Raw genomic sequence first — 57,372 nt, 5'->3', positions numbered from 1 at the left:
AGTCGCACGGCCTCAAGCTTGAACTCGAGGGTGTATTTAACGCGGTCTGTCTTGAGCTTAGTCATGTCGTATCCTTGCGGCTATTGAGGCACCTGGCAAGGGATACGTTTTTCAGGGGCAAGGTCAGGCTGCCTTCGCCCTGCCTAAACAAACGCCTCATCACTCGCACCATTACAAGCTTGAAGAAGTCATGTCCCTAGACATTGACGATGACACAGCCAGACAGTGGATCGCTGCAGGTTATGGCAAGTCTGGCTGGCGTGTACTGATCGCCCGTCATGGGCTTGCGATGCTTCCGGAGTTGGTCGCCGCCCTGCCTACCAGCTTCTCAGGTATCGACTATGTACCAGAGCTTGAATACCTCGCATATCTGGACAATGCCCCCGAATCTCTCATCCCAGAAATATGGGGACGAGTGAGAGGACAGATGCAGCCCAAAACAACTCAGGATGTTTTGCTCGTGGCGGCAACCATCAAGCCACGCGGGATGTTGAGCATCATTGAGTTTCTGAAGTCCGCGGCCTTCTCGATACCGGCATACCACCTCGACATCGTGCTACATATCTACAAGGACTGGCAGAGAGACACTCGACACTTACTAAAGATCGAGACAAGTGGTAAGTCCCGCCCTTTGGACGAGCACATTGCACTGTGTGCACTCGAAAATGAGTGGGAGCATCATGCCACCCCCTCACTTATTTCGAGATGTCCGAATATCGCTATTGAGGCTGTCCTTACGCGGTTTGCGAATGATGAGGCTCGCCAGGAACAAATCCTGAATTACTTGAAAGTCAGCGTATTCCATGACGGCTTGTTCGAGACCATGCTTAAGAAGCCACCATTGGCGAAATTGATTCCGCAGGTGTTCAGTGAATGCTTTGAGTCATTTCCTGAGACCGCTGTGATTGCAGCTATCCATTGCTCCGACATAGAACAGAATGCACTTTTCTACAGGCTAAGCCAGTCAAGCAATCCACTCCATCGTCGCGCTCATGGCGTATTAATAACCCGTGAACTTCAAAAATCAGAAGCCCCCCACGATTATCACGCCTTCGCCAACCTACTGAGATCCCATCCTCGATACGACCTGATCAACCTACTTACAGAGTCAATATTGAAAGGGGGCCTGGAGACTACGAATGAGAGGGCATTATGGCTTATACGCGAGGTAGAGAACGTTAGGGGTGAGCTTTTAATTACCGAGGCGGGGGTATTCATTCCATAGCAGCAACACTCGTTTTTACTGTCTTATATCCACGGAAAAGCAAATGAGCAGCAGATATCAGGCAAGGACAAGTAATGGGCGTGGTGCAGGATCAATGAAAACAGAGGGCTGGACGGGGTTTTGAGGTTTGACAAAACTTGACGATTTTCAGTGCAGGTGACAAAACGTGAAACTCATCGAAAATAAGCAGCCCGACGCCTTCCAGCGCCGGATCGTCCTGCAAACGACGCGTGAGAATGCCCTCGGTGACCACTTCAATACGCGTCTTCGGGCCGACCCTACTTTCCAGACGAATCCGATAGCCCACCGTCTCGCCGACCTTTTCGCCCAGTTCACTGGCCAACCGCTCGGCAGCCGCTCTCGCGGCCAGGCGCCGAGGTTCCAGCATCAGAATGGTCTGCCCGGCCAGCCAGGTTTCCTCAAGCAGCGCGAGCGGCACACGCGTGGTCTTGCCCGCGCCGGGAGGGGCTTCGAGTACGGCTTCATGGCGTGTGGACAAGGCCTGGCGCAGGGCTGGCAGGACGGCATCGATGGGTAACGAAATCATGGGGGCTCCCGGAGAGATGCGGGAGAGTATACCGGGGTGGGGTTGGGGAATCAGGCGGCGTATTTTAGCTGAACGGCAGTCGCCAGAAAGACTGCCGCAAGCATGCCTCACGCCGAAAAATCAGACCTGGACCTCGTCGCCTTTCTCATCAATAAGGCCATTGTCGTATTTCTTGCGCAATTCTGGATCGGACAAAATCTTGAACGCATTTGAAATCACTTTGAAACGCTCAGTCGCCTCAGCCTCGTTACCGACGTTCTTATCAGGATGATTCTTCAGCGAGGCTTTCTTGTAGGCCGTTTTGACTGCGGAGAGGTCCGCCGTCATGTCCGAGAGGCCCAGATGCGCGTACAGCGGCTTGACGGGTGGCTTGGCGGGGCCGGAATCGTCCACCTTCGCGGACGCGCCAGCAGCGGGCGTGTCGTGGGGCCGATCTGCTGACGGCCGCTGAGCGCCTGCATGGGGCTCGGCTTTCGGCGGTGGCGGCGGCGCGCTGTTGGCAGCCTGGGGGCGAGTGCGTGGAGGCGTTTGTGGGCGTGCTTGCTGTTGAGTGCTTTCAGGTCTCCAGGACGGGCCCGGCGTGGGTCGTCGCACGCGATCGGTGTTCGACTGACGAATCTCGTTGATCAGTTGATCAGCGATGTCGTTCATCAGTTTGTTCAGCTTCAGGTTGCTGGAGAAGAACGCATAGTTCGCCTCACTGTTGTGCTTGCCATACCCAGGTTCGGGCTTGACCATCGCCTCGGCCAGCGTCTTGCCCAGAGAGAACAGCAGGTTGCCCTTGCTATCGCTGACGCCCAAAAAGCTCATCACGTTGCGCATCGACTTGTCGCGCTCCCAGACAACGCTGGCCACGTCGAAGGCAGCTCGCGCCAGATTGAATCGGCCTCCCCCTTCGTGCGTCTCGACATGGGTCACCGGTTCCTTGCCGCGCAATGCGTCGAGGATCACCGCGAGGCCTTTCTGCTGACGCTCGTTGAGCCGGCCTTTCTGCTCCAGCAATGAGTTGTTGACCTGCAACGCCACTTTGCCAGCGATATGGCTGACGACGTTCATCGCGCGGTCTATCGTTGGCTTTGTCGAATCGCTGAGCGCCACACGCGCCAACGAAGATGCAATGCTGGTGAGGTTGATCATATGCGTCCCCGGAAACTCATTGTCGTCTTGGTGGCAAGCAACGGGATCTGGTTCCACGGGCGAGTCAATATTCGATGCAGGGCTCGGGTATAAGGCTCACGGCGTTCCGTTTCGGCCGTGCAAGCGGTAGCCGGGACGTTCGCTCAGTCGTTCGTAATAGGCCTTCACTGCCGGGAAGTCCGGATGACTTAACGGCGTTTCAAACCAGCGATTTACTGAAAGGCCCATCGGGATGTCTGCCAGCGAAAACTCGCTGCCGCTAACGTACGCCCCGGTAGCATCAAGCTGTCGATCCAGGATCGCCATGTGTCGGGTCCATTGACGGCATCCGGCAGCCAGCGCGTCAGGGTCTTGATGGGCGACGCTGTGCCTGACCAGCGACATGAAGGCATAACCCCAGGATTTGTTGAGATCTGTGGCCTGCCAGTCGATCCATTGATCCACTCTGGCTCTGGCTATTGCGTCCGCTGGATAGAGATGCACGGCGTTGTCGCGGTTCGCCAGGTACCTGATGATCGTGTTCGACTCCCACAGAACGAAGCCATTGTCCTCAATGACTGGAACCATCGCATTGGGGTTGAGTGCCATGAATTCAGGCGTGTTGGTTTCCCTGAAACCAGAGCCCCAATCCTGCCGTTCGAACGGGATTTCCAACTCTGCACAGGTCCAGAGCACTTTGCGGACATTGATCGATGAGGCTTTGCCCAGTATCTGTAGCATTCCATCTCCTTATGGTTAGCCCGCCTTGGCCGCCATCGCAAAAATCGAATCACCCACGATTATTTGTAAAGTCATTCACGTCCATCGGTACCAATTTTTTATTAAATGAATACTCACCGCCGAGTTCATAAAATTTCGCTTTGGTGTAAACATAGATTTTCTTGCTGGTCGCGAACATAAATGTGTCGGAAGACGCCATATCAGAAAATCGCTCAGCGCCAGAGGTATGCAGAAAGACGAGATCATTGCCTACCACCCCCAGCAGGCCTTGACCCCAATTATCATACTTTAAAAAATCTTCTAACTCTCTATGCCCCGCACATTCAGAAATACCGTGTTCAGGACAATCAACAGGAATCAACGGACGAAAATCGTATAAATCAATGTCGCCAATACTCAAACCGCCGACGAACATCTCGTTGCCGCTCATAGAGACACTAAGACTGCGCCACTTTTTGTCATCACCCAAGGGAAAAACCACCGAAAAAAGATGTGGATCTGCGCCCTTTATCTTTCGTCCCCCATAGTAAACAGAAATATCGTCTTTGGCGTAATAGGCAAGCTGATCAGTCTGCCAGTCAACACCCCCCTGAAGGCTGCCCTCCAGCGGCTTGAAGGAAGGCGAGTAATGTGCCACTAGGTTAAGCTCGCGCGTCTCGATCGAGTTGATCTGACCTTGTTTTGATAACAGGCATGAAAACGAAAAATTACTAATCGCTCCTGAGGCATCACCGGCGCCAGTGATGCAGGGTTTCTCCTTATAACGTACTTGGTTCATCCAATAGACGTCGTCGTCAAGCACCACGTAATGGGCAGAAAGAGTACGAAGATCCGAAGAACACTTTCGTGTCTTCTTTTTTGAATCATCAATGGTCCCGTCTCCACTGAAGCGCCCGCTAACAACCTCCTCGCATACGACATTGATATGATCATTACCCATATCACCGGGCAGAGCTTCATATACGGCATGGCCAACAAAACCCAGTACTGCCAGCCCTCCCGCAATTATCAACAGTCTACGACCCGGTCTCACATACATCTCCTTATGTTTAGTGCTGCTGGAGGCTGACAGACTTGCTTCGCCTCATTATTCATGACAAGCATGTTATGACGAAGAGCGTTACAAAATGCGTCCCCACGCAGAGTGTGGAACGAGCGACTGCATTCAGCCCGCCCTGGCCGCCATCGCCGTGACTTCCACCCGCATCCCTTCAACCGCCAACGCCGCCACGCCCACCGCTGCGCGCACTGGCCACGGCTTTTTGAAGAAGCGTTTGTACACTTCATTGAAAGCCGCCCGGTCCGCCATGTCGGTCAGGTAGATGGTCAGGTGCATGACGCGGTCCATCGAGCTACCGGCTCGTTCCAATGCATCTTTCAAGGCCCGCAGGGTGCATTCGCTCTGCTCGGTGATGCCGCCCAGTTCCAGGCTGCCATCCGGATGGGTCGGGATCTGGGTGCTGACCAGCACACCGTTGAAGTCGGCGACGTCCGAGGAAATGGAGTCCGCATCGGGATCGGGGGTGAAGATGATGTCTGCGTTTGCCATGGGATCTCTGCTTTGCAAAAGACGGAAAACGCCAAGCCTACGCGAGCGACAGTTAGGGGTCGAGCCGCGGACTTTGTCGCGGAAAGTTGAAATGCGCCGCGTTGCTCTACAGAATCGCGCCCGGACCCGGCCATGCTGTCGGGCGCTTGGGGTGAAAGGGGTTGCCGTTGAACGAACAGAGACTGTCCATGCGCCTTGAGCGTGTGGCGACACACGTACCGGCCGGTGCGCGCCTGGCTGATATCGGCTCGGATCACGGTTATCTGCCGGTCGCGCTGCTGAAGCGCGGCGCGATCTCGGCGGCGGTGGCTGGCGAAGTGGCGTTGACGCCGTTCCACGCAGCCGAACGTAGCGTGCGCGAGAACGAACTGGAGCAACAGGTCTGCGTGCGCCTGGCCGATGGTCTGGCGGCGATTGAGGCGGAAGACGGGATAACGGCAGTCAGCATGTGCGGGATGGGTGGCGAGACGATCCGCGACATCCTTGAATGTGGCAAGGCGCGCCTGAGCGGTCGGGAACGCTTGATCCTGCAACCCAACGGCGGCGAGCAGCCGTTGCGTCTTTGGCTGATGGAGCATGACTACCGCATCATCAGCGAAGAGGTGCTGCGGGAAAACCGCTTCGACTACGAAATCATCGTCGCCGAGCGCACCGGGCCCGTGACCTACACCGCCGAGGAGCTGTATTTCGGCCCGCTGCAGATGCAGGCGCGCAGCCCGGCGTTTCTGCTCAAGTGGCAGCGTTTATTGGGCAAAAAACAGAAAACGCTGAACAACTTCGAAAGGGCACAGAAAGGCGTGAGCGAAGAGAAGCTGCAGGACGTTGCGCAACAGGTCCGCTGGATTAGCGCATTGCTGGCCTGAAAATAGAACTCGTGCACGAACTTGCTCTCAAATTCTCAAATCCGCATGATCCACAGTTCAGGCTTTATGGCGCCTTCATCTGGTGGCGTCAAAGTTGCAATGTGACGCGGAGCGTCACGAACTGCATTCCCACGCGGAGCGTGAGGAACGAGAGGTGTCCGGGAGATTACTTCTCGTGACCATGCCCGGCGCAAGGCAAATCAGCCGGGCGCGCCTTGTTTATCTCGCGCCAATGCTCTGCGTGAGGAACGAGAGGTGTTCGCGAGAACGATTCTGGTGACCATGCTCGGCGCAATGCAATCAGCCCGGCGCGTCCTCTGTACAACCATCGACGGGAGCAACACGACCATGTATTCAGACGTACTTTCCTGGGGCCACGGACCTCGTCTGTTCGAAGTCTTCCTTGAGCCAACCTGCCCTTTTTCAGTGAAGGCGTTCTTCAAGCTTGATGAGCTGCTGGCTCAGGCCGGAGAAGACAAGATCACTGTCCGAATCCGCCTGCAATCCCAGCCTTGGCACATGTTTTCGGGCGTTATCGTGCGCTGCATTCTGGCGGCTGCGACACTGGAAGGCGGCAAGGAAAGCGCCAAGGCCGTCATGACAGCGGTCGCCTCGCACCGTGAAGAGTTTGAGTTTGAACACCACGCCACAGGCCCGAACATGGACGCGACGCCCAATGACATCATCGCGCGTATCGAGCGTTACAGCGGCCTTGCGCTGGCTGAGGCATTCGCCAATCCCGAGCTTGAACACGCCGTGAAATGGCACGCTAAATACGCCCGCCAGAACGGCATACACGTCTCGCCGACCTTCATGATCGACGGTCTTGTGCAGCCGGGCTTGAGCAGTGGCGACCCAGTATCGAAGTGGGTCGCGGAGATAGGCTGAGAGGCAAGCTCAACCCAGCGCATCGATGCGCTCATTGATCCACTCACGGCTCCGCGCCAAAGCCTTGCGCGCCAAGGTAGTCGGGAAGTGAATGAAGCCGTGCGGCGATTCGGGCAGAAGGTGCATTTCAACGTCTGTCAGGCTGGCCCAGCGCTCAGCCATTTGCAGGGTGTCGTCCAGAAGCGGATCAATCTCCCCGACGAACATCAGCGCCGGTGGAAGGTCAGTCAAATCGCCATACAGGAGCGATAGTGGCGGCTCGCGGCGTTTATCGTCACTTCGGTCAGGGGTAAGCAAACGCATTGCACCGACCATGCCCGGGCCATCCAGCACGAGTGTTTCGGGACCTGCGGTGCGTACACTTTTTGTCCCTGTGAGGTCGTAAACGCCGTAGTACAAGACCGTACCTGCTACGCGCTTGAGCAAGTCAGATTTGTCTTTCAGCTTCAGGAGAGTGGCCGCAGCGAGATGACCGCCAGCTGATTCGCCAACGACAATAACGGGCAGACCGGCAAACTCGTCGCACTCGTTTCCCAACAGCCAGCATGCGGCCGAAAAGCAATCTTCCATCAGGCCTTCGATGGGGGTCGTCACCGCCAGTCGGTAATCGACCGAAACCACCGCCACATTGCAGGCGTTGACCATGCCGACGTTGAGCTCATCGTTCATCTGGGCGTTGCCGATCACCCATCCGCCACCGTGAATATCGAACACCACGCCTCTGGGCTTGCCTTTGGGCCTGATGATACGCACGGGGACCGGTACGTTATCCGTGCTGACCGTTCTTTTTTCAATCCGCAGCCCATGCCCGCCCGGTTTGAAAGCGCTGCCAATCTGAGCCGCACGCAATAACGCCTGAATCAACCGGGGTGTAACACGATTGCGGATCTGGAAGCGCGGCATTCGCGCGAGGGTTTTATTAAACCGCCGCACTTCTGACAACTCTTGCTCACTGCAGGGCCAAGGCTGTTTTTTGTCCAATTTCTGCTCTCTTGTCAGGCTGACATGTGCGGGGGCCGACAAAGCGCTTGCCCCCATCTGTACCTGAGAGGCTCTTAGTCATAAAACGGTTCAACGGATGCCCGACTGCCCACGAAAAAACTGTCCGCGACCAGCTGCAATGGTTGCAGGTCCAGGTCACTGGCCCTGTTGCCGATCAACTGTTGGAAGTGTCGATACACCGCCGCGTACTCGCCCTCCTCCGAAACCGTCTGGCGCACGCCATCGATACTCAACAATGCGCCGCCGTTATCCAGGCGCAAGGTGCCTTCGGCGCAACGAATCTCGATGCTCCAGAGTTCGTCATGACCATGATCGAAGTCGAACTCGGCACGGATATCGAGCTGACGCGTGTCGGACATCTTGATAGAAGCGGCAATTGGCGACTGGCAGTTGCTCGGCACGCGCAGTTCGGCAGATTCGACGAACAATGGAAGTGGCAGCAAATGGGTCACTATCGACAGGGCGTTGATGCCCGGATCGAAAACACCCAGGCCGCCGGGCTGCCAGATCCATGCCTGACCGGGGTGCCATTTGCGCACATCTTCCTTCCAGTCGATATGAACACTGTGCAGAGTACGGGTGGACAACCACTCACGCGCTGCTTCGATGCCCTGCGCATAACGCGAATGCCAGGCGAACAGACCACTGACGCCCTGCTCCGACACATGCTCCACCAACGCCATCGCCTCACCCAGGGTCGCGCACGGCGGTTTCTCGACCAGCACGTGTTTGCCGGCCGCCAACGCCTCTTGCACCAGGGCAAAGCGACCTTGCGGGGGCGTACAGAACGCAATGGCGTCAACCTGCAGCCCGCTCGCAAGCAGTTCGCCCAGGGATTTGAAATTCTCTACCCCGGCGCACGGCTGGCCTTGCGTGGCCACGGCCACCAGCTCAAACGCAGGGTTGGCGTGGATGGCAGGGACGTGTTGATCCTGCGCAATCTTGCCGTAGCCCACCAGACCGAGACGAATCGGTTGCATACATGACTCCTGAGTTTTTGTAATTATCGTGGGCACAGTAAACCAGATGTTAATAGTGGGCGGTAAGGGGACACTAGCAAAGCGGGAGTGTTTTCGGTCAAAGACCGTCTGATGAGAGCATTGAAGCCGTTTAACGTTTGTCTTTAGACTTGGCGCACACCCAAATGAAAAAGTGCACGTCCTTGAACAAAAAGCAACGTGACGAAATCAGCAAATTGCTCAGCTACCTGCTGCGCCACGCCCCCGAATCAATGGGCCTGACCCTGGACCGCGACGGCTGGAGTGATGTCGATGATCTGATCCGGAAAGCAAACGCGCACGGCCATGCTTTCGACCGCCAGGCATTGAATGAAGTGGTTGAGACCAACGAGAAAAAACGCTTCACGCTATCCGAAGATGGCCAGCGCATTCGTGCAGCACAGGGCCACAGCACCGATCAGGTTCAAGTGCAGCACGCCGAAAAGGAACCGCCAGCTACGCTTTATCATGGCACCGCAAGTCGCTTCATGACCTCCATCGAAACACAGGAGCTGATCGCAGGCAGTCGGCATCATGTTCATCTGACTGAAGATCCAGAGACCGCAATGAGCGTCGGCAAACGATACGGGCAACCGGTGCTTCTTGCCGTTGACGCGAAGGGTATGTTTGAGGCCGGGGTACGGTTTTTTCAGGCAGATAACGGGATTTGGTTGGTGAAAGCGGTGAGTCGAGATTCACTCACAGTGCTGCGTTTGCCCATACCTGAATAGCCGCGCAGTACAGGTGATTGTGAGCAGGCAAGAACCAGAGCCGAGCGTCGGAAACGATACCCGCCGTTACCAAAACCCGAAAACGAGGAGGCCCCGCAAGCGGGGCCACAACTTAACCTAGTCTCATCACCGTTTCTTGTGGCACGGGAGTGGAGTTTCCAGGGCAGCGACGTAAATTTACCACACTACGAGACAACGTCAACTCCCAAGATAGGATTTGAAAGCGCCTGACCTACCTATCGCGATCAGAACGAGCACCTTAGGCTGCTTGCCCAGCTCCAGCACACGCCAAGACAGGGCTCACTTCGCTTTCTCGCTCGCGCCTCGATAATTTGTCTTAAAGCCATCCAGATACAGCTATAGGCTTCTACGAGAAATCTTTGACGTGTACCCTTTCGGTTTTGGCCCAAGGAATGCCGACCGGCCATCTTTACACTCAGGAGCAGTGAGTCGCTATGGTTTGGCAAACGCTGGAGGCGAAGCTTTCTACGCCAAGGATGTCCCGCTACCTGAAAGGCAACCGAGACAAGGACCGAGCCGCAGAGGCTTACGTCCACAATATGAAAATTGCCGAGTCTCTCGTTTCAGTTTTTCATGTTCTTGAGGTAGCTGTGCGTAACGGAATTCAGAAAGAAATGGCCTTGGAGTACGGCCGGGATGACTGGTACGAAGAATGGAATGGTACTGGCAATGCAAATTTCCAGAAACTTTATGACAAGATTTCAGAGGCCAAGAATGAGCTTCGTAATCGAAGGGTTGAGCTTACGCCAGACAACATCGTAGCCGAGCTAAGCTTCGGCTTCTGGACGTCTCTATTCAACCGGGCGACCATCATCAACCTGTCAAAACCGCTAATGCGGGTTTTCTATTTCTGCCCTAAAAGCATGCGACAACCCGACAACATTCGCACTCGCCTGAACAAGGGACGAGACCTGCGGAACCGTTGCTTCCACCATGAGCCGCTTTTGTGGCAACCGCTCTATGAACTGCATAGAGATGTATCTGAAGTCATCAAGTGGATCGAACCTGGATTACATGCATGGATAAAGATCCACGATCGAGTACCTGCCACACTCGGCGACTGGATAAAGTGGCGAGACTCACCGGAGCCAGCTCAAGCTGAGAGCATTATCGGCAGCAACGAATAAGCAGAGCGTGTAAGCGGCATTCCAAGAAGTGCTTATCCAGCAGCTGATCGGAAAATCGCTTGGTAGATGTTACCAAACGGAATGATGACATTTCATGGAGGACTTCTTTGATCACTTCAATGTGGGTCCGGGCGATTACGACCACTGTCGATACTTCAAACCGGAAGGTACAGATATTTTTATGCTGTTCCGAGCCAAAGCCCGGCGCGCCAAAACGCCTCTGACTCTGGGAATTCTGTACAAAGCGACCAGAATGAAGGTATGGAATTGCCAGACGCTAGAGGAAATGACGTTTAGCTCAATGCCTACTTACGGTCGTACCGAAGATATACCGGTTAAAATATTTGAGATCAAAACCCGGTAACCTGCGTCCTTATACAGTACGGGTTGCTTGCGGATACGGGGCCTTGGCACGACGAAAAGCGCTCTCCCGGACACCTCTCGTTCCCATGCCCCCGAGCTCATATTCATACACAAGTCCCCATGACGCCGGGAAACGTGGCTCAAACCAATATGATGACCGTTACTACGCGTGGTAACGCAGAGCTGCAGCGCGAAAATCAACATTCATCAACCGCAGAACCACCCCCATCACTCAATAGTCTTAGCCTTGCAGCCATTGCCTTGTATAGTTGCCCTCTTCATCTCAGGAGCTTTCCATGCGCATTCCTTCTCGCTTGATCGGTGGCGTTCTGGTCGCCACGTTGCTGACTCAGATTTCTGCCTGCGGCAGTATTTTCTATCCTGACCGTCGAGGTCAGATTGATGGCAAGGTTGACCCGGCCATTGCGGCGCTGGATGCTTTCGCGCTGCTGTTCTATATCGTTCCCGGGGTGATTGCGTTTGCGGTGGACTTCGCGACGGGCGCGATCTATTACGGGCCCGGCGAGCACGCGCAGATCGATCCGCAGAAGCTGCAAAAAGCGCTCAAGGCTGACGGCAGCGTCGATAACACCAAGCTGCAAGCCATCATTGAAACCGAGCTGGGCCGTTCCCTGCCTCTGAACGACCCACGCCTGATTCAGCACAAAGGCAGCGTGGAACAACTGGCAGCCTTGGGCCTGGTCCCGGCAGCCTGATATAGATGCGGTTCAAGGAAGCGTCATGAGCACCACTGCCGAACATTCCCGACTGCTGCGTCTAGCGACGCGTGCCTCACTGGCGGTTGCCGTGACGCTGATCCTGGCCAAGGGCGTTGCCTGGTGGCTGAGTGGTTCAGTAAGCCTGTTGGCCGGCCTTACCGATTCGTTGCTTGATGGCGCGGCCTCGTTCCTCAATCTGCTGGCGGTGCATTACGCATTGCGCCCAGCCGATGAGGATCATCGCTATGGTCATGGCAAGGCGGAAGCGCTATCGGGTATGGCGCAGGCGCTCTTCATCACCGTCAGTGGCGTGCTGATCGCGGTTCAGGCGGTCGAACGCATCCAGAACCCGGAGCCGCTGGGCGCGCCGTTGTTGGGTATGGTGGTGATGGTTATTTCCATCGCCCTGACGCTGGCACTGCTCACCTTGCAATACCGGGTGATCAAGGCGACAGGCTCGGCGGCCATCCGTGCCGACTCGCTGCACTACCGTTCCGACTTGCTGCTGAACGCCAGTATTCTGGTGGCGCTGACCCTTGCGTATTTCGGCTGGCAACAGTTGGACGCGTATTTTGGTCTGGGCATCGCGCTGTACATCTTGTGGAGCGCTTTGCAGATCGCCCGCGAAACAGTGTCGGTGTTGATGGATGAAGAATTGCCCGCCGATGTCAGCACGCGCATGCTGGCGCTGGCGTGCGAAGTGCCGGGCGTGCTTGGTGCGCATGATCTGCGTACACGGATTTCCGGCAATCACTGGTTTGTGCAGCTACACCTGGAGTTGCCGGGCACACTGAACCTGTCGGTCGCCCATGCGCTCTGCGACAAGGTCGCCGACGCTATTCACGAGCAATTCCCGAAGGCCGAAGTGCTGGTGCACGCCGACCCTCAGGAAGTCGTCAAGCAGGCCAATACCTGATCAGCGTCAATTGGCGCTGACGTTGTAGCCACGCCCTGCCAGACAGTCGCCCATCGAACGACGATAGGCATCGACCAGATCCGGCGGCGGCTGGCCGCTGACATTGGCCGGGTCGAAGCCGCTCTGCTGCGCAGCCTGCAAGTAGCACTGATAGTGATCAAGTTCGACCTGTTGCGGGCTCTGGCCATTGGCAGGGTAGGCAACCGGATCGTAGCCATTGACCTGCTGTCCAGCAGGGGCCTGATACATCGCCTCGTTCTGCGGCGGGTTGACCACCACGTAGTCCTGACTGTCAGGCTGGTAGGCGTAATACGTACCGGCTGCCAGAAACAGCAGGCTGCTGCCGATCCATACTTCCTGCGAGTAGGACGGTAGTCTGCTGACACGCACACCGTAAGGCGGTGTCACCACGACATAACGCGGGCCTTGCGGGCGATACCAGTAGCCACCCGAGTAGTAGTAGTCCTGACCACGATAGGGAATACGCGAGTAACCACCCGGTACGCGATCTATCGCATAGCCAGGCCGATATTGCGGGCCTGGCCCCCAGCCATTGCCGTGCCCGTCGGGACGCCCTTCCCAGCGGTCATTGGGGCGGCCATTACCGGCCTGCCAGTTGCGGTTGTTGCCGCGCGGGATGTCCTGATAATAGCCCTGACGCGGCGGCTGGGTTTGCCACACTTCTCCGGGACCACCCTGGATCGGCAGGTTGTTCTGGCTTTGGCGCAACTGCTGGCGCTGCTGGTTTTGCTGCTGCTGAATCTGACGCTGCTGATCACGTTGTTGCTGGTCGATCTGCTGTTGCTGCTGACGCTCGACGTTGCGCTGCTGGATCTGCTGTTGCTGGATCTGCTGCTGTTGCTGGCGCTCGACCTGACGCTGCTGGTTCTGCTGTTCCTGAATCTGGCGTTGCTGGTTGATCTGCTGCTGGTTGATCTGTTGTTGCTGCTGACGCTCGACCTGGCGCTGCTGATTCTGCTGCTGTTGGATCTGACGCTGCTGATTATTCTGTTCCTGGAAGCGCTGTTGTTGCTGACGCTGCTGCCCGTTTTCGCCAGAGCTGTTGTAAAGCTGATTGCGCGGCGAATCATCACGTTCGTCGGCCAATGCCTGAGCGCTGATGCTCAGACACAACAGACTTACACCCGCAAACTGCCAGATGCCAGATTTCATGCTTTCCTCACTAGAGCGCGGGTTGACGTCATTAAGACTGTTTAAGCGTAGCGCCGTTCTGCGCACTTTATCAGCAGACAAAGAAAAGGGGACCAAATGGCCCCCTTGAGATACTTCGCCCTGGCGCAACGCTTTTGACGTTGGCTCACCTCATGCCGTCTTCTGGACAGTATGCAGCCCGGGGGCCTGGCACACCCTGTTGGGTGGGAGGCCGCGACTGGCCTGATTCGGCGAGTCGCGCTGGACGCTGTGTCCGGGCAGTGATTCTGGTTAAAAGAATAGGCCTGAGGCTAAGGCAGAGGATTGCTAATATTGCGGATTAAAACATTACTTGCGCAATTTTTGACTTCAGATGAATAATCCAGCGCAATTGAATTGATAAAGGGGTGCATCGTGAGCAAGCTCGACAGATACGACCTGAGCATTTTGGCTGAATTGCAACGGGACGCACGCATATCCAACCAGGAATTGGCCGAACGCATCGGTCTGTCACCCTCGCCCTGCTCGCGCCGGGTCAAGCAACTGGAGGACGACGGTTACATCGTGCGCCAGGTGGCCCTGCTGGATCGCAAGAAACTTGGCCTGAACCTCACCGCCTACGTGCTGATCGGCATGGATCGGCATACGCCCGAGCGCTTCGAGAATTTCGAGCAGCAAATCCGCAACCTGCCTCAGGTTCTGGAATGCAGCCTGGTGACCGGCATGGACGCAGACTACCAACTGAAAGTGGTGGTGCCGGATATGGATCACTACCAGAAACTGCTGCTGGGCCATCTGACGCGGATCGAGGGCGTGACCAGCGTCAAGTCCAGCTTTGTGCTCAATCAGGTGCTGGCCAGCACCGAAATGCCGCTGACCCACTTGCGCAACTGAGCCTGCTCGACCTCACAGCTTTGCGGCGACTTCCCGGTATTGGCCTTGATCCAGGCCGTCCAGCGTCCAGTCGCCAATTCTGACCCGCACCAGCCGCAGGGTCGGTAAGCCGACCGCAGCAGTCATGCGTCGCACTTGCCGATTACGCCCTTCCTTGATCACCAGTTCCAGCCAACTGGTCGGTACGCTCTTGCGAAAGCGCACGGGCGGGTTGCGCGGCCACAGTTGCGGTTCATCGAGCTGCCGCGCCTCGGCGGGCAAGGTCGGGCCGTCGTTGAGCTGGACACCGTCGCGCAACTGCTGCAACTGCTCATCGGTCGGCTCACCCTCGACCTGCACCCAGTAGGTCTTGGCCAGTTTGTGTTTCGGGTCGGCGATGCGCGCCTGCAACTGGCCGTCGTTGGTCAGCAGCAATAAGCCTTCACTGTCGCGATCCAGTCGTCCGGCCGGATAAATGCCGGGGATCTTGATGAAGTCCTTGAGCGTGGCGCGCCCTCCTTCGTCACTGAATTGAGTCAGCACATCGAATGGCTTGTTGAAGAGGAACAGCTTCGGCTCGGCCGGTGGCGCTTTGGCGACACGCCGGGCAGCGCCTGCCGGATTGGAGGCAGGACGGCGGGAAACGGGGCGTTGGGTGCGGGACATGGGAATTTGGCAATCAAAAAACAGAAAGGGCCACTTTAGTGGCCCTTCGTGCAAATACCAATCTATTAACGGAACGGCGGCTCGTCGAAGCTGCGCAGTTTGCGCGAGTGCAGCGAGTTCAGCTCGGTGCGCAGCAGGTCCAGCGCGGCGATACCGATCTTCAGGTGCTGGCTGACCGCACGTTCGTAGAACGCATTGGCCGAACCCGGCAGCTTGATTTCACTGTGCAACGGCTTGTCGGATACGCACAGCAACGTGCCGTAAGGCACCCGCAGTCGATAACCCTGAGCGGCGATGGTGCCACTTTCCATGTCGACCGCCACGGCACGCGACAGGTTGATCAATGGACGTTCCTGAGCCCAGCGCAGCTCCCAGTTACGGTCGTCATAGGTCAACACCGTGCCGGTGCGCAGGCGCTTCTTGAGCTCTTCGCCGCGTTCGCCGGTGATCTGCGCCGCCGATTCCTGTAAGGCCAGTTGCACTTCGGCGAGCGCCGGAATCGGGATATGCGGCGGCAACACGCGGTCGAGAATGCCGTCGCGACGCATATAGGCGTGGGCCAGTACGTAATCGCCGATGGTCTGCGACTGACGCAGGCCGCCGCAGTGACCAATCATCAGCCAGCAATGCGGACGCAGTACCGCCAGGTGATCAGTGATGTTCTTGGCGTTGGACGGGCCGACGCCGATGTTGACCAGGGTCACGCCATGGCCGTCTTCGGCGATCAGGTGGTACGCAGGCATCTGATAGCGGTGCCAGACCACGCTGGCGACGATGGCCTGGGCTTCATCCAGGCTCATGCTCTTGTCGACCACCACATTGCCCGGTAGAACCATACGCACGAAACGCGGGTCTTCGCGGAGTTTTTCCAGCCCGTGCAGGATGAACTGGTCGACATAGCGGTGGTAGTTGGTCAGCAGAATCCACGGCTGCACATGACGCCAGTCGCTGCCGGTGTAATGCACCAGACGGCGCAGCGAGAAATCCACCCGCGCTGCATCGAACAGCGCCAGTGGCAGCGGGTCGACATTGGCCCAGTCATAAAGGCCGTCGGCAATGCCATCGGTCGCAGCCGACAAGTCGGTACTCGGGAATACCCGCGCCAGCGCCGCTGCGGTAACACCGGTGCCGGCCAACTCGTCGCCCTGCTCGACCACGTAAGGATAAGGAATGCTCTGCTCGCTCATGCCGACTTCGACCGTCACGGTGAAATCTTTCATCAGCGGGACAAGTTGTTCGAGCAGGTACTTTTTGAAGGCCTTGGGCTGCGTGACGGTAACGCTGTAAGTGCCCGGCAGCTGTACCTTGGCGTAGGCACGAGTGGTTACCGGCACTTCGCCCTGGCATTTGTAGACCAGGCGCAGTTCCGGGTAACTGAATTGCGCTCGCTCCTCGGCAGTGGGCTCAACGCGGTCTTTCAAGTAGCGCTTGAGCGCCTGACTCAGCGCACTGGTCGCGCGTTCATGCAGCTCGGCGAGCCGCTCTACGGCCTGTTCAGCGGTGTCGACAACAACAAAGGCTTGGGTCACGATTCATGTCCTGTCTGATCTTGCAGACGTGCATCGTAACGGGTTCGCGTGCTCATGCCACCTGTGGCGAGGACCTGAGCAGTAATGTTTCGACATCGACACTACGCGGCAATGTGCCATACACCCGCCCGCCAGAGGCTATCCGCCCTGCGATAAAGCCATCGCTGACCGCGGCATTGCCCGCTTCCAGCAACAGCTTGCCCTGCAAGGCGACGGCAATGTCCTCGGTCAGTTGGCGGGCGCGGTACTGAATGTCGCTCGTGTCCTGAAACGCAGTTTTCAACGCAGCTATATGCGCCGCCAGATGCCGGTCGCCGTGCCCATCGCCCAGTTCATCGAACAACGCATCGAGCGCGCCGGGTTCTTTGGACAGGGTTCGCAGCACATCCAGGCATTGCACATTGCCAGAGCCCTCCCACGTGGAGTTGACCGGGGCTTCGCGGTACAGCCGGGGCAGAATGCTGTCCTCGACATAACCGGCACCGCCCAGGCACTCGGCGGCTTCGTTGATCATGGCCGGGGCGCGCTTGCAGATCCAGTATTTACCCACTGCCGTGACCAGACGGACAAAGCGTTTTTCGTGATCATCATCGAGGTGGTCCAGCGCACGACCCATGCGCAGGGTCAGGGCCAGAGCAGCCTCGCTTTCCAGCGCCAGATCCGCCAGCACGTTCTGCATCAACGGCTGCTCGGCAAGCAACCTGCCGCTGACCGCCCGATGCGCGCAATGATGCGTAGCCTGCGTCAGCGCCTGACGCATCAAGGCGCTGGAGCCAATCATGCAGTCGAAACGGGTCATGGCGACCATTTCGATGATAGTCGGCACACCGCGCCCTTCCTCACCGATCATCCACGCCAGCGCGCCGCGGAACTCGACTTCACTCGATGCGTTGGACCAGTTGCCGAGCTTGTTTTTCAGACGCTGGATATAGAACTCGTTGCGGGTGTCGTCCGGCCGGTGGCGCGGCAGCAGAAAACAGCTGAGGCCCTTGTCGGTCTGCGCCAGGGTCAGGAACGCGTCGCACATCGGTGCCGAGCAGAACCACTTGTGTCCGACCAGTTCATAAGCCTGGCCGGGGCCACCTGCGCCCACTGGAAATGCGCGCGTGGTGTTGGCACGCACGTCGGTGCCGCCCTGCTTCTCGGTCATGGCCATGCCTATGGTTGCGCCGTTCTTGTGCACAACGCCCACGTTGCGCGGGTCGTAATGCGTAGACAGCACCTTGGGCAGCCATATTTCAGCCAGGTCCGACTGCAGCCTGAGTGCGGGAACACTGGCGAAAGTCATGGTCAGCGGGCAGCCGCTGCCAGGCTCTGCCTGCGTGTGCAGATAGCTCATGGCAGCGCGCGCCACATGAGCACCGGGTTGTGGATCGGTCCACGGCAGCGACGGGATGCCGTGCTCGATGGCCGCGCTCATCAACTGGTGGTACGCCGGGTGAAACTCGACCAGATCGATACGGTGTCCGTAACGGTCATGACTGGCGAATGCAGGCTTGTTCTGATTGGCCAGAAGGCCCGCCTCCATCAGCGGACCGCCTGCAAGGGCACCGTAAGCGTCAATGCGCGGTTGCGCCCAGCCCGCACCGAAGCGGCTGCTCCACTCCTGAAGCGGCACGTCGATACGGTAGAGGTTCGCCCCGTCCAGCGGTGGCGGTTGATTGGTAACTTCGTGGGTTTCGGCGAATTGATTCAGGTTCATGAGTCATCTCCTGCCTGTGTGCACGCGCAACATGCAGACAGTGAATCATGCGCCCGACACTTGCAAAAGTGCCGTAGCCGCCGAAATCTCCGCGCTTTTACTGATGCGCGTATCAAACGACGGTTTATATACCCCACTGGGCCTTGAGCTCTGGGGCTCTGCGCACTGCGCCCGGTACAACCATCAGCATCGGGACGTTCAAGGTAAAGCAGCTGCCCTTGCCTGGCTCGGAACGATGACTCAGCTCGCCACCCTGCAGCTCGACCAGTTTCCGGCAAATAGCCAGACCGATGCCCAGCCCGCCGTATTCGCGGGTCATGGAGCCGTCGACCTGAAAGAAGTGTTGATACAGTTGGGCTTCGTCCAGTCGGCTGAAACCGATGCCGCTGTCCATCACTTCAACCCGCAGGTACATACGCTCCAGGTCCTGCGGGTGCCCGCTGAAGCGCACTTGCACCGCGCCCTTGCGGGTGAATTTGATCGCGTTGTCCACCAGGCACTCGATGCACTGGTAGAGCTTGTCGATGTCGCCACGCAGGTACGGCGGCAGCTTATCGTCCAGATCGAGCGTCAAAATCAGCCCCTTGGACTGAGCTGCGCCCAGGAAGCGATTGCGTAGCCTGTCGGTGAGGTCCTCGGGCGAAAAGGCATTGCAATCGGCATACAGCACACCGGCTTGAAGTTCGGTGAGGGTCAGAATGCCGTTGATCATGCTCATCATGTCCCGCGCGGAACTGGCAGCCGTTTGCTGATACATCTCCAGCTCGTCATCCATATCGAGTGTCTGCATCACTTCCAGCGACCCGATAACGCCGTTCATCGGCGTGCGCAGCTCATGGGTAAGCGTGGCAAGGAACTCATCTTTCAGCCGGTTGCTGTTGGCCAGTTGCTGGTTGAGACGCTCCAGATCCCGACCTGCCGCCAGCAGCGTTCCCGCCTGCTGGCACCGGGCATGGTTGATACGGTCGGCAAGCGCCATGGAAAGGAATGCCATTTCCAGCACCGTGCCGATGTGCGAGGCGTACATGGTCAGGAAGGTGTTAGGCAAATAGCCCAGCAGCATCAGCCCGAAGATCAACCCGCTGACCATGAAGACCGACCAGGCCAGCACAAAATAGCGCCCTACCCGCTCGCCTTTCATGATGGCGACAATGCCCGCCAGGTAGATCGTCACGGCCCCTGTCATGACCAGTTGAGTGGCCCCGCGCAGGGCTGGCCCGTAGCCCAGGAACAAGGCCATGCCCATCACCAGCACAGCAGCGCCGACGACCATCAGCAGCAAGCGGTCCAACCAGCGCGCCAACTGTGCCGTCCCCAGAAAACTGCGCGAAAACTGGCAAGCGAACAGCGTGGCCAGCGCCATCAGAAAGGGCGTCGACGCATTTGCCCACCAGGGGTTGTCGGGCCACAGATATTCAATTGCGACGCCGTTGATCGACATCTGGTAAAGCCCGAACGAGGCGACATACAGCAGGTAATACAGGTAATCCACCTCACGGACGCTGAGGTAGATGAACAGGTTGTAGACCAGCATGCCCAGCAGCACGCCGTAGATCAGCCCGAAGACGTAAACCTTGGTGGGCTGCGCCTCGAGGTAGGCGTGAGTAGACCAGAGATTGAGCGGTGCCTGGACCGACCCTTCACTGCGTATGCGCATGTACAGGGTTCGCGTCTGGCCCGGTGGCAGGTCCAGCTGGAAAAGGTAGTTGTTCTGGGCGAACTGGCGGCTGGAGAACGGCAACATGTCGCCGGTCTGCCAGGTCAGCGTTGGCTGCTCATTGGCGTCTGGCGCATAGAAATCAACGTGATCCATTGGCGGGTAAGCCAGTTCCAGCAACCAGTCATTATGGATTTTGGCATCGACAGGACGGTACTCAAGCTCAATCTTTAGCCAGAAAGAGGAGCGCGAATAACCGGCATTGAAGGTTCCGGCAGGCACAGGCCGAAAGGCACTGGCCCCGACTGCGGAGCTGACGCTTTCAATGGTCGCATCGCCGGTCGGGTCTTCGAATACCTGAATGGCACGACCCAACGGCAGAAAACGAGTGTTTTCATCAAACTCGACTGCATGACTCTGCAACGGCAGCCAAAGAGCCAGAATGATCAACAGATAGCGCATTGAAGCCCCAAGGTAGGTCGTCGCGTTCAATCCATCCATTGATTACGACGTCCCGCAATTTTCTGTCCTTGAAACAGGCTAATGATTCAAACAGACCATTGAACGTAGGGATAACCCGGCAGACATCGGTATAAAAACGATGCAAACCGTCGGTAATCGGTCTGACCACACAAGCATAGCCGCTAATAGCGTAAAGACAGTATCGCGATAAAAATCAAGGCAATAGCTCTACATCGGCTATTTCAGGCCAAACATGAGTGTTTTTTTGCAGGTTTGTCGAATCTGCGGCAGTTGCCAACAGACCATCACCAGCAAGAAAAACCCGGCACCCCGAGCGGCCCGCGAAAGGTTTAGTGATAAGCTCGCGCACCATGAATATCTATAGCTCCCGCCCCGTTGTCCTTTGCCTCTCCGGCCACGACCCTAGTGGCGGTGCCGGTATGCAGGCCGATATAGAAGCCCTGCTCGCCCAAGGCTGTCACGCCGCTCCGGCGATTACTGCGCTCACCGTGCAAGACACTGTAGATGTCAGTGATTTTCGCGTGCTCGATCGCGAATGGGTCATGGCACAGGCTAATGCCGTCCTCAACGATTCGAGCGTAGCCGCCGTCAAGCTGGGCATGCTCGGTTCGCTGGAGATGGTCGACACGGTCGTAGACCTGCTACTCGCTCACCCGCACTTGCCAATGGTCTGCGACCCGGTACTGCGCGCGGGTGGCGGCGGACGGCTGGGCAGGGACGAAGTCGGCTACGCCATGCGCGAACGGCTGCTGCCATTGTCGACCATCGCGACCCCCAATCTTCCGGAAGCACGCATTCTTGCGGAGCTGCCTGAGGGTACTGCGGACGAGTGCGCCGACAAGCTACTGCTGTTTTGTGAATATCTGTTAATCACTGGCGGTCATGGTGACGAGCAGCAAATCCATAATCGTCTTTATGTGCGTGGCGGCCAGACCCACACTTTCATTTGCGAACGTCTACCCGGCAGCTACCACGGTTCAGGCTGCACACTGGCCAGCGCACTGGCCGGACGTATTGCTCAGGGAGAAGAACTGGTCAGCGCGGTAAAATCGGCGCTGGACTATACCTGGCGTACGCTCAGGGACGCCGAACAGCTGGGCCGCGGGCAATTTGTACCTCGTCGGTTGCCGCTGGATTTTTGCTCGTAACACATCGCCATGAGGCTCGATTAATGAAACTACGTGGCCTGTATGCCATTACCGACAGCCAGTTGCTGTCCGGCAAATTTCTCTCGTACGTCGAAGCTGCGCTGGATGGCGGCGTGACGCTGCTGCAATACCGCGACAAGACCAGTGACGAGTCCCGTCGTCTGCGCGAAGCGACCGAGCTGCTCAAACTCTGCGAACGCTACAAGACGCGGCTGATCATCAACGATGACGCCGAACTGGCGGCGCGTCTGGGCGTGGGTGTGCACTTGGGCCAGACCGACGGCTCGTTGCCGGATGCGCGTGCCCTGCTGGGGCACAAGGCGATTGTCGGTGCCACCTGTCACGGCAGCCTGGAACTGGCCGAGCAGGCAAAGGCTGATGGCGCGACGTACTTAGCATTTGGCAGGTTCTTCAACTCCCTGACCAAGCCCGGCGCACCCGCAGTACCGCTGGACCTGATTGCTCAGGTGCGTGCCAGGGTTCACTTGCCGATTGCCGTGATCGGCGGCATCACCCTGGAAAACGCCCCGCAACTGGTCGAACACGGAGCAGACCTGCTCGCCGTGGTACACGGCCTGTTCGGCGCTGAAAACACTCAGGAAGTGACGCGCAGGGCACGTGCATTTAAAGCGCTGTTGTAGAGCGAAACCGTTGTGGGAGCGCAGCATTTGATATAGTGCGCGTTCCTGCGCCTTCTCTGGCTCATGCCACCCAATAAAGCAGCCCACCCTGAAGCTGCCCGCCTCGGCTGACCCCAGCGTAGACACGAATTCCCCGTTTCAAAGCAGAGACCCGATCATGTCCCGTTCCGAAACACTGTTCGCCAACGCCCAAAAACACATCCCCGGTGGCGTTAATTCGCCGGTTCGTGCTTTCAAGAGCGTGGGTGGCACGCCGCTGTTCTTCAAGCATGCTGCGGGCGCTTACGTGACTGACGAAGACGACAAACGCTATGTTGATTACGTGGGCTCCTGGGGGCCGATGATTCTTGGCCATAGCCACCCGGAAGTGCTCGATGCCGTGCGCAGCCAGCTGGAACACGGCCTGTCTTACGGTGCACCGACGGCCATGGAAACCGAAATGGCCGATCTGGTCTGCGAACTGGTACCGTCCATGGAAATGGTTCGCATGGTCAGCTCGGGCACTGAAGCGACCATGAGTGCGATCCGTCTGGCCCGTGGTTTCACCGGCCGCGACAGCATCATCAAGTTCGAAGGCTGCTACCACGGTCACTCCGACAGCCTGCTGGTCAAGGCTGGCTCCGGTGCCCTTACCCTGGGCGTACCCAGCTCGCCTGGCGTACCGGCGGCGTTCGCGAAACATACCCTGACCGTGCCCTTCAACAACCTCGACGCCGTGCGTGACCTGTTGGCTGAAGTGGGTCAGGAAGTGGCGTGCATCATCGTCGAGCCCGTTGCTGGCAATATGAATTGCGTGCCGCCTGCGCCTGGTTACCTGCAAGGTCTGCGCGACCTGTGCGACGAGCACGGCGTGGTGTTGATTTTCGATGAAGTGATGACCGGTTTCCGCGTAGCCCTCGGTGGCGCACAGGCTTACTACAGCGTGACGCCCGACCTGAGCACTTTCGGCAAGATCATCGGTGGCGGTATGCCGGTCGGCTGCTTTGGCGGCAAACGCGAAATCATGTCGCACATTGCACCGCTTGGCCCGGTCTATCAGGCGGGCACCCTGTCGGGTAACCCGTTGGCGATGGCTGCCGGCCTGACCACCCTGCGCCTGATCAGCCGCCCGGGCTTTCACGACGAATTGAGCGACTACACCCGTCGCCTGCTTGAGGGCCTGCAACAGCGCGCCGATGCAGCAGGCATTGCGTTCGTGACAACCCAGGCGGGTGGCATGTTCGGCCTGTACTTCAGTGAAGCCCCTGAGATCGTAACGTTTGAAGACGTGATGACCAGCGATGCCGAGCGTTTCAAACGTTTCTTCCACTTGATGCTGGAAGGCGGCGTGTACCTCGCGCCGAGCGCGTTCGAAGCCGGTTTCACCTCTATTGCCCACGGCGATGCCGAGCTGAAACTGACGCTCGATGCCGCGGAAAAAGCGTTTGCTGCGCTGAAATAAGCTCGTCAGACTCACCCGCGCCGGGTGTCATTGAACCGGCGCGAGTGATGCCTGTGAATGAAACGGAACGCTAAGTACGTATTTTGCTTCTACAATGCAGGGCGGATGCTGCAAACACAGGTCACTGGAAGTGTTGTTTCAGGTAATGCCCCTGTAAAGAAGGGCGTTTTCAACGCCGTGCAGCAGAAAATCCGTAAAGACTTTGTAAGGTTGGCTCTGCTTATTTCATAATGCGCAGCCAGCACGTTTAGCTGGCCGGGCATGCCCGCACCTTTTTCAGAGGTAAGTCGACTCCCATGAACCGCACCGGCCGCGCCCTTGTATTGGGCTGCCTGTTGCTTGTCTATCCCCTGCTGGCGACTGCCGGCGGCAACTCGTTGTTAATCCCGGCGATGGGTCGTTGCACCCTCAATACCCAGCCAGAGAACCTGCCCGCTGCGCTTGAAGCGTGCCAGCAGGCCGCCAAGGGTGGGGATGCGCAGGCGCAGTACGAGTTGGGTGAGTTCTATTACGAGGGCAGAAATGCACCTCGCGATTTGCCGCAGGCGCTGAATTACTTCGAGCAGGCCTCATTGCAGGGCCATGCCCAGGCGCAGTATCAACTGGGCTTGATGTTCAGCCGTGGCGAAGGGGTGCAGGCCAATAACATTCAGGCGTATATCGTGCTGAAGATGGCCGCAGTCAATGGCTCGGAAGAGGCGCTGGACGCTGCCGACGAGGTGTCGGCAAAAATGCAGCGCGACGAACTGGAAGTTGCCACCCAGGTACTGGGGAAGATCTTCCGCAAATACCTGCTTGAACTGCAGACCGCCGAAGGGCGCAGCCCCTTCTCTCCGCTGCCCTGACCAGCAATAGCTCAGGGCACTCGCGATTCAGACTTACTTTTCCGGCATCGGCATGGGAAACGGCATTACGTTGCTGGTGCCACGCGCTTCACTGATCTTCGGCACGCCCATGCGCTCGACTTCGTCGATGCGCACAATCGAATGCATCGGCACAAAACTGCGCACCACGCCTTCGAACTGGGCCTTGAGCTTCTCTTCGCTCGGGTCGACCACAACCGTCGTGCGTTCGCCGAAAACGAATTCTTCAACTTCCAGAAAGCCCCACAGATCACTTTGATAGATCTGCTTGGCGTACATCTCGAACACCTGTCCCTGGTTAAGGAAAATCACCTTGTAGATTGGAGCTTCGCGTTTGGTCATAACGGGCGGGTAACGATCGGAGATGAAAAAGGGGCACGGACTATAGCATGTCCATCGGACAGCCAACGCTAGGAACCCGAGCCCTTCATCCTTATAATGCTCGGTTCACTGATACGGTTGATGAGCACGCATGGCCAAGAAGCTTTATATCGAAACCCACGGTTGCCAGATGAACGAGTACGACAGCTCGCGCATGGTCGATCTGCTGGGCGAACATCAGGCTCTGGAAGTCACCGCTCGCGCGGAAGACGCCGACGTGATACTGCTCAATACCTGCTCGATTCGCGAGCGCGCTCAGGACCGGGTGTACTCCCAGCTTGGCCGCTGGCGTGAACTGAAGCTGGCCAATCCCGAGATGGTGATCGCTGTCGGGGGCTGCGTTGCCAGTCAGGAAGGCGCAGCCATTCGTGATCGCGCGCCCTATGTGGACGTGGTGTTCGGCCCCCAGACCTTACATCGCCTGCCGGAAATGATCGACGCAGCGCGTATCACCCGCTTGCCGCAGGTCGATGTCTCGTTCCCGGAAATCGAAAAATTCGACCATTTGCCCGAGCCTCGCGTCGATGGCCCGAGCGCTTATGTGTCGGTGATGGAAGGCTGCAGCAAATACTGCACGTTCTGCGTGGTGCCCTATACCCGTGGCGAGGAAGTCAGCCGGCCGTTTGACGATGTGCTGGGCGAAGTCATCCACCTCGCCGAAAACGGCGTGCGTGAAGTCACCCTGCTGGGGCAGAACGTCAACGGCTATCGCGGCACCACCCACGACGGCCGGGTTGCAGATCTGGCGGACCTGATCAGAGTGGTTGCTGCGGTCGATGGCATCGACCGTATTCGCTACACCACCTCGCACCCGCTGGAGTTTTCCGACAGCCTGATTCAGGCCCATGCGGAGGTGCCGGAGCTGGTCAAACACCTGCACTTGCCGGTGCAGTCGGGCTCCGACCGCATTCTGGCGGCCATGAAGCGCAACCACACCACGCTGGAATACAAGTCCCGCTTGCGCAAGCTCAGGGCGGCCGTGCCGGGCATCAGCATCAGTTCCGACTTCATCGTTGGCTTCCCCGGCGAGACCGAAAAAGATTTCGACAACACCATGAAGCTGATCGAGGACGTGGGTTTCGACTTCTCGTTCTCGTTCGTCTATAGCCCGCGCCCGGGCACGCCCGCCGCAGATCTGAAAGACGACACGCCAGAAGCCCTCAAGAAAGAGCGCCTGGCCGCGCTGCAACACCGCCTGAACCAGCAGGGTTTCGAGATCAGCCGGCAGATGGTGGGCAGCATCCAGCGCATTCTGGTAACCGACTATTCGAAGAAAGACCCTGGCGAACTGCAGGGCCGCACCGAGAACAACCGGATTGTGAATTTTCGCTGCAACAACCCGAAGCTGATCGGGCAGTTTGCCGACGTACACATTGATGATGCGCAGCCTCACTCTCTGCGTGGCTCACTGCTACAGTAAACCTTGAATGTCGCCGCAGAAACGAATCGCCGAATGAATTCGGTTCTGCGCGGTCCCTACCATTGAGCACGGTGAATCCCTGGCGCGGCCTTTAACACGGCAAAGCTTTCACACAACCAGCGCCAGGGGTATTCTTCAATACATCTCAATTGCCGCCGGACGGCCATTAAACGACCTTGAACGCACCCATAGAACCTCATCGCTTCACCCTCGAGCCTTTCGAGGCCCATCGTTTCGCCAACCTGTGCGGGCAACTCGACGAGCACTTGCGCCTGATCGAGCAACGCCTTGACATCGAGATCCGCAATCGCGGCAATCAATTCGAGCTTATTGGCGACTCAAAACAAAATCACTCCGCCGAGAATCTTCTGCGCCGCCTGTACCGGGAAACCAAAGGTACCGAGCTGACGCCGGACATGGTCCACCTGTTCCTTCAGGAATCAGGTGTGGACGGCCTCGACAACCACCCTGCCGCCGAAGTCGGCGTCTCGCTGCGCACCAAAAAGGGCATGATTCGCCCGCGCGGCCTGAACCAGCAGCGTTACGTCAAGGAAGTCCTCAGCAACGACATCAACTTCGGCATCGGCCCTGCGGGTACCGGCAAGACGTACCTGGCGGTTGCCTGCGCGGTGGATGCGCTGGAACGCGAGCAAATTCGTCGCATCCTGCTGGTGCGCCCGGCGGTCGAAGCGGGCGAAAAACTGGGCTTCTTGCCCGGCGATCTCGCCCAGAAGATCGACCCGTACCTGCGCCCGCTGTATGACGCGCTGTACGAGATGCTCGGTTTCGAATACGTCGCCAAACTGATCGAGAAGCAGGTCATTGAAGTGGCACCGCTGGCTTACATGCGCGGACGCACCCTTAATAACAGCTTCATCATTCTCGACGAGAGTCAGAACACCACTGTCGAGCAGATGAAGATGTTCCTGACCCGTATCGGCTTCGGCTCTACCGCCGTGATCACCGGCGACATCACCCAGGTCGACCTGCCCAAGGGCACCCGGTCGGGGCTGACGCATGTCATCGATGTGCTCAAGGACGTGCCGGGCATCAGCTTCACGCATTTCAAACCCAAGGATGTGGTTCGCCACCCGCTGGTGCAGCGCATTGTCGAGGCCTATGAGCGTTTCGATGATCAGCTCAGCGACGGTTCGTCGGGCAACAACAGTTACCCACGGGACAAGAACCGCGATGCTTGAGCTGGACCTGCAGATTGCAAGCGAAACAAGCGCCCCCGACGAAGCCCGATTCCGCCTATGGTGTGAAATGGGCTTGCGTCAGCGCAGTGCCGATTCCGAGCTGACCATCCGCCTCGTCGACGAAAACGAAGGGCGCGAGCTCAATCACACCTGGCGACATAAAAATTACGCTACAAACGTGCTTTCATTCCCGGCGGATGTTCCAGACGACATGCTGGACATCCCGTTGCTGGGCGACCTGGTCATCTGCGTCCCGGTGGTCAACCGCGAAGCCGCTGAACAAGGCAAGTCCGTTGACGCGCACTGGGCACATATGGTCATTCATGGCTGCCTTCATCTGCTGGGTTACGACCACATCGATGATGAAGAAGCCGAAGAAATGGAAGCACTGGAACGAACGTTGCTTGAGGAGCTGGGCTACCCCGATCCTTACGCCGAAGATGAAAGTGCCGACCACCCCCATTCAGACACACCAAGCAAGGACCACGAGTAAGGGCTATGAGCGAAGACCGATCGAGCAACGGGCAAAAGTCATGGTTGGGTAAACTGACCCAGGCCTTTGTCCATGAGCCGAAAAACCGCCAGGAGCTGCTTGAGCTGCTGCGCGAAGCCCACCAGAACAAACTGCTGGACAGCGAAGCGCTGGCCATCGTCGAGGGCGCCATTCAAGTGGCTGACCTGCAAGTACGCGACATCATGGTGCCGCGCTCGCAGATGATCAGCATCAAGGCGACCCAGACACCCCGTGAATTTCTGCCTGCGGTCATCGATGCTGCGCACTCGCGCTACCCGGTGATCGGCGAGAGCCACGATGACGTACTCGGCGTGCTGCTGGCCAAGGATCTGCTGCCGCTTATCCTTAAAGCCGACGGCGACAGCGACGACGTCAAGAAGCTGCTGCGTCCGGCTACGTTCGTGCCCGAATCCAAGCGCCTCAACGTGTTGCTGCGCGAATTTCGCGCCAACCACAACCACATGGCGATCGTCATTGACGAATACGGCGGTGTGGCAGGTTTGGTGACCATCGAAGACGTGCTGGAACAGATCGTCGGCGATATCGAAGACGAGCATGACGTCGAGGAAGACAGCTATATCAAACCACTGCCCAGCGGTGACTTCCTGGTCAAGGCCCTTACGCCGGTCGAGAATTTCAACGAATTCTTCGACAGTGCGTTCTCCGACGACGAGTTCGACACCGTGGGCGGCCTGGTGATGAATGCCTTCGGCCATCTGCCCAAGCGCAACGAAATCACTGAAATCGGTGCATATCGTTTCCGCATCCTGAGCGCTGACAGCCGCCGCATTCATTTGCTGCGCGTGACCCCCATTTCACGTCCGTAAACACTTGATGCTGTTTTAAGGAATCTACATGCGCTGGATAACCCGCCCCGGCTGGCCCGGTAACCTGCTGGCCCTGGCGGCTGGCGGGCTCACGACCCTGGCCCTGGCGCCATTCGACTTCTGGCCGCTGGTGCTGGTATCGGTGGCCCTGTTCTATCTGGGGCTGCGCGAGCTGAGTCCGCGCCAGGCACTGGCTCGCGGCTGGTGTTATGGCTTTGGCCTGTACGGCGCTGGCACCAGCTGGATCTACGTCAGCATCCATACCTACGGTGGTGCTTCGGTGCTGCTGGCCGGGCTGCTGATGCTGCTGTTCATCGCCGCCATTGCCCTGTTTTTCGCCCTGCCCGCCTGGGTCTGGGCGCGCTGGCTACGTCGCAACGAAGCGCCGCTGGCCGATGCACTGGCGTTTGCAGCGCTATGGCTGTGGCAGGAGGCATTTCGCGGCTGGTTCCTTACCGGTTTCCCGTGGCTCTATTCCGGTTACAGCCAGCTTGACGGACCACTTGCCGGGCTCGCCCCGGTCGGCGGTGTATGGCTTATATCGTTCTCCCTGGGCCTGACTGCTGCACTGCTGTGCAACCTGCACCGCTTGCGGGCACGCAAATCGTTTCTGGCGACGGGCGTGGTGCTGTTGCTGGCGCCGTGGATTGCAGGCCTGGCACTCAAGGATCATGCCTGGACATCACCGTCCGGCCTGCCGCTTAAAGTCGCGGCGATGCAGGGCAACATTGAACAAAGCATGAAATGGGACCCGCAAAAACTCAATGATCAGCTCGCGCTATACCGGGACATGACCTTCCGTTCGCAGCAGGCTGACCTTATCGTCTGGCCGGAAACCGCCGTACCGGTGCTCAAGGAAAGCGCAGAAGGCTATCTGGCGATGATGGGCAAGTTCGCATCGGACCGCGGCGCTGCGCTGATCACCGGCGTGCCGGTGCGTGAACCGACCGGGCGCGGCGAGTATCGCTATTACAACGGCATCACGGTTACCGGCCAGGGCGACGGCACCTACTTCAAACAAAAGCTCGTACCATTCGGTGAGTACGTGCCACTGCAGGACCTGTTGCGCGGGTTGATTTCCTTCTTCGACCTGCCGATGTCGGACTTCGCCCGGGGCCCGAACGACCAGGCGCTGTTGCAAGCCAAGGGTTATCACATTGCGCCGTTCATCTGCTACGAAGTGGTCTATCCAGAGTTCGCCGCAGGCCTGTCGGCGCAAAGCGATCTGTTGCTGACCGTGAGCAATGACACCTGGTTCGGCACCTCGATTGGTCCGTTGCAACACTTGCAGATGGCCCAGATGCGCGCCCTTGAAGCGGGCCGCTGGATGATCCGCGCCACCAACAACGGAGTGACAGCGCTGATCGACCCATTTGGCAGGATTACGGTACAGATTCCGCAGTTCGAACGCGGCGTGCTGTACGGCGAAGTGGTGCCGATGCACGAACTCACGCCCTACCTGCGCTGGCGCTCATGGCCACTGGCAATTGTCTGCCTGCTGCTGTTCGGCTGGGCATTGATGGCCGCACGGATTGCCAAAACCGTCTGATTGCATGAAGCCGGTATCGCCTGTTTTCAGGCGATACCGGTTAAAGAGTCAGTGGCTGTCCGGGTAGATCCACGGATAGACCAGCCAGCCTGCCGCTTCGTTAATCAGCACTCCGCTTTGCGTGAACACCCGACTTTCAGGCAGCCAGCCACCAAAGGGTCGGGCGTTGTCGACACCGAGAAAGCCGACCGGCGCACTCACCACGGTAAAACCCGCCTGTTCGAAACTCCAGCGCGCTCGTGGCATGTGCCAGGCCTGCGTGACCAGCACCACGCGCTTGATACCTTGCGGTTGAAGAACCGCAGCGGTCATTGTCGCGTTTTCCCATGTTGTACGGCTCAGCCCTTCCTGCCAGCGTACCGTCACACCAAAATCATCGTGCAGCGCCTGCGCCATGATCGACGCCTCACTGGGCGGCTGGTCAAAGTGCAAACCACCGGTGGTCAGTATTGGCAGTCCGGACGCTTTCGACAACCGTGCCGCCAGACGCAGCCGCTCCAACCCAAACCCGGTCGGTGTATCTGCGCCCCACGTCGGCGAATTGCGCTCACGGCCGTTGCCCAGCACCACAATGGCGTCCGCCTGCTGCGCTAGTGTTGCCCACTGCTGCTGCGGCAAGGGCGGGATCCGCTCCATTTTACGGGCAGCAAATTCCACCGCTACCGGCAGGCTCATCAGCCACAGCCCGCCAAGACCGACGGCAAAAAATGCCGTTGCCAGGCGCGGACGGGAGCGACGCAACCACCAGCCAAGAATGAGCAGAACAAACAGGATACCGGGCGGCAACAGGAGGGTTTTGAGCAGGTAGCGCAAAGGCATCGGGACATCTCCATGGATGTCCGCAGCCTAGAATGTTTGAAGCCAGGCGACAACGCCTGAAGTAAGCAGGCCCTTCGCCTGCGCGCAGAAGCGAGATTTTAAGTACTTAACTGTTGCGACCCAACCGTGCCAGGCCCTTGCCTCGTCGCCTGTCTTTCAGCCAGATGATAGTCGCTGACGCTCTGGACGGCCTGCCGAGATCCGGCTGGAAGACCAAGCGCTCCCTGGCAGCGACGTCCGCAGCCCTCAGGCCTTTTTCCAGATAGGCTTCGATCAATTGAAACTCGGCACGGCTCAGGCCCTTGAGTTCAAGCTCGGCTGGCGACTCGTTTCGGAGCCTAACTGAAGTACTTGCCGTCTCGAGCGCAAGCCCTAGACGGTCGATCAGTCGTTCATACAGCTCGGACAGGCTTACAACATGCTGCACCTCGGTCATCCGCTCACCTCATCGAAGATAGTCATCACCCTCGAAATTGAGCTTAGCGCTGCTGTGCAAACCGGCATGGAACTGCGACCAACGGGCAGATGGGCCTGTCAGCCGGGTTTTGAGCCCTGCGAGGCGCAATCAGGGTTTCCCTCGATAGACAGCCCTCATGTATGCTACTGCGCTTCCTGTAATTCCACTTCCGTGCTCTTGAGCCCGAACGCACCGCACAGACAGTTGCAATTGTCCGTTACGCGGTGCCGACCTGACTCGGCGAAGCAATGAAGAGGTCAAGGGTCACTAATCTTTAGTAAAAAGTAGCCATGCACGAACTCTATCAGCCCCGCGAAATCGAAGCCGCTGCCCAAACATTCTGGGATGAGCAAAAGTCTTTTGAAGTCAGTGAACAGCCAGGCAAGGACACTTTCTATTGCCTGTCGATGTTTCCTTACCCGAGCGGCAAGCTGCACATGGGTCATGTGCGCAACTACACCATTGGTGACGTGATTTCCCGTTACCAGCGCATGCTGGGCAAGAACGTCCTGCAGCCACTGGGCTGGGACGCGTTCGGCATGCCGGCCGAAAACGCCGCCATCGACAACAACGTCGCGCCGGCCAAGTGGACCTACGAAAACATCGCCTACATGAAAAACCAGCTCAAGAGCCTGGGTCTGGCGGTTGACTGGTCGCGCGAAGTTACCACCTGCAAGCCTGATTACTACCGCTGGGAACAGTGGCTGTTCACTCGCCTGTTCGAAAAAGGCGTGATCTACCGCAAGAACGGCACCGTCAACTGGGACCCTGTCGACCAGACCGTACTGGCCAACGAGCAGGTCATCGACGGCCGCGGCTGGCGTTCCGGCGCGCTGATCGAAAAGCGCGAAATCCCGATGTACTACTTCAAGATCACCGCCTACGCCGACGAGCTGCTGGAAAGCCTCGACGAGCTGCCGGGCTGGCCTGAACAGGTCAAGACCATGCAGCGCAACTGGATCGGCAGGTCGCGCGGCATGGAAGTGCAGTTTCCGTACGATCAGGCCTCGATCGGCGAAGCCGGTGCACTGAAAGTCTTCACCACCCGCCCTGACACCCTGATGGGCGCGACCTATGTCGCCGTTGCCGCCGAACATCCGCTGGCGACCCTGGCCGCTCAAGGCAACCCTGAGCTGCAAGCGTTCATCGATGAATGCAAAGGCGGCAGCGTTGCCGAAGCCGACGTTGCCACTCAGGAAAAGAAAGGCCAGCCGACTTCGCTGTTCGTCGAGCACCCGCTGACCGGCGAAAAACTGCCGGTGTGGGTCGCCAACTACGTGCTGATGCACTACGGCGATGGCGCTGTCATGGCCGTACCGGCACACGACGAGCGCGATTTCGAATTCGCCAGCAAATACGCCTTGCCGATCAAACCTGTGGTGCGCACCAGCGTTGGCGATGAGACACCTGCGCCATGGCGAGCCGAGTACAACGAGCAGGGCGAACTGATCAATTCCGGCGAGTTCACCGGCCTGAATTTCCAGGCCGCGTTCGATGCCATCGAAGCGGCACTGGTGAAAAAGTCCCTCGGCCAGTCGCGCACCCAGTTCCGCCTGCGTGACTGGGGCATCAGCCGCCAACGTTATTGGGGCTGCCCGATCCCTATCGTGCATTGCGATACCTGTGGCGACGTGCCGGTTCCTGAAGACCAGTTGCCGGTTGTCCTGCCTGAAGACGTAGTGCCCGACGGTGCTGGCTCGCCTTTGGCGCGCATGCCCGAATTCTACGAATGCAGCTGCCCGAAATGCGGCGCACCGGCCAAGCGCGAAACCGACACCATGGACACCTTCGTCGAGTCCTCGTGGTACTACGCTCGCTATGCTTCGCCGCATTACGAGGGCGGTCTGGTCGAGCCGAACGCTGCCAACCACTGGTTGCCAGTGGACCAGTACATCGGCGGCATCGAGCACGCCATTTTGCACCTGCTTTACGCGCGCTTCTTCCACAAGCTGATGCGTGACGAAGGCCTGGTGACCTCGAACGAGCCGTTCAAGAACCTGCTGACCCAAGGCATGGTCAACGCCGAAACCTACTTCCGCATGGAAACCAGCGGCAAGAAGACCTGGATCAACCCGGCCGACGTGACCCTGGAAAGAGACGCCAAGGCCAAGGTGATCAGCGCGAAGCTGACCAGCGATGGCCTGCCGGTGGAAATCGGCGGCACTGAAAAGATGTCGAAGTCGAAGAAAAACGGCATCGACCCGCAAACCATGATCGATCAGTACGGTGCCGATACCTGCCGCCTGTTCATGATGTTCGCCTCCCCACCCGACATGAGCCTGGAATGGTCCGACTCGGGCGTTGAAGGCTCGCATCGCTTCCTGCGCCGCGTATGGCGTCTGGCTCAGGCGCATGTGGCTCAAGGCCCGTCGACCGGCCTGGACGTTGCGGCATTGTCCGATGAGCAGAAAGTCATCCGCCGCGCGATTCATCAGGCGATCAAACAGGCGAGCCAGGATATTGGCCAGAACCAGAAATTCAACACCGCTGTCGCGCAAGTGATGACGCTGATGAACGTGCTGGAAAAAGCACCGCAGGACACACCGCAGGATCGCGCACTGATGCAGGAAGGCGTGGAAACCGTCGCCCTGCTGCTGGCTCCGATCACGCCGCACATCAGCCATGAGCTGTGGACGCAACTGGGCCACAATGAGCCGGTCATCGACGCTGGCTGGCCTGCATGCGATGCAAATGCGCTGGTTCAGGACAGCTTGCAGCTGGTCATTCAGGTCAACGGCAAACTGCGCGGCCATATCGAAATGCCCGCCAGCGCCAGCCGCGAAGAAGTTGAAGCGGCCGCACGCGTCAACGAGAACGTATTGCGCTTCACTGATGGCCTGACCATTCGCAAGGTGATCGTCGTGCCTGGCAAGCTGGTCAACATCGTCGCAAGCTGATTGGATCGGGCGCCAGGCAAACGCCGGGCGCCGAACATATTTCCAGGGTACGCACTGTCGACCCAAACGGATTCAAGGGGAGCATCAAGATGATCAAACGCAATTTGCTGGTGATGGGCCTGGCTGTTCTGTTGAGTGCCTGTGGCTTCCAGCTGCGTGGCACCGGCACCACCGAGCTGGCCATCAAGGAGCTGGATGTCAGCGCGCGTAACGCCTACGGCGAAACCGTGACTCAACTCACTCGTCTGCTAACCAGTTCCGGCGTCAAGGTCTACACCGGCGCGCCTTACAAGCTCATGCTGACCAACGAAGCCGAAAACCAGCGCACCGTCAGCTACTCGGGCTCGGGTCGCTCGGCTGAATACCAGATGACCACCACCCTGACCTATGAAGTGCATGGCGACAGAGATCGCTTCTTGCTCGGCGACAAGGTCACCGCAGACCGCTCCTACGTCCACGATGGCAACAACCTTACCGGTTCCGATCAGGAAGCTGCCCAGGTTCGTCAGGAAATGCGCAACGATCTGATCCAGAAATTGATGGCGCGCTTGCAGCAGATGACGCCGGCACGCCTGGAACAGCTGCAGGCCAAGGCTGACGCAGTTGCCAAGGCTGAAGCCGACGCACAGGAAGCCGCTCAGCGGATCCGCGACGAGACGCCTCAGCAATCGCCCGTCGAAGTACCGGCCAGGTAAGTGTCCGGGGCCAGTCAGCTGGCCCCGGCATGCTCTGACTCATGAAACTCGCCCCCGCCCAACTGGGTAAACACCTGCAAGGTGCGCTTGCGCCTGTCTACGTAATCAGCGGCGATGACCCGCTGCTCTGCCAGGAAGCTGCTGACGCCGTGCGCGCCGCTGCGCGCCTGCAAGGCTTCGATGAGCGGCAGGTATTCAGCGCTGACGCCAGTTTCGACTGGGGTACGTTGCTTCAGGCCGGTGCCAGCATGTCGCTGTTCGCCGAGCGCCGTCTTCTGGAACTGCGCTTGCCGTCAGGCAAACCCGGTGACAAAGGCGCTGCGGCGCTCATGGAATACTGCGCCAGGCCAGCCGAAGACACCCTGCTACTGATCAGCCTGCCCAAGCTCGACGGCAGTGCGCAGAAAACCAAATGGGGCAAGGCACTGGTCGAGGGTGCGCAAACCCAGTTTGTGCAGATCTGGCCGGTGGACATCGGCCAACTGCCGCAATGGATTCGCCAGCGCCTCTCTCAGGCAGGGCTTGCCGCAACCCAGGATGCTGTCGAATTGATCGCCGCCCGGGTCGAAGGAAACCTGCTGGCGGCTGCGCAGGAAATCGAAAAGCTCAAGTTGATGGCCGAAGAAGGCCAGATCACCGTCGAGACAGTACAGGCGGCCGTGGCCGACAGTGCGCGCTTCGATGTATTCGGTCTGACCGATGCAGTGCTCAACGGCGAAGCTGCCCATGCCTTGCGCATGCTGGAAGGACTGCGCGGCGAAGGGGTCGAAACCCCCGTGATCCTCTGGGCCCTGACTCGCGAACTGCGTGCACTGGCCAACATGTCCCAGCAGTTCAGTCAGGGCGTACCACTCGACAAAGTGTTCAGCTCGGCCCGACCGCCAATCTGGGACAAGCGCAAACCATTGATGAGCAAAGCCCTGCAACGCCATTCGGCAAAACGCTGGAGCCAGTTGCTGATGGACGCACAGCGCATCGACGCACAGATCAAAGGCCAGGCTGCAGGCTCGCCGTGGAGCAGCCTGAGCCGACTGGCGCTATTGATGGCGGGGCAACGACTGGCATTGCCTGCGGAGTAGGCAGGTGTTGTCGACTCTCGTTCCCACGCTCTGCGTGCTCTTGTGACGCGGAGCGTCACGAACTGCATGCCGACGCAGAGCATCGGCACGATAATAAAAGCGAGGGGCCTGCACCGGCCCCTTCGCGAGCAAGCTCGCTCCCACAGGTATTGCATTTAAGTCCGCCCCCCGCGCCATAGCACACGACTATTAGACACAACCGTCAATTTGCCCGATGATTTGCATCGCTTTACAACACCCATCAGGAGCACCCGCCATGAGCAAGCCAAAGCGGCCGAACAAGGCCAAATCCATTATCGCCCAGCCATTGTTCCGCAGTCGTCAGGAACAACCCGCCAAGGGCAAAGGCAGCTACCGCCGCGAAGCCTTCCAGTCTAAAAGCTGGGAGGCTTCCTGCTTTATGGCAGCCTGATATCGAGCAACATCTCCGAGGCGCTTTCAACCGCTTAGCCGTGTTATGGTCTGCACCTAACGGTAATACCCTTGGACTCAAGCATGCCTTCTCGTTTTACCCATCGCCCGCAGCTGCGCCAACTCATCGCTGCCTCCAGCCTTATTGCCTTGGTAGCCTGCGCAGAAAAACCCACTGCAGCCGATGCCACGCCTCTTCAATCCAGCAAAGCACAGACAAACGCTCCTGCCGTAGCCCCTACTCCGGCACTGGTCGTTGATGACAGCCTCACGATTCAACCCGCCGTCAGCTTCAGCGAATGGCAGGCCGGTTTTCGTGTTCAGGCGTTGAAGGCAGGTATCCGGGCGGATGTATTCGATCTGGCATTCGCCGGTGTCACTCCCGACATGAGCGTGGTCAAGGCCGACCGCAGCCAGCCTGAGTTCAGCCGCCCGGTCTGGGAATATCTGGACGGTGCCATCTCCGCTGCACGCGTACGCAAGGGTCTGGCATTGCTTTCGCAGTACGCTGACGATCTACAGAAGATCGAGCAGCAGTACGGCGTGGATCGCCAGACATTAGTTGCGGTATGGGGAATGGAGAGTAATTTCGGACAGCTCCAGGGCACGCAATCCGTCATTCGCTCGCTGGCAACGCTCGCTTATGAAGGCCGTCGTCCAGGCTTCGCGCAGAGCCAGTTGCTGGCCGCGCTGGATATCATCCAGCATGGCGACATCACTCCGGACAAAATGCTGGGTTCGTGGGCCGGCGCGATGGGCCAGACCCAGTTCATCCCGACCACCTATAACACCCACGCCGTCGACTTTGATGGCGATGGTCGCCGTGACATCTGGAACACCCCTGCCGATGCCCTGGCATCCGCTGCGCATTACCTGCAAAGCTCTGGCTGGCAACGTGGTCAGCCCTGGGGCTTTGAAGTAGTGCTCGGCTCCGGGTTTGATTACTCGCTGGCAGATTCGACCACCCGCAAGAGTCTCGCTGAATGGCAGCAACTTGGCCTGAAACAGCCGGACGGCTCGGCGATTCCAGTCGCAGCCAGCCAGCAGCAAGCCGCCTTGCTCTTGCCAGCCGGTTATCGCGGGCCAGCCTTTCTGGTGCTGGATAACTTCCGTGCCATTCTCAAGTACAACAACTCGACCTCCTACGCACTGGCGATCAGCCTGCTTTCTGACCGGTTCAAAGGGGCCGGGTACGTAGTAGGCGCATGGCCACGCGGGGACACTCCGCTGAGCCGTTCTGAACGCATTGAACTGCAAACCCTTCTCTCGGCACGTCAATACGACGCAGGCGCACCAGACGGCATTATCGGCGCCAATACACGCAAGGCCATCCGCAGTGCGCAGCAATCGTTCGGCTGGCCAGCCGATGGTTACCCGACGCATGAATTGCTGGAGGCCCTGCGCAAGCCTGCGGGGCAGTAATCGGGAGGACGCAGAGCGTCCAGAACGGCGTGCCAACGCAGAGCATTGGCACGAAAGTGTTCTAACGGACGCCTATCGTTCCTCACCCGTCAGAATAGGAACGATAATCAACCGCAAAAAAAAGGGCCAGGTATCGCTACCTGGCCCTTCTGCGTTTCAACGCTCGCTATCTATCAGAGCATCGCTTTGGCAATCTTGGCCTGTTCGTCAGCATGGTACGAAGAACGTACCAGCGGCCCGGATGCGACGTTCTTGAAGCCCATCTTGTAACCTTCCTCGGCGAACCAGGCGAAGGTGTCAGGGTGCACAAAACGCTGCACCGGCAGATGGTTGCGCGACGGTTGCAGATATTGACCCAGGGTCAGCATATCGATGTCGTGTTCGCGCATGCGCTGCATGACTTCGATGACTTCTTCGTCGGTCTCGCCCAGCCCGAGCATCAGCCCGGATTTGGTCGGTACATGAGGGACCATCTGCTTGAAGCGCTGCAGCAGGGTCAACGACCACTGGTAATCCGACCCCGGACGCGCAGCCTTGTACAGACGCGGTACGGTTTCCAGGTTGTGGTTGAACACATCCGGTGGCTCGGCAGCGGTGATTTCCAGCGCTACATCCATGCGGCCACGGTAGTCGGGCACCAGCGTTTCGAGCTGTACGCCCGGCGACAGCAGGCGGATTTCGCGAATGCAGTCGGCAAAGTGCTGAGCACCACCGTCACGCAAGTCATCGCGGTCTACCGAGGTGATCACTACGTACTTCAGACGCAGGTCGGCAATTGCGATGGCGAGGCTCTTAGGTTCGTTGACGTCGAGCGGCTTCGGACGACCATGACCCACGTCGCAGAACGGGCAGCGACGGGTGCAGATGTCGCCCATGATCATGAACGTTGCGGTGCCACCGGAGAAGCATTCGCCCAGGTTCGGGCAGGACGCCTCTTCACAGACGCTGTGCAGCTTGTGCTTGCGCAGCAATTGCTTGATACGGTCGACTTCCGGAGAAACCGGGATGCGCACGCGAATCCAGTCGGGTTTCTTCGGCAGATCTACCGTTGGAATGATCTTGACCGGGATGCGCGCAACCTTTTCCGCTCCGCGAAGCTTGACGCCCGCTTCGACTTTCGGACGGGCCACTCGCTCGGAAACATCCAGCGTCGGGATCAGGGTTTGCACGGTGTCAGTCATAATGGTTTATTCCGCCCGTAAGGGTCGCCTGCTCAGCGTAGTCGAGGTGTTTGACGAGCTGCGCACGCAGTCGGGCACTTACCTCGGAAAATTCTATCTGCCCTGCCTGATCGCTCAGTTGGGTCATGGCCAGCCCGGCGTATCCGCAAGGGTTGATGCGGCGGAACGGCTCCAGGTCCATGTCGACGTTCAACGCCAGACCATGAAACGAGCAGCCGTTGCGAATGCGCAGACCGAGCGACGCGATTTTCGCGCCGTCGACGTATACACCCGGTGCATCGGCCTTGGCGGCTGCCTTGACGCCGTAGTCGGCGAGCAAGGCAATAAGGGTGTTCTCGATCCGTGTTACCAGATCGCGAACGCCGAAACCAAGGCGCCTGACGTCCAGCATCAGGTAAGCCACCAGTTGGCCCGGGCCATGATAAGTCACTTGGCCGCCACGATCGACCTGTACGACAGGAATATTGCCCGGCAGCAGCAAATGTTCTGCCTTGCCGGACTGCCCCTGGGTGAAAACCGGGGGGTGCTGGACCAGCCAGATCTCATCGGCAGCCTCGCGACCGCGCCCATCGGTAAAGCGTTGCATGGCGTGCCAGGCAGTTTCGTAATCGAGCAGGCCCAGATCACGAAAACCCAGCGCAGCCGTCATCAGAGCACCATGTGCACGAAACCCGTAGCGCGAAGGGCACTATTGATATCGCGCAATTGATCTTCGCCTGTAGCGACGATGTGCAACTGGACGGTGGTGTATTTGCCGTTGCTGCTCTGACGCTCGGCGAGCGTCTTGAGGTCGACCTGTGCGTACTTGTGCAGGACTTCCATGACAGCAGCAGTAAAGCCAACGCTGGTATCACCAATCACTTTGATCGGATAGTCATCGCAGGGGAATTCGATTTTGTGCGACTTGATGTCGGTATCAGTCATGGCAGTAAAGGTCTCACAAGCCGTGACGACGGACACGCAGCCCGCTCAGATCATGAGCAGGCCGCGAGAAGGTCGGCAGTAGTTACTGGAGGGTCAGTTGAACAAGCCGTAGAAGAACAGGCGGATGCTATCCCACACGCGGCGGAAAATGCCACCTTCCTCAACGGCATCAAGCGCAATCAGATTAGCGGTGTGAACCACCTGATCGTCCTTCTTGACTTCGACCTTGCCGATCACGTCGCCCTTGGCGATTGGCGCAACCAGTTGCGGGTTCATGGTCATGCTGGCGGAAAGCTTCTTCATGTCGCCTTTTGGCATGGTCATGCTCAGATCTTCAGCCAGACCGGCCTTGACCTGACGCTCGGTGCCTTTCCAGACAGTCGCCTGAGCCAGTTCGGTGCCCTTCTGATAGAAGTTCTGGGTTTCGAAGAAACGGAAGCCATAAGTCAGCAGCTTCTGGGTTTCAGCCGCACGAGCCTGTTCGCTGTTGGTGCCGAATACGACGGCGATCAAACGCATGCCGTCACGCACAGCCGAGGACACCATGCAGTAGCCTGCTTCGTCGGTGTGACCGGTCTTCAGGCCGTCGACGGTCTTGTCGCGCCACAGCAGCAGGTTGCGGTTAGGCTGCTTGATGCCGTTCCAGAAGAACTCTTTCTGCGAGTAGATCGCATAGTGAGCCGGGTCTTCGTGGATGATGGCACGCGCCAGGATCGCCATGTCGTGAGCCGACGAGTAGTGCTCGGGGTTCGGCAGACCGGTCGGGTTCATGAAGTGGCTGTTGGTCATGCCCAGGTCGCCGGCGGTCTTGTTCATCATGTCGGCAAATGCATCTTCGCTGCCGGCAATGTGCTCGGAGATCGCAACACTGGCGTCGTTACCCGATTGAATAATGATGCCGTGCAGCAAGTCGCTGACCGTGACCTGGCTGCCCACCTTGATGAACATCCGCGAACCGCCCGTGCGCCAGGCGTTTTCACTGATGGTCACCGGATCGTTCTCGCCGATCTGGCCGCGACGAATTTCCAGGGTCGCGATGTAGGCGGTCATCAGCTTGGTCAGACTGGCAGGTGCCAGACGCTGGTCACCGTTGTTCTCGACCAAGACATTGCCACTGGTGGCATCCATCAGCACGTAGGACTTGGCCGCCAGTTGCGGTGCAGCAGGCGTCATCTGCTCTGCCGCCCACACAGTCGGGGTGATAATCAGTGGAACAAGCAGGCACAAACGTTTTGCAAAGGTGGTGATGTTCATCCGTCTCTCGAGAATCCTAATGGGCAAACATGCCCTTGCGGGCAAAACTGAACAGACCGGCGAAGCGAAAACGCCTCGGTACGGCTCCTGGCACCAGGCTGTAACCCTGGCTGACAAAGTCGTCTGTTCGACACACGACCTTGTGGGCAGTTACCTGCAACGCTGGCCCTGATGGCAAAGCTGCGCCGCCTGCGACTGCATACCGTCCTCTATTGTTGCAGGAGAACGATTGTCGATAAAACTTACTGATCCGATGTCACTACGCTTGGCTGGCCAAGATTGGCCGACCTGACGCTGTTTTGCAGTTGCTGAGCTTCACCCGGCGTGTCGATCGGTCCCATCCGGACCCGATAGAGCGTTTGCTGATTGCGAGCTATCGAGCTGACGAACACCGGCGCTCGAACCATCCCGCTCAGTTTCGACCTCAGGAGCTCCGCAGCGTCCGGGTTGGCGAAGGCTCCCACCTGGAGAAACAGCCCAGCGGCTTGTCCTGAAGCGTTTTTTTTTGCGTCAACCTGCAACGGCACGACAGGTGCGGCGTGTTGCTGCGGTGGCGGCGTGTATTGCTCGACGGTTCCGGTCGATGTCGACAGCGCGGGCGGCGTGGCCTGGGCCATCACTTGCGGCTGATTGAGCATCAGCGGTGCCGGACGGCCACGTTGCGCCCACCATTCCTGCGGGTCGATACCTTCGACCTTGACCCGGGCGGTGCCGGTTTCGGCATAGCCCAGCTTTTTGGCGGCAGCATAGGACAGGTCGATGATGCGGTCCGAATAGAACGGCCCGCGGTCGTTGACGCGCAGAATCACCGTGCGGTTGTTGTCCAGGTTGGTCACTTTGACATAGCTGGGCAGCGGCAGGGTCTTGTGCGCGGCGCTCATGCCATACAGGTCATACACCTCGCCGTTGGCGGTGTTCTGGCCATGAAACTTGGTGCCATACCAGGAAGCGGTGCCCGAAGCGACGTAACGCTTTGAATCGCTCATCGGGAAATAGGTCTTGCCCAGCACTGTATACGGGTTGGCCTTATAGGCACCGGTGTGCAGGGTCGGCGTCGCATCGGGGATGCGCGAGACATCCACATCCCACCACGGCGCGCCGTCCTTGTGGGCACGGTTGATGTCCAGCCCCGGCATGGAGCGCACGGCGGCACCGCCTTTTGGCGACTGTGACGAGGTTGTGCGTGGCGGCGACGAGCAACTGGCAACCAGCACTGCGAGGCCGGTCAACGCCAGAAGCTTGAATGTTTGCAGAATCGGCAATGCCCGCATTACTTGACGCCTCGAGCTTGAACCAACGATTCAGACAGCTGATACACGGCCATGGCGTACATCACACTGCGGTTATAACGGGTGATTGCATAAAAATTGTTCAAACCCAGCCAGTATTCAGGACCTTTGTCGCCTTCCAGACGGAACGCCGTCACCGGCATATCGTCGCGCAGCGCATCATGACTCGCCCAGCCCAGCTGTCGCAACTCCCCGACCGACATTACCGGATCAAGCGCAGGGCTCAACCCCTCATCAACCCGGTCGCCACGTGCGGTCGCACGGCTGACTACCGGCTGACCGGCCACCCAGCCATGACGCTTGAAGTAACTGGCAACGCTGCCGATGGCATCGTCCGGATCGGTCCAGATGTTGATATGGCCGTCGCCGTCGAAATCCACTGCATAAGCGCGGAAACTGCTCGGCATGAACTGCGGCAGGCCCATTGCCCCGGCGTACGAGCCTTTGAGAGTCAAGGGGTCAACCTGTTGTTCGCGCGCCAGCAGCAGAAATTCGCGCAATTCCTTGCGGAAGAACTGTGCGCGTGGCGGGTAATCGAAACCGAGCGTCGACAATGCATCGATCACCCGGTAATTGCCGGTGTTGCGACCGAAAAAGGTTTCCACGCCAATGATCGAAACGATGATCTGCGCCGGTACGCCATATTCCTGCTCGGCGCGGGCCAATGCGGCCTCGTGCTGACGCCAGAAATCGACACCGCGGGCGATGCGCGTATCGGTGATGAACATCGGCCGATACTCTTTCCACTGCTTGACCCGTTCGGCCGGGCGGGAAATGGCATCGAGAATGGCCTGCTTGCGCTCGACCTCACGGAACAGGCTCATCAACTGCTCACCGGCAAAACCGTGATCGCGGGTCAGCTCACCGACGAATTCCGCTACCTGGGGCGAACCTTCATAGTCGCCGGCCAGTGCCTCTTGCACCGATCCAAGGATGCCCACCAGACCGACCACCGGAGCATATCGAGCCCAGTTACGCATTGCTTGCATTGAATAATTCACCTTAATCAAACTTGAGCAATCCATTTACGGTGTGTATGGATCGACATCAAAACCCCAAACGCTGACAGTAGGGTCACCAGCGAAGTTCCGCCGTAGCTAATGAAGGGCAATGGCACCCCCACCACTGGCAGCAGGCCACTGACCATACCGATGTTGACGAAAACGTAAACAAAAAACGTCATGGTCAACGCTCCGGCCAGCAGTTTGCCGAATAATGTCTGCGCCTGCGCAGTGATCACAAGCCCGCGGCCGATCAGCAGCATATAGATGATCAGCAGCGCGCAGATGCCTACCAGACCGAACTCTTCACCCAGCACCGCGATGATGAAGTCGGTGTGGCTTTCCGGCAGAAAGTCCAGGTGCGACTGAGTGCCCAGCAGCCAGCCTTTGCCGAAAACGCCGCCCGAACCGATGGCTGCCTTTGACTGAATGATGTTCCAGCCGGTGCCCAGCGGATCGCTTTCCGGGTCGAGGAAGGTCAGCACGCGCTGTTTCTGGTAGTCGTGCATAAAGAAGAACCACATGGCCACCGCCGCAGGCACAGCGGCCGCCAGCACACTGATAATCCAGCGCCAACGCAGGCCGGCCATGAACAGCACGAAGGCCCCGGACGCCAGAATCAGCAGCGAGGTGCCCAGATCAGGCTGGCGCACGATAAGAATGAACGGCACGCCAATAAGGGCGAGACTGACCGCCACATGCTTGAGGTGCGGTGGCAGCGTGCGTTTGGACAGATACCAGGCAATGGTTGCCGGCATGATGATCTTGAGAAATTCCGAAGGCTGAAAGCGAATCACACCGGGGATGTTGATCCAGCGTGTCGCGCCCATGGCGTTGTGGCCCATGACATCCACCACCACCAGCAGCAGGACGCCGAGCACGTACAGTACCGGCACCCAGCGCGCCATGAAGCGCGGCTCCAACTGGGCAATCACCACCATCGCCACCAGACCGATACCAAACGAGCTGGCCTGCTTGATGAGCAGGTCCCAGTTCTTGCCGCTGGCCGAATACAGGACGAACAGGCTGCCGGCAGCCAGGGTCAGCAACAGGATCAACAACGGGCCATCAATATGAATGCGCTGCAGAAACGTGGCACGGCGGCGCATCACGTCTTCGCTGGACAGGATGCGGTCGAAATTACTCTTCACGGGCCGCAGCCTCCAGATTCAGGGAACCGGCATACTCAGGCTTGAGATGGCCGTTTTCGTCGAGCAGCCAGGCGTCCATCACCTGACGCACAACGGGTGCAGCAACGCCGGAACCGGACTCGCCGTTCTCGACCATCACTGCAACAACGATTTTTGGGTTGTCGGCCGGCGCAAAGCCGACAAACAGGGCGTGGTCACGGTGACGCTCCTGAACCTTGGTGCGGTCGTATTTCTCGCCCTGCTTGATGGCGACAACCTGAGCCGTACCGCTCTTGCCCGCGATACGGTATTGCGCACCGATGGCAGCCTTGCGCGCCGTACCGCGCGCGCCGTGCATCACTTCCTGCATACCATGGTTGACTCGCCCCCAGTTGGCCGGGTCACGCAGCACGATATCCGGCATCGGGTTTTCATCCACAGGCGCCTTGCCTTCGATGGTTCTGGCCAGATGCGGACGGTTCCACACACCCTTGTTGGCCACCAGTGCGGTCGCCTGAGCCAGTTGCAAAGGCGTTGCCTGCATATAGCCCTGCCCAATGCCGAGAATCAGCGTTTCGCCAGGGAACCAGGCCTGACGACGGGTCGCGCGCTTCCATTCACGGGACGGCATCAGACCGGGGGATTCCTCGAACATATCCAGCGACACTTTCTGCCCGATGCCGAACTTGTTCAGGTAGGTGGAAAGCCGATCGATGCCCAGTTTGTGCGCCAGATCGTAGAAGTACGTGTCATTGGAACGCATGATCGCGGTATCCAGATCCACCCAGCCATCGCCGGTTCGGTTCCAGTTACGGTACTTGTGATCGTAATTGGGCAGTTGGTAATACCCTGGGTCGAACACTCTTGAACCGGGCGTTACCGCACCGGCGTCCAGCCCGGCAATCGCCACGGCAGGCTTGATGGTCGAACCGGGCGGGTAAAGGCCACGCAGAATGCGGTTGAACAGCGGCCGGTCGATGGAATCGCGTAGCTCGGCGTAGGCCTTGAAGCTGATACCGGTGACAAACAGGTTCGGATCGAAACTCGGCGCGCTGACCATCGCAAGCACTTCTCCGGTGGCCGGGTCCAGCGCGACTACCGCGCCACGACGCCCACCCAGTGCGGCCTCGGCAGCTTCCTGAAGGTTGATATCCAGGCTCAGGACAATGTCCTTGCCGGGAATCGGGTCGGTGCGTTTCAGTACACGCAGCACGCGACCACGGGCGTTGGTCTCGACCTCTTCGTAGCCGACCTGACCATGCAGATCGGGCTCGTAAAAGCGCTCGATACCGGTCTTGCCAATATGGTGCGTGCCGCTGTAATTGACCGGATCAAGGCTCTTGAGCTCTTTTTCGTTGATCCGCCCCATGTAACCGACCGAGTGGGCAAAATGCGGCCCTTGCGGGTAGTGCCTGACCAGCTGCGCAACCACTTCGACACCCGGCAGGCGGAACTGGTTGACGGCGATCAAGGCGATCTGTTCTTCACTCAGTTCGAACAGGATAGGTACCGGTTCGAATGGCCGACGCCCCTGTTTCATACGCTTTTCGAAGATGATGCGATCATCCGGAGTGAGCTGGAGAATCTCGACAATAGTGTCGAGCACACTGGACCACTCGCCAGCACGCTCACGGGTCATGCTGAGACTGAAACTGGGCCGGTTGTCGGCGACCACCACGCCATTACGGTCGTAGATCAGCCCACGGCTGGGCGGAATCGGCTGAACGTGAACGCGGTTGTTTTCCGAAAGTGTGGAGTGATACTCGTACTGGATGACCTGCAGGTAATACAGCCGGGCAATCAGTACGCACACCAGCAACACGACCGCCACGGCACCGAACACGACCCTGCCGCGCACCAGGCGTGCGTCCTTTTCGTGGTCTTTGAGGCGGATCGGTTGAGACATTTAGGCCGTATTCACAGTAAAGACGATGCTACTTGTGATAAGGGTGCCCGGACAGGACCGTCCAGGCGCGATACATCTGTTCGCCGATCAGAATGCGCACCAGTGGATGCGGCAGGGTCAGAGGCGACAGAGACCAGCGTTGTTCACTGCGGGCACAGACTTCAGGTGCCAGCCCCTCGGGGCCGCCGACCATCAGGTTGACCGTGCGCGCATCAAGGCGCCAGCGATCGAGTTCGACCGCCAGCTGTTCGGTGCTCCACGGTTTGCCATGCACTTCAAGCGTGACAATCCGCTCGCCCGGCTGCACTTTCGCCAGCATCGCCTCGCCCTCCTGACGGATGAAGCGCGCGACATCGGCGTTCTTGCCTCGGGTATTGAGCGGGATTTCCACCAGTTCAAGCGCAAGCTCGGAGGGCATCCGCTTGGCGTACTCGTGCCAGCCTTCCTCCACCCACTTGGGCATGCGCGAACCCACAGCAATCAGACGCAAACGCACATCAAGGCCTTATTCGTTGCCTGGAGTGTGGTGCGCAGCGCTGGCGGCACGGCTTTGTTCGGCACCTTGCCACAAGCGTTCCAGGTCGTAGAACTGGCGTGCTGCTGCGGTCATTACGTGAACGATCACATCGCCCAGGTCCAGCAGAACCCAGTCGCTGTCGCCCTTGCCTTCTTCGCTCAGGGATTTCAGGCCGGCCGCCTTGACCTTGTCACGGACATTATCGACCAGTGCGTTCAGCTGGCGATTCGACGTACCGGTGCAGATCAGCATGTAGTCGGCGATGCTGGTCTTGTCACGCACATCGATGGTCAGGATGTCAGCACCCTTGACTTCTTCAAGGGCTGCAATCGCAACATTGATGACTTCTTCACTGCTCATTTTTTGCTTTGTCATATAAAACTCATTCAGCTCGTATGTGTGGGACCGTTCAAACGCTTATCGATCAAAGCAGTTTCAGGACGACCCATCAGTGTTCGGCGCACGGTAAAGCCCGCGCGCATCGATATAGGCCAGTACCGCGTCTGGCACCAGAAAACGTACCGACTTACCGCTGGCCAGCAGTTGACGGATCTGGGTGGCAGACACCGATAAAGGCGTCTGCCAGACGAATGTAATGTGTCCACCCGGCCCTTTCAGGGCCTTGGGATCGCTGACTGCGCGTGCCGCCAGCAGATTGCGCATGGCATCCGGCGACTCGCTGTCTGCGTCCGGGCGTTGCAGCACCACGATATGGCAGTGCTCCAGCAGTTCTTCCCACCTGTGCCAGGTCGGCAGCCCGCAAAAGGCATCCCAACCCAGCAGCAGGAACAACTGGTCCTGAGGCGCCAGTTCGGCGCGCATCGATTCCAGTGTGTCGAGGGTATACGACGGTTTGTCCCGTTTCAGTTCACGGTCATCCACCGTCAAGGGCGACACGCCCGCAACCGCGCTCTGAACCATCGCCAGACGGTCCTCGGCAGTTACACTCGGCATGTCACGATGCGGAGGCCTGGCGCTGGGCGTCAGGCGCAGCTCATCGAGTTCCAGCAGTTCGGCCACTTCGAGCGCACCGCGCAAGTGACCGATATGAACCGGGTCAAACGTACCCCCAAGCATACCGATACGTCTGGGCAGCGCTGTCGTGGGGTTGTTCAAGTCAGGCTTGTCCGCGCAATTGACCATCACCGATCACGATGTACTTCTCGCAGGTCAACCCTTCAAGCCCGACAGGACCGCGGGCGTGCAGCTTATCAGTAGAAATGCCGATCTCGGCACCCAATCCGTATTCGAACCCGTCCGCGAAGCTGGTCGGCGCATTGACCATGACCGAACTGGAATCGACCTCGGCCATGAACCGGCGAATCTGGCTTTGATTGTCGGAAACGATGGCATCGCTGTGATGCGAACCGTAATGGTTGATGTGCTCGATGGCTTCGTCCAGCCCTGAAACGACGCGAATCGACAGGATTGCAGCCAGGTATTCGGTGTGCCAGTCGTCTTCGGTGGCCGGAATAACGTCGATCAGGTCACGAGTGCGCTCGCAACCGCGTAACTCGACGCCCTTCTCGCGAAACTGCGCGGCCATGGAAGGCAGGAAATCGGCGGCAATGGTTTGATCGACCAGCAGGGTTTCCATCGCGCCGCATATGCCGTAGCGGTAGGTCTTGGCATTGAAGGCAATCTTCTGCGCCTTGGCCAGATCGGCGTGAGCACTGACATACACATGGCAGATGCCGTCCAGATGCTTGATGACCGGCACACGCGCATCGCGGCTGACCCGCTCGATCAGGCCCTTGCCGCCACGCGGAACGATGACGTCAACGTACTCGGGCATGGTGATCAAAGCGCCAACCGCCGCACGGTCGGTGGTTTCAACCACTTGCACCACGGCAGCAGGCAGCCCGGCCTCGGCCAGACCACGCTCGATGCAGGCGGCAATGGCACGGTTGGAATGAATGGCTTCGGACCCGCCGCGCAGAATGGTCGCGTTACCGGACTTCAGGCACAGGCTGGCCGCATCGATGGTCACATTCGGACGCGACTCGTAGATGATTCCCACAACACCCAGCGGCACACGCATCTTGCCGACCTGAATACCCGACGGCCGATAGCTCATGTCGCGGATCGCACCGACCGGGTCTGCCAGACCGGCTACCTGACGCAACCCGACGATCATGCTGTCGATACGCGCGGGGGTAAGGGCCAGTCGTTCCAGCATTGCCGACTCAAGGCCATTGGCCTGACCATTGGCCAGGTCCAGCGCATTGGCGGCAGACAGCTCGGCGCGCGCTTCGTCCAGAGCGGCGGCAGTGGCTTGCAGGGCGCGGTTCTTCTGCGCAGTGCTGGCACGACCGATCACTCGCGAGGCTTCGCGGGCGGCGCGACCCAAGCGGGTCATGTAGTCAAGAACGGACTCAGTCATGGTCTCAGAGGTCTTGGCAAAGAGGAAAGCGGCTGATTATAGCTGTCGTGCCGCCCGAACGACAGCGCAGACAGGCGGATGGTCGATATCAGTGCGCAGATTTTTCGTCACCGTGGCAGGCGTTGCCAGCGGCCATGCACAGGCAGTCATCACGCAGGGGCTTAACGGCCTGTCATCATTCGGTCATGTTCAGAAACAACAAAGCGCCTAATCCGGACACATTCAGCTGCAATTAAACTTGCGCTTGTTATTATCGGGCTCTTTCTCAATGTACCCGTCCGATTATGCCCACAGCCCTCCCCGACCACTTCTTTCATCGCGATGCCCAGGTGCTGGCGCGCGACCTGCTGGGCAAAGTCATTCGCCACAAGGCAGGCGACCTGTGGCTGGCCGCGCGGATCATCGAAACCGAAGCGTACTACTGCGCCGAAAAGGGCAGCCATGCCTCGCTGGGTTACACCGAGAAACGCAAGGCGCTGTTTCTCGACGGCGGCCACATCTATATGTACTACGCGCGTGGCGGCGATTCGTTGAATTTCAGCGCCGAGGGGCCGGGCAATGCCGTGCTGATCAAATCGGCATTTCCCTGGACCGACGCGACCAGCGACGAAAACGCGCTGGCGCAGATGCAGCTGAACAACCCCGACGCCAGCGGCGCGATGCGCCCGGCGCAGCGGCTCTGCGCTGGCCAGACGTTGCTGTGCAAGGCGCTTGGCCTGAAGGTCCCGGTGTGGGACGCCAAGCGCTTCGACCCGCAGAAATTGCTGGTCGAGGACGTCGGCCAGACACCCGAACATGTTATCCAGAGCACCCGACTGGGCATTCCTGCCGGGCGCGATGAGCACCTGATGTACCGCTTCGTGGATGCCGGTTACGCCCGTTTTTGCACACGGAACCCTCTCAGACGCGGTCAGGTCGAAGGCCGCGACTACTTATTTCTCGATCAAGGAAACTGACCGATGGGCGATCTGCTCAATGGAATGACTGGCTGGCTGACCGCAAACCCTTCCTGGGTGGCTGTCGCGATCTTTTTAGTGGCCTTTGTTGAATGTGTCGCGATTGTCGGAATCGTTGTGCCGGGCACGGTCATCATGTTTGCCATCGCCGCCCTGGCGGGCAGCGGCATTCTGCCGTTGAGCGAAGTGCTGTTGCTGGGTTTTCTCGGCGGGCTGCTGGGTGACGCGGTGTCGTACTTCGTAGGCCGGCGCTTTCATCAGAATATCCGTCAATTGCCCGGCTTGCGCACGCACCCGGAGTGGATGGAAGGTGCGGAAAAATACTTCCACCGTTACGGCATTGCCAGTTTGCTGGTAGGACGCTTCATCGGTCCGTTGCGCCCGATGCTGCCGATGATCGCCGGGATGTGCGACATGCCGCTGCCGCGCTTCGTGGCGGTCAGCGTGCTGGCGGCGGCAGGCTGGTCGATTGCCTACCTGATGCCGGGCTGGGCGGCGGGCGCGGCCATTCGCCTGCCGCTGCCGGAAGGCTTCTGGCCTGAAGCGGCAGTGGTCGGTGCCGGTCTGGCGATTCTGTTCGGACTGAGTATTCAGAGCAGCATTCGCCAGAAGCGTTATGCAACCAAACTTATTTCCGTGCTCAGCCTGACGCTGGTCGCAGCGCTGTTCATCGGCTGGCCCTATCTCACGGACTTCGACAACGGCCTGATGACGCTCATCCAGGAGCACCGCAGCGAGGCCGCACAGAACATCGTGATCTTCGTCACCAGCATCGGCGACTTCAAGGCCCAGTTGCTGGCGGCTTCAATGTTGATCATCGTGCTGGCCGTTGCCAGACAATGGCGTCAAGCAGCCTTTGCCCTGACCGCAACACTGGGTACCGCGATTGCCAATGGCACCCTGAAAACGTTCTTCGCCCGCGCTCGTCCGGAGGTGCTTGTAGAGCCGCTGACCACTTACAGCATGCCCAGTGGCCACAGTTCTGCGGCCTTTGCGCTGTTCATGACGCTGGCGGTGCTGGCCGGGCGCGGCCAGCCCGTGCGCCTGCGCCTGAGCTGGATGCTGGTCGGCGGCATTCCGGCACTGGCCATCGCGCTTTCCAGGGTTTATCTGGGTGTTCACTGGCCAACGGACATCCTCGCTGGAATGCTCCTGGCGTTCTGTGTCTGCGCCGCCAGCCTGGCATTCATTCAGCGCAACGACCCCTTGCCCGCCATGTCGGTCCGGGTCTGGTGGCTCATCGTCCCGGCAATGACCGCGCTGCTGGGCATTTTTGCGGTGCGCGCCCTGTCGCATGCGGTACTGCGTTACCAGTACTGACCGGTACACCTGATCGCGCCCGTACAAAACGGGTGCGATACTTCTCAAATCTGGCACCTTGCCAGTGCTCTTTCGAGGCGTTGACTACACTCCCCTGAAGCAGGTGAGTGAGCAACGGCGTGGCCGAAGGAGTGCTGATGTCCCCACTGGATGGTTATTCAGTAATGCCCAGCCGGCAACGCGGCGCGATCGGCATGATGGCCGCGCTGACATTGGGACTGGCGCTGCTGTGCACGCTGATAGTGGTCGACAGCGGCAGGCTGTATCTGGAGAAACGCTCGTTGCAGCGGGTCGCGGACATCGCCGCACTGGAAGCTGCGGGGCGCAGAGGGACATGCAGCGGTGCGGGCACCGCTCCCGGCTTCGCCACACAGAGCGCCACGCGTAATGGCTTTACCCCGAATACCGAAGGTCGAACGCTAACGACCCTCTGTGGCACCCTTACGGTGGGCCTGCAGAGCCAGCGCGTATTTGTCGCGGACTCCACCCAGGCGCTGGCTATTCAAGTGGTCGCAGCACATCCGGTGCCGCGAAGCATTGCTGCCGGTATTGGTGCCCTGTTCGAAAAAACTCCCTCCTCAGCGAACATCACGATCAGCGCTACGGCCGTGGCCGCCAGTGCCGCGCCACTGGCGGCACTGACCATTCGCAGTGCAACCGTGACGGTGGACAGCACACGTGCGGCCATTCTGAATCCAGTCATCGGCAGCCTGCTCGGTGGCACGCTCAACCTGAGCGTCGCGAACTGGCAGGGCGTCGCCAGCACCGACCTCAGCCTGTTGAGCTATCTGAACCGACTCAAGACCGACCTTAACCTGACTGCCGTCGGTTACAGCGAGGTGCTCAACACATCGGTTTCTGTCAGCCAGTTGATCCAGAGTGCTATCAATGTGCTCGACCCCGGCGCAACCTTGAACGGTACGGCCACCATCGCGGGCCTGCAGGCATTGAAGCTGGCGGCTGGCGCAACCACAGTGTTGCTGGGCGATCTGCTGTCGATACAAGGCAGTTCGGGCCTCGCTGCATTGAACACCAATCTGCGCCTTCTGGACCTGGTCCAGGGCATTGCGCAACTGGCCAACGACAAGACCGGCATATCCACAGCTGCGCAGATAAATGTGGGCACCCTGGCACAGGTGACCACACGATTTCAGGTGGTTGAGCCGCCTCAGTTATCGGCCATCGGCGACCCGAGCAAGATCGACCCGCTCAACCCCAAAACCGGTGCCAATCGGATCTATGTGCGCACCGCTCAGATGCGCGCGCTGGTGTCGATCAATCTGCCGGTGCTGGGCACCATCACGTCATTGGCCAACACTGCGGGCTCGGTGGTCGGCAGCCTGACGCCAATTCTCAACAGCGCGTTGAGCCTGAACATTGCGGGCGTACTGGGCTCCACCACTTGCGCGCTGGGCCTGACCAGTTGCATGGTCACCGACGTGAAGTTTCTGACCTCTGGTACATCGGGCCCCAGAATCGACCTGAGCCTGTCGCTGGCCAGCGCCGACACCTACGTGACCGGTTTCACCTGCACCAGCAACACCAGCAAAACCCTCAGCGTCAAGACCGATGCAGCATTGCTCAGCGCCAAGGTAGGCTTGATCAATGACGGTTTTCCTGCCAGCACCGATCCATCGGCAATCACCCCACTGCCCCTGCCAGTGATTGATATAGGCACTCAACCCTGCCAGAAAGTCCTCGGCTTGCTAGGAAACTGCACCGCCCGTACCCCCTTCGGCGGTGGCGGCATAGGTCTCACGTTCGACACGGTAAGCCAATCGCCGATGGGCAGTTCGACGGTCGTCAGTACGACCTTCAGTTCGCCCAACCTGCCGGAAATCAACAACGCGCCGTACTTTTTTACAAGCGTTGCGGATACCAAGCCCAGTACCTTGCTGAACGGCACGGTTTCCAGCGTAAAGGTGAATGTCTATAAACCCGCTACCAGCAACGTGCTCGGCAACGTCATTACTGGAGCAGCTGCAACGCTGAACAGCCTGACCGTTGCGCTGGACGCTATTGTGGAGGACACGCTGACCCGCTTGCTGACGACGGTCGTCGACCCGCTGTTCGAGTCACTTGGCCTGAGTCTGGGCGCCACCGATGTGGGTGCCAATTTAAGTTGCAACATCGGTCAGGCGATGCTGATTATCTAACCGGCGTTGAATATCGGCAGCTCGATCTGGAAACGAGCGCCCTCCCCGACATTGCCGACGCTGAGCTGGCCGCCCATCTGGTCGACAATCCCGTAGCTGACAGACAAGCCCAGTCCGGTGCCGACACCGACAGGCTTGGTCGTGAAGAACGGCTCGAAAATGCGCTCCAGCAAACGCGGATCAATCCCCCCGCCGTTGTCCTGAACCGCCAGCCGGATGATATTTTCATCCCGCTCAGCCTCGACGCTGATCCACGGTTCGAAATCCCGGTCTTTTTCCCGGCGCGACAACAACGCATCACGGGCGTTGACCATAAGGTTGATCAACACCTGCTCAAGCTGATCGACATGCCCGCGAACCTGCACATCTTCGATCATGGTGCCGACCCGCAACTGCACACCCTTGCCCTTCATGCCTTCGGCCAGCATCGAGAGGGTGCCTTCCACAGCCTGCGCCGGATCGAACAACTGCTCCTCCACTTCGGAGCGCCGCCCGAATACCCTCATGTGGTCCACCACGCGGGCAGCGCGCTGTACCTGCGTGTCGATACGGTTGAGCTTTTCGGTAAGGTATTCGATGTCCACATCACCGCGCCCCAGACGCTTGAGGACATTGACCACCGCCATGCGCATGACGTTGAGGGGCTGATTGATCTCGTGGGCGAGGCCTGTGGACATTTCGCCCAGCGTGGCCATTTTCGCGCTCTGGTTCAATTGCATCCTGGAGCGGCGCACATCGGTGTTATCACGGCCCACGGCCTGAACCTCGACCAGCGTGCCGTGCTCATCGAATATTCCCCGGTCAGCCCATACCCACCAGGCGTACTCACGGCCGGGCAGCTCGATACAGATTTCTTCGGTGCTTACCGGTGCCTGCGGGGTGAGTTGAGCGATACGCCGAATGAACGCCTCGCGCTGCTCGTCCGAAAGCCAGTCCCCCAGATTGATCCCGGTCAGTTGTTCCGGCGTGCATTCCATATAATTGGCCAGTGGCCGGTTGCCGAAACTCAGTACCAGATCCGGAGAGTAGCGGCAGATCATGGCCGGTGAGTCTTCGACCAGAATGCGGTAGCGCTCTTCACTCTGGCGCACGTGCTCGGCCGCCAGGGTGGCTTCGGTCACGTCCAGCCACAGACCGACAGCCTCCACCGGCATGCCGAGGTCGTCACGTAGCAGTCGCGCTTCGTCCAGCAACCAATGGTAATGGCCGTTCTTGTTGCGCAACCTGTAACGCCGACTGACAACGCCTTCGCGCAACAGCTGCCGGTTACGCTCGAACCAGATGTCGCGGTCTTCGGGGTGAATGTATTCCGCCAACTGGCCGTCTACGCAGTCAGCCAACGTCCAACCCAGCAAGGGCGTGAGGCTGTCACTGAAAAAGGTCGGCTCAAGGTTGCCGTGATCGTAGCGCTGCACGTAAATCACGGCCGGCGAGCTGGCAATCAGGTTATCCAGCCGGGCGTGAGCGGCCGCTGCTTCGGTTTCCTGATTCTTGATATCACTGACATCGAGCATGAAACCCAACACCCGCTGAACCTGACCACTGATCAGCGCCTGACCCTGAATACGAAACCAGAGGGTTTCCTGGGCGGGATCGCTCTGTGCCAGACGCACGCAAAGCAGCAGCGGCGTGCCTTTGTCACGTAACTGCGCCAGACGACTGGACAGCTCTTGTCGATCGGCCGGATGAATCAACGCCAGCCAGTCCTGACGCGACAGACTTTCGACCCGATCACCCAGACGCAGACTGCGCGCCAGTTGCGGTGCCAGCAGGATTTCGTCACGCGCAGGCATCAGCTCCCACCAACCGGTGCCCAGCAGATCCTGAAGCACCGCCAGGCGCTCTACATGGTGACGGTTGTGCTGCTCGGACAAGCGAAAAAGCACCGGCCCGGCCAGCGCCGAACACAGGTTGAGCCACTCGCGCTCTCCCAGATCCGGAGCCTGCTGCTGCGGGTTATAGAAGCCGAACATCAGCCACGCCTTGGCAACGTTGTCGCGGCTGTGGGGAATCAGAAAACCGTCCGCGTTGCCGAAGGCACTCTGTAGCGGCCCTTGGTCGACGCCGCCACCAAACCTCAGTTGGTGGGTTATATTGGCATCGAATCGATCCAGCGCATTGCCCAGTCGCTGCCCGACCTGCCATAACTCCGGCGCGGTATGGGCGCTGTACTGACAGTAGACACGCCAGCCAGTGCCGCTGACTTCCGGCAATACCAGCGCCAGACAGGGAACGCGCCATAGCTGCGCCAGTTCCTCGAGTTGCTCAGTGACCACGGCAGTCAGCCGGTCCACGTTGCACACGCGCACACGCTCGGCCATCTGCCCGGCGAAGCGCAGGCATTGCTGGCGGCTGCGGGCGGCACTGGCCTCTTCCATCAAGTCGCTGATATCCAGCAGCTGCAACAGCCAGCCCTTGCCATGCGCCTGCACCCAGCCACGAGCGTGCAAGGTATGCGCATCGGCACTCTTGAAGTCCAGGTCCAGCATGTGCCCCAGCCAATCATGCGGCACGCCTTCAATGACCAGCGCGCTGTTTGGCAGCAACAGATTCATCAACCGCTGCGCAGCCGACAGCGGAGCAGCAATACCCAACCGCGCAAGCAACTGCGGGCTGATGCTCTGTATCCGCCCTTCGTCATCGAGCAGCAGATAAAGGTCGACCCCGACCGGGCCCGGCTCGCTCGACACGGGCACAGCCAGCGTTACCGGCGGCGCTTCACCG

Annotated in this window: 54 protein-coding genes and 1 pseudogene (1 of these 55 cut by a window edge); 27 read left to right on the top strand and 28 right to left on the bottom strand. The window is 58.9% G+C overall.

Annotation, left to right across the window (positions count from 1 at the left end; translation table 11 throughout):
* Nucleotides 1-190: 190 nt before the first annotated feature.
* Nucleotides 191-1,225: a hypothetical protein gene (locus tag RGM3321_RS14825; RefSeq protein ID WP_244393675.1), complete on the top strand. Its 1,035-nt coding sequence runs from the start codon at nt 191-193 to the stop codon at nt 1,223-1,225.
* A gap of 91 nt (nt 1,226-1,316) precedes the next feature.
* Here RGM3321_RS14825 and RGM3321_RS14820 read toward each other — a convergent pair whose 3' ends face one another.
* From RGM3321_RS14820 to RGM3321_RS14800, 5 genes are all read right to left on the bottom strand, one after another.
* Nucleotides 1,317-1,772 carry a DEAD/DEAH box helicase gene (locus tag RGM3321_RS14820; RefSeq protein ID WP_279614019.1) on the bottom strand — a complete coding sequence of 152 codons (456 nt, stop codon included), beginning with the start codon at nt 1,770-1,772 and terminating at the stop codon, nt 1,317-1,319.
* Nucleotides 1,773-1,892: 120 nt separating this feature from the next.
* Nucleotides 1,893-2,909: a type III secretion system effector HopI1 gene (gene hopI1 / locus RGM3321_RS14815; protein ID WP_244393674.1), complete on the bottom strand. Its 1,017-nt coding sequence runs from the start codon at nt 2,907-2,909 to the stop codon at nt 1,893-1,895.
* Between the two features lie 96 nt (nt 2,910-3,005).
* On the bottom strand, nt 3,006-3,629 hold the full coding sequence (locus RGM3321_RS14810; protein WP_065350595.1) for a glutathione S-transferase: 624 nt from the start codon (nt 3,627-3,629) through the stop codon (nt 3,006-3,008).
* 49 nt (nt 3,630-3,678) lie between these two features.
* Nucleotides 3,679-4,668, bottom strand: coding sequence for a DKNYY domain-containing protein (locus tag RGM3321_RS14805; RefSeq protein ID WP_244393673.1), 990 nt, complete (start codon nt 4,666-4,668; stop codon nt 3,679-3,681).
* Nucleotides 4,669-4,794: 126 nt separating this feature from the next.
* Nucleotides 4,795-5,178 (bottom strand): RidA family protein, encoded by a 384-nt coding sequence (locus RGM3321_RS14800; protein ID WP_244393672.1) that lies wholly within the window; start codon nt 5,176-5,178, stop codon nt 4,795-4,797.
* Between the two features lie 167 nt (nt 5,179-5,345).
* Here RGM3321_RS14800 and RGM3321_RS14795 point away from each other — a divergent pair, with 167 nt between their 5' ends.
* Together RGM3321_RS14795 and RGM3321_RS14790 are read left to right on the top strand one after the other, a co-directional pair.
* Entirely contained in the window at nt 5,346-6,041 is a 696-nt protein-coding gene (locus RGM3321_RS14795; protein ID WP_279614018.1) for a tRNA (adenine(22)-N(1))-methyltransferase TrmK, read from the top strand.
* A gap of 348 nt (nt 6,042-6,389) precedes the next feature.
* Nucleotides 6,390-6,929, top strand: a complete 540-nt coding sequence (locus RGM3321_RS14790) for a thioredoxin domain-containing protein (RefSeq protein WP_244393671.1) — start codon at nt 6,390-6,392, stop codon at nt 6,927-6,929.
* Between the two features lie 9 nt (nt 6,930-6,938).
* Here RGM3321_RS14790 and RGM3321_RS14785 read toward each other — a convergent pair whose 3' ends face one another.
* Together RGM3321_RS14785 and RGM3321_RS14780 are read right to left on the bottom strand one after the other, a co-directional pair.
* Nucleotides 6,939-7,910 carry an alpha/beta hydrolase gene (locus RGM3321_RS14785; protein ID WP_244393670.1) on the bottom strand — a complete coding sequence of 324 codons (972 nt, stop codon included), beginning with the start codon at nt 7,908-7,910 and terminating at the stop codon, nt 6,939-6,941.
* A gap of 74 nt (nt 7,911-7,984) precedes the next feature.
* Nucleotides 7,985-8,911 carry a Gfo/Idh/MocA family oxidoreductase gene (locus tag RGM3321_RS14780; protein ID WP_244393669.1) on the bottom strand — a complete coding sequence of 309 codons (927 nt, stop codon included), beginning with the start codon at nt 8,909-8,911 and terminating at the stop codon, nt 7,985-7,987.
* Between the two features lie 182 nt (nt 8,912-9,093).
* On the opposite strand from RGM3321_RS14780, the gene RGM3321_RS14775 reads away from it, so the two are divergent.
* From RGM3321_RS14775 to RGM3321_RS14755, 5 genes and pseudogenes are all read left to right on the top strand, one after another.
* The gene (locus RGM3321_RS14775; protein ID WP_244393668.1) at nt 9,094-9,660 is read left to right on the top strand and encodes an RNA 2'-phosphotransferase; all 567 of its coding nucleotides are present in this window, start codon (nt 9,094-9,096) and stop codon (nt 9,658-9,660) included.
* Between the two features lie 455 nt (nt 9,661-10,115).
* On the top strand, nt 10,116-10,808 hold the full coding sequence (locus RGM3321_RS14770) for an Abi family protein (protein WP_044320930.1): 693 nt from the start codon (nt 10,116-10,118) through the stop codon (nt 10,806-10,808).
* 91 nt (nt 10,809-10,899) lie between these two features.
* A pseudogene (locus RGM3321_RS14765) lies at nt 10,900-11,172 on the top strand (DUF1493 family protein); the annotation flags it as partial.
* Nucleotides 11,173-11,467: 295 nt separating this feature from the next.
* A complete protein-coding gene (locus RGM3321_RS14760; RefSeq protein ID WP_003340868.1) occupies nt 11,468-11,887 on the top strand; it encodes a hypothetical protein in 420 nt (139 codons plus the stop codon).
* A 25-nt stretch (nt 11,888-11,912) separates the two neighbouring features.
* On the top strand, nt 11,913-12,806 hold the full coding sequence (locus RGM3321_RS14755) for a cation diffusion facilitator family transporter (protein WP_244393667.1): 894 nt from the start codon (nt 11,913-11,915) through the stop codon (nt 12,804-12,806).
* Between the two features lie 6 nt (nt 12,807-12,812).
* Here the strand turns inward: RGM3321_RS14755 and RGM3321_RS28490 are convergent, their stop codons facing one another.
* Nucleotides 12,813-13,487 (bottom strand): DUF6515 family protein, encoded by a 675-nt coding sequence (locus RGM3321_RS28490; RefSeq protein WP_347880975.1) that lies wholly within the window; start codon nt 13,485-13,487, stop codon nt 12,813-12,815.
* Here RGM3321_RS28490 and RGM3321_RS28485 point away from each other — a divergent pair.
* On the top strand, nt 13,479-14,024 hold the full coding sequence (locus RGM3321_RS28485; protein ID WP_347880974.1) for a hypothetical protein: 546 nt from the start codon (nt 13,479-13,481) through the stop codon (nt 14,022-14,024). The two genes, RGM3321_RS28490 and RGM3321_RS28485, sit on opposite strands and share 9 nt — an antisense overlap.
* A 348-nt stretch (nt 14,025-14,372) precedes the next feature.
* The gene (locus RGM3321_RS14745) at nt 14,373-14,852 is read left to right on the top strand and encodes an Lrp/AsnC family transcriptional regulator (RefSeq protein ID WP_002555305.1); all 480 of its coding nucleotides are present in this window, start codon (nt 14,373-14,375) and stop codon (nt 14,850-14,852) included.
* A gap of 12 nt (nt 14,853-14,864) precedes the next feature.
* Here the strand turns inward: RGM3321_RS14745 and RGM3321_RS14740 are convergent, their stop codons facing one another.
* The 4 genes from RGM3321_RS14740 to RGM3321_RS14725 form a co-directional block, all read right to left on the bottom strand.
* The gene (locus RGM3321_RS14740) at nt 14,865-15,497 is read right to left on the bottom strand and encodes a pseudouridine synthase (RefSeq protein ID WP_005732205.1); all 633 of its coding nucleotides are present in this window, start codon (nt 15,495-15,497) and stop codon (nt 14,865-14,867) included.
* A 65-nt stretch (nt 15,498-15,562) separates the two neighbouring features.
* The gene (gene amn / locus RGM3321_RS14735) at nt 15,563-17,026 is read right to left on the bottom strand and encodes an AMP nucleosidase (RefSeq protein WP_244393665.1); all 1,464 of its coding nucleotides are present in this window, start codon (nt 17,024-17,026) and stop codon (nt 15,563-15,565) included.
* Between the two features lie 52 nt (nt 17,027-17,078).
* Nucleotides 17,079-18,728, bottom strand: coding sequence for an acyl-CoA dehydrogenase family protein (locus RGM3321_RS14730; RefSeq protein ID WP_244393664.1), 1,650 nt, complete (start codon nt 18,726-18,728; stop codon nt 17,079-17,081).
* A 124-nt stretch (nt 18,729-18,852) separates the two neighbouring features.
* The gene (locus tag RGM3321_RS14725; RefSeq protein ID WP_244393682.1) at nt 18,853-20,847 is read right to left on the bottom strand and encodes a 7TM diverse intracellular signaling domain-containing protein; all 1,995 of its coding nucleotides are present in this window, start codon (nt 20,845-20,847) and stop codon (nt 18,853-18,855) included.
* A gap of 371 nt (nt 20,848-21,218) precedes the next feature.
* Here RGM3321_RS14725 and RGM3321_RS14720 point away from each other — a divergent pair, with 371 nt between their 5' ends.
* The 4 genes from RGM3321_RS14720 (at nt 21,219) to RGM3321_RS14705 (ending at nt 24,943) form a co-directional block, all read left to right on the top strand.
* Nucleotides 21,219-22,016, top strand: coding sequence for a hydroxymethylpyrimidine/phosphomethylpyrimidine kinase (locus tag RGM3321_RS14720; RefSeq protein WP_244393663.1), 798 nt, complete (start codon nt 21,219-21,221; stop codon nt 22,014-22,016).
* Between the two features lie 23 nt (nt 22,017-22,039).
* Complete coding sequence (gene thiE, locus RGM3321_RS14715; RefSeq protein ID WP_244393662.1) at nt 22,040-22,657, top strand: thiamine phosphate synthase; 618 nt, start codon at nt 22,040-22,042, stop codon at nt 22,655-22,657.
* Nucleotides 22,658-22,814: 157 nt separating this feature from the next.
* A complete protein-coding gene (gene hemL / locus RGM3321_RS14710) occupies nt 22,815-24,098 on the top strand; it encodes a glutamate-1-semialdehyde 2,1-aminomutase (RefSeq protein WP_244393661.1) in 1,284 nt (427 codons plus the stop codon).
* Nucleotides 24,099-24,394: 296 nt separating this feature from the next.
* Nucleotides 24,395-24,943, top strand: coding sequence for a tetratricopeptide repeat protein (locus RGM3321_RS14705; RefSeq protein WP_244393660.1), 549 nt, complete (start codon nt 24,395-24,397; stop codon nt 24,941-24,943).
* Nucleotides 24,944-24,976: 33 nt separating this feature from the next.
* On the opposite strand, the gene RGM3321_RS14700 is transcribed toward RGM3321_RS14705, so the two are convergent.
* A complete protein-coding gene (locus RGM3321_RS14700) occupies nt 24,977-25,303 on the bottom strand; it encodes a DUF1820 family protein (protein ID WP_003376591.1) in 327 nt (108 codons plus the stop codon).
* 130 nt (nt 25,304-25,433) lie between these two features.
* On the opposite strand from RGM3321_RS14700, the gene miaB reads away from it, so the two are divergent.
* From miaB to lnt, 5 genes are all read left to right on the top strand, one after another.
* The gene (gene miaB / locus RGM3321_RS14695; RefSeq protein ID WP_244393659.1) at nt 25,434-26,762 is read left to right on the top strand and encodes a tRNA (N6-isopentenyl adenosine(37)-C2)-methylthiotransferase MiaB; all 1,329 of its coding nucleotides are present in this window, start codon (nt 25,434-25,436) and stop codon (nt 26,760-26,762) included.
* A gap of 176 nt (nt 26,763-26,938) precedes the next feature.
* Entirely contained in the window at nt 26,939-27,961 is a 1,023-nt protein-coding gene (locus RGM3321_RS14690; RefSeq protein WP_004666280.1) for a PhoH family protein, read from the top strand.
* The gene (gene ybeY, locus RGM3321_RS14685; RefSeq protein WP_002555317.1) at nt 27,954-28,454 is read left to right on the top strand and encodes an rRNA maturation RNase YbeY; all 501 of its coding nucleotides are present in this window, start codon (nt 27,954-27,956) and stop codon (nt 28,452-28,454) included. Before RGM3321_RS14690 ends, ybeY begins: the two co-directional genes overlap by 8 nt.
* 5 nt (nt 28,455-28,459) lie before the next feature.
* Nucleotides 28,460-29,302 carry an HlyC/CorC family transporter gene (locus RGM3321_RS14680; RefSeq protein ID WP_002555318.1) on the top strand — a complete coding sequence of 281 codons (843 nt, stop codon included), beginning with the start codon at nt 28,460-28,462 and terminating at the stop codon, nt 29,300-29,302.
* Between the two features lie 28 nt (nt 29,303-29,330).
* Nucleotides 29,331-30,851, top strand: a complete 1,521-nt coding sequence (gene lnt / locus RGM3321_RS14675) for an apolipoprotein N-acyltransferase (protein WP_244393658.1) — start codon at nt 29,331-29,333, stop codon at nt 30,849-30,851.
* A 48-nt stretch (nt 30,852-30,899) separates the two neighbouring features.
* Here lnt and RGM3321_RS14670 read toward each other — a convergent pair whose 3' ends face one another.
* On the bottom strand, nt 30,900-31,670 hold the full coding sequence (locus tag RGM3321_RS14670; protein ID WP_244393657.1) for a YdcF family protein: 771 nt from the start codon (nt 31,668-31,670) through the stop codon (nt 30,900-30,902).
* Nucleotides 31,671-31,776: 106 nt separating this feature from the next.
* Entirely contained in the window at nt 31,777-32,106 is a 330-nt protein-coding gene (locus RGM3321_RS14665) for a hypothetical protein (protein ID WP_244393656.1), read from the bottom strand.
* A 311-nt stretch (nt 32,107-32,417) separates the two neighbouring features.
* Between RGM3321_RS14665 and leuS the strand changes: the two genes are divergently transcribed.
* The 5 genes from leuS to RGM3321_RS14640 all read left to right on the top strand — a co-directional run bounded on the left by leuS (nt 32,418) and on the right by RGM3321_RS14640 (nt 38,631).
* A complete protein-coding gene (gene leuS, locus RGM3321_RS14660; protein ID WP_244393655.1) occupies nt 32,418-35,024 on the top strand; it encodes a leucine--tRNA ligase in 2,607 nt (868 codons plus the stop codon).
* A gap of 89 nt (nt 35,025-35,113) precedes the next feature.
* Nucleotides 35,114-35,719: an LPS assembly lipoprotein LptE gene (gene lptE, locus RGM3321_RS14655; protein WP_244393654.1), complete on the top strand. Its 606-nt coding sequence runs from the start codon at nt 35,114-35,116 to the stop codon at nt 35,717-35,719.
* A 41-nt stretch (nt 35,720-35,760) separates the two neighbouring features.
* Complete coding sequence (gene holA / locus RGM3321_RS14650; protein ID WP_244393653.1) at nt 35,761-36,798, top strand: DNA polymerase III subunit delta; 1,038 nt, start codon at nt 35,761-35,763, stop codon at nt 36,796-36,798.
* Nucleotides 36,799-37,054: 256 nt separating this feature from the next.
* Complete coding sequence (gene arfA, locus RGM3321_RS14645; protein ID WP_002555325.1) at nt 37,055-37,210, top strand: alternative ribosome rescue factor ArfA; 156 nt, start codon at nt 37,055-37,057, stop codon at nt 37,208-37,210.
* A gap of 83 nt (nt 37,211-37,293) precedes the next feature.
* Complete coding sequence (locus tag RGM3321_RS14640) at nt 37,294-38,631, top strand: lytic murein transglycosylase (protein WP_244393652.1); 1,338 nt, start codon at nt 37,294-37,296, stop codon at nt 38,629-38,631.
* A 173-nt stretch (nt 38,632-38,804) separates the two neighbouring features.
* Here the strand turns inward: RGM3321_RS14640 and lipA are convergent, their stop codons facing one another.
* From lipA to RGM3321_RS14580, 12 genes are all read right to left on the bottom strand, one after another.
* Nucleotides 38,805-39,812, bottom strand: coding sequence for a lipoyl synthase (gene lipA, locus RGM3321_RS14635; RefSeq protein ID WP_002555327.1), 1,008 nt, complete (start codon nt 39,810-39,812; stop codon nt 38,805-38,807).
* Entirely contained in the window at nt 39,805-40,461 is a 657-nt protein-coding gene (gene lipB, locus RGM3321_RS14630) for a lipoyl(octanoyl) transferase LipB (protein ID WP_244393651.1), read from the bottom strand. Before lipB ends, lipA begins: the two co-directional genes overlap by 8 nt.
* Complete coding sequence (locus RGM3321_RS14625) at nt 40,461-40,736, bottom strand: DUF493 domain-containing protein (RefSeq protein ID WP_002555329.1); 276 nt, start codon at nt 40,734-40,736, stop codon at nt 40,461-40,463. Before RGM3321_RS14625 ends, lipB begins: the two co-directional genes overlap by 1 nt.
* Before the next feature lie 93 nt (nt 40,737-40,829).
* Nucleotides 40,830-41,990 (bottom strand): D-alanyl-D-alanine carboxypeptidase family protein, encoded by a 1,161-nt coding sequence (locus RGM3321_RS14620; RefSeq protein WP_002555330.1) that lies wholly within the window; start codon nt 41,988-41,990, stop codon nt 40,830-40,832.
* 242 nt (nt 41,991-42,232) lie between these two features.
* Entirely contained in the window at nt 42,233-43,261 is a 1,029-nt protein-coding gene (locus RGM3321_RS14615) for a septal ring lytic transglycosylase RlpA family protein (protein WP_244393650.1), read from the bottom strand.
* On the bottom strand, nt 43,261-44,268 hold the full coding sequence (gene mltB, locus RGM3321_RS14610; RefSeq protein ID WP_244393649.1) for a lytic murein transglycosylase B: 1,008 nt from the start codon (nt 44,266-44,268) through the stop codon (nt 43,261-43,263). The genes RGM3321_RS14615 and mltB overlap by 1 nt, the downstream gene beginning before the upstream one ends.
* A 17-nt stretch (nt 44,269-44,285) precedes the next feature.
* Nucleotides 44,286-45,389: a rod shape-determining protein RodA gene (rodA, locus tag RGM3321_RS14605; protein WP_005753105.1), complete on the bottom strand. Its 1,104-nt coding sequence runs from the start codon at nt 45,387-45,389 to the stop codon at nt 44,286-44,288.
* A gap of 31 nt (nt 45,390-45,420) precedes the next feature.
* A complete protein-coding gene (gene mrdA / locus RGM3321_RS14600) occupies nt 45,421-47,316 on the bottom strand; it encodes a penicillin-binding protein 2 (RefSeq protein ID WP_244393648.1) in 1,896 nt (631 codons plus the stop codon).
* 28 nt (nt 47,317-47,344) lie between these two features.
* Nucleotides 47,345-47,812, bottom strand: coding sequence for a 23S rRNA (pseudouridine(1915)-N(3))-methyltransferase RlmH (gene rlmH, locus RGM3321_RS14595; RefSeq protein ID WP_002555336.1), 468 nt, complete (start codon nt 47,810-47,812; stop codon nt 47,345-47,347).
* A 9-nt stretch (nt 47,813-47,821) separates the two neighbouring features.
* Complete coding sequence (rsfS, locus tag RGM3321_RS14590; RefSeq protein WP_002555337.1) at nt 47,822-48,208, bottom strand: ribosome silencing factor; 387 nt, start codon at nt 48,206-48,208, stop codon at nt 47,822-47,824.
* Between the two features lie 60 nt (nt 48,209-48,268).
* Nucleotides 48,269-48,928: a nicotinate-nucleotide adenylyltransferase gene (gene nadD, locus RGM3321_RS14585; protein WP_161794688.1), complete on the bottom strand. Its 660-nt coding sequence runs from the start codon at nt 48,926-48,928 to the stop codon at nt 48,269-48,271.
* 22 nt (nt 48,929-48,950) lie between these two features.
* Entirely contained in the window at nt 48,951-50,216 is a 1,266-nt protein-coding gene (locus RGM3321_RS14580) for a glutamate-5-semialdehyde dehydrogenase (RefSeq protein ID WP_244393647.1), read from the bottom strand.
* A gap of 284 nt (nt 50,217-50,500) precedes the next feature.
* Here RGM3321_RS14580 and RGM3321_RS14575 point away from each other — a divergent pair, with 284 nt between their 5' ends.
* The 3 genes from RGM3321_RS14575 to RGM3321_RS14565 all read left to right on the top strand — a co-directional run bounded on the left by RGM3321_RS14575 (nt 50,501) and on the right by RGM3321_RS14565 (nt 54,648).
* Nucleotides 50,501-51,172: a DNA-3-methyladenine glycosylase gene (locus RGM3321_RS14575; protein ID WP_244393646.1), complete on the top strand. Its 672-nt coding sequence runs from the start codon at nt 50,501-50,503 to the stop codon at nt 51,170-51,172.
* Nucleotides 51,173-51,175: 3 nt separating this feature from the next.
* Nucleotides 51,176-52,492 carry a bifunctional DedA family/phosphatase PAP2 family protein gene (locus RGM3321_RS14570; RefSeq protein WP_244393645.1) on the top strand — a complete coding sequence of 439 codons (1,317 nt, stop codon included), beginning with the start codon at nt 51,176-51,178 and terminating at the stop codon, nt 52,490-52,492.
* A gap of 137 nt (nt 52,493-52,629) precedes the next feature.
* Complete coding sequence (locus tag RGM3321_RS14565; RefSeq protein WP_244393644.1) at nt 52,630-54,648, top strand: pilus assembly protein TadG-related protein; 2,019 nt, start codon at nt 52,630-52,632, stop codon at nt 54,646-54,648.
* On the opposite strand, the gene RGM3321_RS14560 is transcribed toward RGM3321_RS14565, so the two are convergent.
* Nucleotides 54,645-57,372: the 3' portion of a PAS domain-containing protein gene (locus tag RGM3321_RS14560; RefSeq protein ID WP_244393643.1), read on the bottom strand. The gene runs 41 nt beyond the window's last position; only the last 2,728 of its 2,769 coding nucleotides appear in the window; the start codon falls outside the window, past its right edge; the stop codon is at nt 54,645-54,647. The two genes, RGM3321_RS14565 and RGM3321_RS14560, sit on opposite strands and share 4 nt — an antisense overlap.

Origin of the sequence: Pseudomonas sp. RGM 3321 (assembly GCF_022836805.1) — a bacterium.
Classification (GTDB): Bacteria; Pseudomonadota; Gammaproteobacteria; order Pseudomonadales; family Pseudomonadaceae; genus Aquipseudomonas.
This window is presented reverse-complemented; position numbering and strand designations above follow the sequence as displayed.

Coding starts and splice junctions, on each gene's coding strand:
- RGM3321_RS14825 (WP_244393675.1), top strand. CDS start 191: ATGTCCCTAGACATTGACGATGACACAGCCAGACAGTGGATCGCTGCA.
- RGM3321_RS14820 (WP_279614019.1), bottom strand. CDS start 1,772: ATGATTTCGTTACCCATCGATGCCGTCCTGCCAGCCCTGCGCCAGGCC.
- hopI1 (WP_244393674.1), bottom strand. CDS start 2,909: ATGATCAACCTCACCAGCATTGCATCTTCGTTGGCGCGTGTGGCGCTC.
- RGM3321_RS14810 (WP_065350595.1), bottom strand. CDS start 3,629: ATGCTACAGATACTGGGCAAAGCCTCATCGATCAATGTCCGCAAAGTG.
- RGM3321_RS14805 (WP_244393673.1), bottom strand. CDS start 4,668: ATGTATGTGAGACCGGGTCGTAGACTGTTGATAATTGCGGGAGGGCTG.
- RGM3321_RS14800 (WP_244393672.1), bottom strand. CDS start 5,178: ATGGCAAACGCAGACATCATCTTCACCCCCGATCCCGATGCGGACTCC.
- RGM3321_RS14790 (WP_244393671.1), top strand. CDS start 6,390: ATGTATTCAGACGTACTTTCCTGGGGCCACGGACCTCGTCTGTTCGAA.
- RGM3321_RS14780 (WP_244393669.1), bottom strand. CDS start 8,911: ATGCAACCGATTCGTCTCGGTCTGGTGGGCTACGGCAAGATTGCGCAG.
- RGM3321_RS14770 (WP_044320930.1), top strand. CDS start 10,116: ATGGTTTGGCAAACGCTGGAGGCGAAGCTTTCTACGCCAAGGATGTCC.
- RGM3321_RS14760 (WP_003340868.1), top strand. CDS start 11,468: ATGCGCATTCCTTCTCGCTTGATCGGTGGCGTTCTGGTCGCCACGTTG.
- RGM3321_RS14755 (WP_244393667.1), top strand. CDS start 11,913: ATGAGCACCACTGCCGAACATTCCCGACTGCTGCGTCTAGCGACGCGT.
- RGM3321_RS14740 (WP_005732205.1), bottom strand. CDS start 15,497: ATGTCCCGCACCCAACGCCCCGTTTCCCGCCGTCCTGCCTCCAATCCG.
- RGM3321_RS14730 (WP_244393664.1), bottom strand. CDS start 18,728: ATGAACCTGAATCAATTCGCCGAAACCCACGAAGTTACCAATCAACCG.
- RGM3321_RS14725 (WP_244393682.1), bottom strand. CDS start 20,847: ATGCGCTATCTGTTGATCATTCTGGCTCTTTGGCTGCCGTTGCAGAGT.
- RGM3321_RS14720 (WP_244393663.1), top strand. CDS start 21,219: ATGAATATCTATAGCTCCCGCCCCGTTGTCCTTTGCCTCTCCGGCCAC.
- thiE (WP_244393662.1), top strand. CDS start 22,040: ATGAAACTACGTGGCCTGTATGCCATTACCGACAGCCAGTTGCTGTCC.
- hemL (WP_244393661.1), top strand. CDS start 22,815: ATGTCCCGTTCCGAAACACTGTTCGCCAACGCCCAAAAACACATCCCC.
- RGM3321_RS14705 (WP_244393660.1), top strand. CDS start 24,395: ATGAACCGCACCGGCCGCGCCCTTGTATTGGGCTGCCTGTTGCTTGTC.
- RGM3321_RS14700 (WP_003376591.1), bottom strand. CDS start 25,303: ATGACCAAACGCGAAGCTCCAATCTACAAGGTGATTTTCCTTAACCAG.
- miaB (WP_244393659.1), top strand. CDS start 25,434: ATGGCCAAGAAGCTTTATATCGAAACCCACGGTTGCCAGATGAACGAG.
- ybeY (WP_002555317.1), top strand. CDS start 27,954: ATGCTTGAGCTGGACCTGCAGATTGCAAGCGAAACAAGCGCCCCCGAC.
- RGM3321_RS14680 (WP_002555318.1), top strand. CDS start 28,460: ATGAGCGAAGACCGATCGAGCAACGGGCAAAAGTCATGGTTGGGTAAA.
- lnt (WP_244393658.1), top strand. CDS start 29,331: ATGCGCTGGATAACCCGCCCCGGCTGGCCCGGTAACCTGCTGGCCCTG.
- RGM3321_RS14670 (WP_244393657.1), bottom strand. CDS start 31,670: ATGCCTTTGCGCTACCTGCTCAAAACCCTCCTGTTGCCGCCCGGTATC.
- RGM3321_RS14665 (WP_244393656.1), bottom strand. CDS start 32,106: ATGACCGAGGTGCAGCATGTTGTAAGCCTGTCCGAGCTGTATGAACGA.
- leuS (WP_244393655.1), top strand. CDS start 32,418: ATGCACGAACTCTATCAGCCCCGCGAAATCGAAGCCGCTGCCCAAACA.
- lptE (WP_244393654.1), top strand. CDS start 35,114: ATGATCAAACGCAATTTGCTGGTGATGGGCCTGGCTGTTCTGTTGAGT.
- holA (WP_244393653.1), top strand. CDS start 35,761: ATGAAACTCGCCCCCGCCCAACTGGGTAAACACCTGCAAGGTGCGCTT.
- arfA (WP_002555325.1), top strand. CDS start 37,055: ATGAGCAAGCCAAAGCGGCCGAACAAGGCCAAATCCATTATCGCCCAG.
- RGM3321_RS14640 (WP_244393652.1), top strand. CDS start 37,294: ATGCCTTCTCGTTTTACCCATCGCCCGCAGCTGCGCCAACTCATCGCT.
- lipA (WP_002555327.1), bottom strand. CDS start 39,812: ATGACTGACACCGTGCAAACCCTGATCCCGACGCTGGATGTTTCCGAG.
- lipB (WP_244393651.1), bottom strand. CDS start 40,461: ATGACGGCTGCGCTGGGTTTTCGTGATCTGGGCCTGCTCGATTACGAA.
- RGM3321_RS14625 (WP_002555329.1), bottom strand. CDS start 40,736: ATGACTGATACCGACATCAAGTCGCACAAAATCGAATTCCCCTGCGAT.
- RGM3321_RS14620 (WP_002555330.1), bottom strand. CDS start 41,990: ATGAACATCACCACCTTTGCAAAACGTTTGTGCCTGCTTGTTCCACTG.
- RGM3321_RS14615 (WP_244393650.1), bottom strand. CDS start 43,261: ATGCGGGCATTGCCGATTCTGCAAACATTCAAGCTTCTGGCGTTGACC.
- mltB (WP_244393649.1), bottom strand. CDS start 44,268: ATGCAAGCAATGCGTAACTGGGCTCGATATGCTCCGGTGGTCGGTCTG.
- rodA (WP_005753105.1), bottom strand. CDS start 45,389: ATGCGCCGCCGTGCCACGTTTCTGCAGCGCATTCATATTGATGGCCCG.
- mrdA (WP_244393648.1), bottom strand. CDS start 47,316: ATGTCTCAACCGATCCGCCTCAAAGACCACGAAAAGGACGCACGCCTG.
- rsfS (WP_002555337.1), bottom strand. CDS start 48,208: ATGACAAAGCAAAAAATGAGCAGTGAAGAAGTCATCAATGTTGCGATT.
- RGM3321_RS14580 (WP_244393647.1), bottom strand. CDS start 50,216: ATGACTGAGTCCGTTCTTGACTACATGACCCGCTTGGGTCGCGCCGCC.
- RGM3321_RS14575 (WP_244393646.1), top strand. CDS start 50,501: ATGCCCACAGCCCTCCCCGACCACTTCTTTCATCGCGATGCCCAGGTG.
- RGM3321_RS14570 (WP_244393645.1), top strand. CDS start 51,176: ATGGGCGATCTGCTCAATGGAATGACTGGCTGGCTGACCGCAAACCCT.
- RGM3321_RS14565 (WP_244393644.1), top strand. CDS start 52,630: ATGTCCCCACTGGATGGTTATTCAGTAATGCCCAGCCGGCAACGCGGC.